Source organism: Nocardioides bruguierae (assembly GCF_023554635.1).
Classification (GTDB): domain Bacteria; phylum Actinomycetota; class Actinomycetes; order Propionibacteriales; family Nocardioidaceae; genus Nocardioides; species Nocardioides bruguierae.
Map to the genome: position 1 here is coordinate 1 of NZ_JAMJPH010000012.1, position 57671 is coordinate 57671.

At 73.7% G+C, this 57671-nt stretch carries 47 protein-coding genes and 3 tRNA genes (1 of these 50 running past the window's edge); 31 read left to right on the forward strand and 19 right to left on the reverse strand.

Annotated elements, in window-relative coordinates; translation table 11 throughout:
* Positions 1-188 precede the first annotated feature (188 nt).
* The 3 genes from M8316_RS07635 to larB all read right to left on the reverse strand — a co-directional run bounded on the left by M8316_RS07635 (position 189) and on the right by larB (position 3560).
* Positions 189-1403, reverse strand: coding sequence for an arginine deiminase (locus M8316_RS07635; RefSeq protein WP_250053439.1), 1215 nt, complete (start codon positions 1401-1403; stop codon positions 189-191).
* 148 nt (positions 1404-1551) lie between these two features.
* Positions 1552-2814 (reverse strand): nickel pincer cofactor biosynthesis protein LarC, encoded by a 1263-nt coding sequence (gene larC, locus M8316_RS07640; RefSeq protein ID WP_250053441.1) that lies wholly within the window; start codon positions 2812-2814, stop codon positions 1552-1554.
* Entirely contained in the window at positions 2811-3560 is a 750-nt protein-coding gene (gene larB / locus M8316_RS07645) for a nickel pincer cofactor biosynthesis protein LarB (RefSeq protein ID WP_250053443.1), read from the reverse strand. Before larB ends, larC begins: the two co-directional genes overlap by 4 nt.
* 224 nt (positions 3561-3784) lie before the next feature.
* Between larB and M8316_RS07650 the strand changes: the two genes are divergently transcribed.
* Complete coding sequence (locus M8316_RS07650; RefSeq protein ID WP_250053444.1) at positions 3785-4255, forward strand: hypothetical protein; 471 nt, start codon at positions 3785-3787, stop codon at positions 4253-4255.
* A gap of 37 nt (positions 4256-4292) precedes the next feature.
* Here the strand turns inward: M8316_RS07650 and M8316_RS07655 are convergent, their stop codons facing one another.
* Positions 4293-5144, reverse strand: a complete 852-nt coding sequence (locus M8316_RS07655) for a prephenate dehydratase (RefSeq protein WP_250053445.1) — start codon at positions 5142-5144, stop codon at positions 4293-4295.
* Between the two features lie 23 nt (positions 5145-5167).
* Between M8316_RS07655 and M8316_RS07660 the strand changes: the two genes are divergently transcribed.
* On the forward strand, positions 5168-5602 hold the full coding sequence (locus M8316_RS07660; RefSeq protein ID WP_250053446.1) for a DUF4446 family protein: 435 nt from the start codon (positions 5168-5170) through the stop codon (positions 5600-5602).
* Positions 5603-5620: 18 nt separating this feature from the next.
* On the opposite strand, the gene M8316_RS07665 is transcribed toward M8316_RS07660, so the two are convergent.
* The 3 genes from M8316_RS07665 to M8316_RS07675 all read right to left on the reverse strand — a co-directional run bounded on the left by M8316_RS07665 (position 5621) and on the right by M8316_RS07675 (position 8400).
* On the reverse strand, positions 5621-6019 hold the full coding sequence (locus tag M8316_RS07665) for a YkvA family protein (RefSeq protein ID WP_250053447.1): 399 nt from the start codon (positions 6017-6019) through the stop codon (positions 5621-5623).
* Positions 6020-6125: 106 nt separating this feature from the next.
* The gene (locus tag M8316_RS07670; protein ID WP_250053448.1) at positions 6126-7214 is read right to left on the reverse strand and encodes an NADH:flavin oxidoreductase/NADH oxidase; all 1089 of its coding nucleotides are present in this window, start codon (positions 7212-7214) and stop codon (positions 6126-6128) included.
* A gap of 298 nt (positions 7215-7512) precedes the next feature.
* A complete protein-coding gene (locus tag M8316_RS07675) occupies positions 7513-8400 on the reverse strand; it encodes a MarR family winged helix-turn-helix transcriptional regulator (protein ID WP_250053450.1) in 888 nt (295 codons plus the stop codon).
* 157 nt (positions 8401-8557) lie between these two features.
* Here M8316_RS07675 and M8316_RS07680 point away from each other — a divergent pair, with 157 nt between their 5' ends.
* A complete protein-coding gene (locus tag M8316_RS07680; protein WP_250053452.1) occupies positions 8558-10141 on the forward strand; it encodes an MFS transporter in 1584 nt (527 codons plus the stop codon).
* A 48-nt stretch (positions 10142-10189) separates the two neighbouring features.
* Here the strand turns inward: M8316_RS07680 and atzF are convergent, their stop codons facing one another.
* From atzF to M8316_RS07700, 4 genes are read right to left on the reverse strand one after another with little or no spacing between them, the layout of a single operon-like run.
* Positions 10190-11896, reverse strand: coding sequence for an allophanate hydrolase (atzF, locus tag M8316_RS07685; protein WP_250053454.1), 1707 nt, complete (start codon positions 11894-11896; stop codon positions 10190-10192).
* Positions 11893-15546, reverse strand: a complete 3654-nt coding sequence (gene uca / locus M8316_RS07690; RefSeq protein ID WP_250053456.1) for an urea carboxylase — start codon at positions 15544-15546, stop codon at positions 11893-11895. Before uca ends, atzF begins: the two co-directional genes overlap by 4 nt.
* The gene (locus M8316_RS07695) at positions 15543-16247 is read right to left on the reverse strand and encodes an urea amidolyase associated protein UAAP2 (RefSeq protein ID WP_250053458.1); all 705 of its coding nucleotides are present in this window, start codon (positions 16245-16247) and stop codon (positions 15543-15545) included. Before M8316_RS07695 ends, uca begins: the two co-directional genes overlap by 4 nt.
* Positions 16244-17080, reverse strand: a complete 837-nt coding sequence (locus M8316_RS07700; RefSeq protein ID WP_250053460.1) for an urea amidolyase associated protein UAAP1 — start codon at positions 17078-17080, stop codon at positions 16244-16246. Before M8316_RS07700 ends, M8316_RS07695 begins: the two co-directional genes overlap by 4 nt.
* Positions 17081-17279: 199 nt before the next feature.
* On the opposite strand from M8316_RS07700, the gene M8316_RS07705 reads away from it, so the two are divergent.
* Positions 17280-17960 carry a TetR/AcrR family transcriptional regulator gene (locus tag M8316_RS07705; RefSeq protein WP_250053462.1) on the forward strand — a complete coding sequence of 227 codons (681 nt, stop codon included), beginning with the start codon at positions 17280-17282 and terminating at the stop codon, positions 17958-17960.
* Between the two features lie 188 nt (positions 17961-18148).
* Positions 18149-19645 carry a sodium:solute symporter family transporter gene (locus tag M8316_RS07710; protein WP_250053464.1) on the forward strand — a complete coding sequence of 499 codons (1497 nt, stop codon included), beginning with the start codon at positions 18149-18151 and terminating at the stop codon, positions 19643-19645.
* Between the two features lie 18 nt (positions 19646-19663).
* On the opposite strand, the gene M8316_RS07715 is transcribed toward M8316_RS07710, so the two are convergent.
* A complete protein-coding gene (locus M8316_RS07715) occupies positions 19664-21373 on the reverse strand; it encodes a bifunctional phosphatase PAP2/diacylglycerol kinase family protein (protein ID WP_250053466.1) in 1710 nt (569 codons plus the stop codon).
* 150 nt (positions 21374-21523) lie between these two features.
* Between M8316_RS07715 and serS the strand changes: the two genes are divergently transcribed.
* The 5 genes from serS to M8316_RS07740 are packed head-to-tail and all read left to right on the forward strand — an operon-like array spanning position 21524 to position 25710.
* Entirely contained in the window at positions 21524-22840 is a 1317-nt protein-coding gene (gene serS / locus M8316_RS07720; protein WP_250053468.1) for a serine--tRNA ligase, read from the forward strand.
* Positions 22837-23709: an HAD family hydrolase gene (locus M8316_RS07725; protein WP_250053470.1), complete on the forward strand. Its 873-nt coding sequence runs from the start codon at positions 22837-22839 to the stop codon at positions 23707-23709. Before serS ends, M8316_RS07725 begins: the two co-directional genes overlap by 4 nt.
* Positions 23710-23729: 20 nt before the next feature.
* Positions 23730-24257: a GNAT family N-acetyltransferase gene (locus M8316_RS07730; RefSeq protein ID WP_250053472.1), complete on the forward strand. Its 528-nt coding sequence runs from the start codon at positions 23730-23732 to the stop codon at positions 24255-24257.
* Positions 24254-25060 carry an HAD family hydrolase gene (locus M8316_RS07735; RefSeq protein ID WP_250053474.1) on the forward strand — a complete coding sequence of 269 codons (807 nt, stop codon included), beginning with the start codon at positions 24254-24256 and terminating at the stop codon, positions 25058-25060. Before M8316_RS07730 ends, M8316_RS07735 begins: the two co-directional genes overlap by 4 nt.
* A gap of 17 nt (positions 25061-25077) precedes the next feature.
* Complete coding sequence (locus M8316_RS07740) at positions 25078-25710, forward strand: hypothetical protein (protein WP_250053476.1); 633 nt, start codon at positions 25078-25080, stop codon at positions 25708-25710.
* A 30-nt stretch (positions 25711-25740) separates the two neighbouring features.
* On the opposite strand, the gene M8316_RS07745 is transcribed toward M8316_RS07740, so the two are convergent.
* The 4 genes from M8316_RS07745 to mobA all read right to left on the reverse strand — a co-directional run bounded on the left by M8316_RS07745 (position 25741) and on the right by mobA (position 28503).
* Positions 25741-26385 (reverse strand): bacterial proteasome activator family protein, encoded by a 645-nt coding sequence (locus tag M8316_RS07745; protein WP_250053478.1) that lies wholly within the window; start codon positions 26383-26385, stop codon positions 25741-25743.
* Positions 26386-26471: 86 nt separating this feature from the next.
* On the reverse strand, positions 26472-27449 hold the full coding sequence (locus M8316_RS07750; RefSeq protein ID WP_250053479.1) for an NAD(P)H-quinone oxidoreductase: 978 nt from the start codon (positions 27447-27449) through the stop codon (positions 26472-26474).
* A 49-nt stretch (positions 27450-27498) separates the two neighbouring features.
* Complete coding sequence (locus tag M8316_RS07755) at positions 27499-27813, reverse strand: DUF6457 domain-containing protein (RefSeq protein ID WP_250053480.1); 315 nt, start codon at positions 27811-27813, stop codon at positions 27499-27501.
* A gap of 75 nt (positions 27814-27888) precedes the next feature.
* Positions 27889-28503, reverse strand: coding sequence for a molybdenum cofactor guanylyltransferase (gene mobA / locus M8316_RS07760; protein WP_250053481.1), 615 nt, complete (start codon positions 28501-28503; stop codon positions 27889-27891).
* A gap of 55 nt (positions 28504-28558) precedes the next feature.
* On the opposite strand from mobA, the gene M8316_RS07765 reads away from it, so the two are divergent.
* The 3 genes from M8316_RS07765 to M8316_RS07775 all read left to right on the forward strand — a co-directional run bounded on the left by M8316_RS07765 (position 28559) and on the right by M8316_RS07775 (position 31075).
* On the forward strand, positions 28559-29374 hold the full coding sequence (locus M8316_RS07765) for a carbon-nitrogen hydrolase family protein (protein WP_250053482.1): 816 nt from the start codon (positions 28559-28561) through the stop codon (positions 29372-29374).
* A 134-nt stretch (positions 29375-29508) separates the two neighbouring features.
* Positions 29509-30795: a hypothetical protein gene (locus tag M8316_RS07770; protein ID WP_250053483.1), complete on the forward strand. Its 1287-nt coding sequence runs from the start codon at positions 29509-29511 to the stop codon at positions 30793-30795.
* 52 nt (positions 30796-30847) lie between these two features.
* A complete protein-coding gene (locus M8316_RS07775) occupies positions 30848-31075 on the forward strand; it encodes a biotin/lipoyl-binding carrier protein (protein WP_250053484.1) in 228 nt (75 codons plus the stop codon).
* A gap of 36 nt (positions 31076-31111) precedes the next feature.
* Here M8316_RS07775 and M8316_RS07780 read toward each other — a convergent pair.
* Positions 31112-31199: transfer RNA gene (locus M8316_RS07780), tRNA-Ser, on the reverse strand.
* 99 nt (positions 31200-31298) lie between these two features.
* Between M8316_RS07780 and M8316_RS07785 the strand changes: the two genes are divergently transcribed.
* From M8316_RS07785 to M8316_RS07795, 3 genes are all read left to right on the forward strand, one after another.
* Positions 31299-31760, forward strand: coding sequence for a hypothetical protein (locus M8316_RS07785; protein ID WP_250053485.1), 462 nt, complete (start codon positions 31299-31301; stop codon positions 31758-31760).
* 108 nt (positions 31761-31868) lie between these two features.
* A tRNA-Ser gene (locus M8316_RS07790) sits at positions 31869-31959 on the forward strand.
* Positions 31960-32360: 401 nt separating this feature from the next.
* Positions 32361-32498: a hypothetical protein gene (locus tag M8316_RS07795; protein WP_250053487.1), complete on the forward strand. Its 138-nt coding sequence runs from the start codon at positions 32361-32363 to the stop codon at positions 32496-32498.
* A gap of 247 nt (positions 32499-32745) precedes the next feature.
* Here the strand turns inward: M8316_RS07795 and M8316_RS07800 are convergent, their stop codons facing one another.
* On the reverse strand, positions 32746-33768 hold the full coding sequence (locus tag M8316_RS07800; RefSeq protein ID WP_250053489.1) for a phospholipase D-like domain-containing protein: 1023 nt from the start codon (positions 33766-33768) through the stop codon (positions 32746-32748).
* 185 nt (positions 33769-33953) lie between these two features.
* Complete coding sequence (locus tag M8316_RS07805) at positions 33954-35816, reverse strand: phosphoenolpyruvate carboxykinase (GTP) (RefSeq protein ID WP_250053491.1); 1863 nt, start codon at positions 35814-35816, stop codon at positions 33954-33956.
* Between the two features lie 454 nt (positions 35817-36270).
* Between M8316_RS07805 and M8316_RS07810 the strand changes: the two genes are divergently transcribed.
* The 15 genes from M8316_RS07810 to xylA form a co-directional block, all read left to right on the forward strand.
* Positions 36271-36343: transfer RNA gene (locus M8316_RS07810), tRNA-Arg, on the forward strand.
* Positions 36344-36643: 300 nt separating this feature from the next.
* The gene (locus M8316_RS07815) at positions 36644-39892 is read left to right on the forward strand and encodes a hypothetical protein (RefSeq protein ID WP_250053493.1); all 3249 of its coding nucleotides are present in this window, start codon (positions 36644-36646) and stop codon (positions 39890-39892) included.
* 338 nt (positions 39893-40230) lie between these two features.
* Positions 40231-42252, forward strand: coding sequence for a glycoside hydrolase family 36 protein (locus M8316_RS07820; protein WP_250053494.1), 2022 nt, complete (start codon positions 40231-40233; stop codon positions 42250-42252).
* Entirely contained in the window at positions 42249-43568 is a 1320-nt protein-coding gene (locus M8316_RS07825) for an ABC transporter substrate-binding protein (protein WP_250053496.1), read from the forward strand. Before M8316_RS07820 ends, M8316_RS07825 begins: the two co-directional genes overlap by 4 nt.
* A gap of 67 nt (positions 43569-43635) precedes the next feature.
* On the forward strand, positions 43636-44571 hold the full coding sequence (locus M8316_RS07830) for a carbohydrate ABC transporter permease (protein ID WP_250053498.1): 936 nt from the start codon (positions 43636-43638) through the stop codon (positions 44569-44571).
* Positions 44568-45464 carry a carbohydrate ABC transporter permease gene (locus M8316_RS07835; protein ID WP_250053500.1) on the forward strand — a complete coding sequence of 299 codons (897 nt, stop codon included), beginning with the start codon at positions 44568-44570 and terminating at the stop codon, positions 45462-45464. Before M8316_RS07830 ends, M8316_RS07835 begins: the two co-directional genes overlap by 4 nt.
* Positions 45465-45480: 16 nt before the next feature.
* Positions 45481-46506 carry a LacI family DNA-binding transcriptional regulator gene (locus M8316_RS07840; RefSeq protein WP_250053502.1) on the forward strand — a complete coding sequence of 342 codons (1026 nt, stop codon included), beginning with the start codon at positions 45481-45483 and terminating at the stop codon, positions 46504-46506.
* A 278-nt stretch (positions 46507-46784) separates the two neighbouring features.
* A complete protein-coding gene (locus tag M8316_RS07845; protein WP_250053504.1) occupies positions 46785-48131 on the forward strand; it encodes an ABC transporter substrate-binding protein in 1347 nt (448 codons plus the stop codon).
* Between the two features lie 124 nt (positions 48132-48255).
* Positions 48256-49197 carry a carbohydrate ABC transporter permease gene (locus M8316_RS07850; RefSeq protein WP_250053506.1) on the forward strand — a complete coding sequence of 314 codons (942 nt, stop codon included), beginning with the start codon at positions 48256-48258 and terminating at the stop codon, positions 49195-49197.
* Complete coding sequence (locus tag M8316_RS07855) at positions 49197-50015, forward strand: carbohydrate ABC transporter permease (RefSeq protein ID WP_250053508.1); 819 nt, start codon at positions 49197-49199, stop codon at positions 50013-50015. Before M8316_RS07850 ends, M8316_RS07855 begins: the two co-directional genes overlap by 1 nt.
* A complete protein-coding gene (locus M8316_RS07860) occupies positions 50015-51016 on the forward strand; it encodes a LacI family DNA-binding transcriptional regulator (RefSeq protein ID WP_250053510.1) in 1002 nt (333 codons plus the stop codon). Before M8316_RS07855 ends, M8316_RS07860 begins: the two co-directional genes overlap by 1 nt.
* A gap of 49 nt (positions 51017-51065) precedes the next feature.
* Complete coding sequence (locus M8316_RS07865; RefSeq protein WP_250053513.1) at positions 51066-53207, forward strand: beta-galactosidase; 2142 nt, start codon at positions 51066-51068, stop codon at positions 53205-53207.
* 22 nt (positions 53208-53229) lie between these two features.
* Complete coding sequence (locus M8316_RS07870; RefSeq protein ID WP_250053514.1) at positions 53230-55569, forward strand: beta-glucosidase; 2340 nt, start codon at positions 53230-53232, stop codon at positions 55567-55569.
* A complete protein-coding gene (locus M8316_RS07875) occupies positions 55566-56807 on the forward strand; it encodes a D-arabinono-1,4-lactone oxidase (RefSeq protein ID WP_250053516.1) in 1242 nt (413 codons plus the stop codon). The genes M8316_RS07870 and M8316_RS07875 overlap by 4 nt, the downstream gene beginning before the upstream one ends.
* 57 nt (positions 56808-56864) lie before the next feature.
* Positions 56865-57671, forward strand: partial view of a xylose isomerase gene (gene xylA / locus M8316_RS07880; protein ID WP_250053518.1) — the 5' portion only. 372 nt of this gene lie beyond the right edge of the window; the window shows 807 of its 1179 coding nt (coding positions 1-807); the start codon lies at positions 56865-56867; its stop codon lies beyond the right edge, outside the window.

Consider the following 57671-nt stretch of genomic DNA (forward strand, 5'->3'; position numbering starts at 1 on the left):
GCCAGGACCGATGCTCAGGAACCAGCTCCCAGAAAGCTCTCTCGACGCTCCGCCGTACCCGCGGCCGGCCTCCGACACCCATACACCCCTCCAGGGCTAGGTGTTGCGACCACCGCATGAACCCAAGCCGGTCGGGACCTGCGCAACGTCAGGGACTATCCGGGTCAGGGACTATCCGCGGGAGCGGCTCAGGCGAGGGGCTCCCGGGAGATCGGGCAGCTCATGCAGCGGGGGCCGCCACGGCCCGAGCCCAGCTCGGAGCCGGCGATCCGGACGACCTCGATGCCGGCCTCCTCGAGGCGGGCGTTGGTCTGGTCGTTGCGCTCGTAGGCGACCGCGACCCGGGGCGCGAGGGCCAGGGTGTTGTTGCCGTCGTCCCACTGCTCGCGCTCGGCCTCGACCGGGTCGAGACCGGTGTCGATGCGGATGAGCCGCTCGATGCCCATCGCGTCGGCCGCGGCCTCGAGGAACGGGCGGGGGCCGGTCACGGAGAGGCTGAGCGAGGCCTCGTCGCCCGCCTCGTCCAGGGTGACCGTCCAGGCCTCGAGGGTGTCGGCGACGTTGGGGTACATGACGACCTTGTCGACGTCGACGAGGGTGCAGATGGTGTCCAGGTGCATGGTCGCCCGCTCCTGGGCGATCGGCACCGCGAGCACGGTGTGGGCCAGCTCGGCGTGGAAGACCTGGCGCGCGAACCGCTCGACGCCGGCAGGGGTGGACCGCTCGCCCACGCCGACCGCGATGACGCCCGGTGCCAGCAGCAGGACGTCGCCGCCCTCGACGTGCTCCTGGTGCCAGCCGTGGATCTTGCGAGTGCCCTTGAACCGCGGGTGCTCGGTGTAGATCAGCTCGGTCAGCTGCGTCTCGCGGGCCCGGGCCGGCATCGCCAGCGAGGTGACGGTGGCGCGGTCGCGCACCCACACGCTGGAGTCGCGGGTGAACAGCAGGTTCGGCAGCGGGTCGACGAGGAAGTCGTGGCGGTCCAGCAGGGAGGTGACCAGGCCGAACCCGCCGCGCACCTCGTCGTTGCGGATGCCGGCGGTGAGGTAGGCGGTGAGCTCCTCGGGCGAGGCGTCGTGCAGGAACCCGGCCAGGTAGGTGCGCAGGGTGTCGCCCAGGTGCAGGCCCGAGAGCGCCGAGGTGATCGCGTGGTTGCGGGCGATCTCGTCGTCGAGCGTCTCGGTGAGCAGCTGCGTCAGGTAGAGGACCTCCACGTCCTTGGCGCGCAGCGCCTCGGCGAACGCGTCGTGCTCCTCCTGCGCCCGGTCGACCCACGGCACGCCGTCGAAGAGCAGCCGGTCGTTGTTGCGCGGGGTCAGCCGGCGCAGCTCGTCGCCGGGGCGGTGCAGCATCACGGTGCGCAGGCGCCCGACCTCGGAGTCGGCGTAGTGAGGAGCGGTCATGGCGGCAGCCTAGGACCCGGCCCGACCGAACGGCGTCCACCCCGTCGGGGTCGCGGGGCTGCGGTCGCGTGCGGCGGTCGCGAGGCTTGCTGGAGGTCGAGGAAGGACGAAGTCCTGTCTCGAGACCACCTCGACCACCGAGGGGGGCTCAGCGGTAGGTGTGCACCGCGTCCGGGTCGGGGAGCAGGAGCCGCCGCGCGGCCGCGGTGGCGTCGGCGAGCACGTCGAGCACGGGGCGTCCGAGCGTCTCGGCGACGCCCGCGACGTCGTCGTGCTCCGGCTGCACGGTGACGACCCGGCCGTCCAGGCGGGCGGCCTTCACCCGGATCTCCTTGCCGCCCACGCTGACCGTGACGACCTCGCGGGGGAGCGCGTGCTTGAGCACGTCGTGCTGGCGCACGCCGATCGTGGAGGTCTGGACGAAGATCGTGCGCCGCAGCTCGGGCGCCAGCTCGGCCCGGCACAGCACGGACAGCGTGTGCGCGGGGCGGCCCTTCTTCATCAGGATCGGCGTGAGCCAGGCGTCCGAGGCGCCCTCCTCGAGCAGCGCGGCGAGCACGGAGGGCCACACGCGCGGGTCGAGGTCGTCGACGTTGGCCTCCAGGACGACGTCGGTCGAGCTGGACCCGTCGCCGACCTTCGGCTCGCCGGCCAGCACGCGCACCACGTTGGGGTGGGTCGAGGGGTCCCGGTCGCCCGCGCCCAGCCCGATCTCGGCGACGACCATCGCCGGCTGCGGCCCGTGCGCGTCGGCCAGGACCGTGAGCAGCGCGGCGCCGGTGGGCGTGCACAGCTCGCCCTCGCTGCCCTTGGGGCCGGCGGAGGAGGGGACGCCGCGCAGCAGCTCGGCCACCGCCGGCACCGGCACGGGCAGGGAGCCGTGCGCGGCCCGCACGCGGCCCGACCCGACGGAGATGGTGGAGACGGTCAGCCGGCCGTCGTCCCCGAGGAGGTGGGCCAGGCCCGCGCAGGCGCCGACGACGTCGGCGATGGAGTCCAGCGCGCCGACCTCGTGGAAGTGCACGTCGTCGGGCTCGGTGCCGTGCACGGACGCCTCGGCGACGGCGAGGCCGTGGAACACGGCGACCGCGCGGCGACGCACGGGCTCCTCGAGGTCCGCCTCGGTGAGCAGCGTGCGGATGTCGCGCCAGGTGCGGTGGTGGGTGGAGTCGGCGACGTCGACGTGCACCTTCGTGGCGGCCAGCCCGCAGCGCACCACGCGCTGCACCGAGAGGCCGACGGGCTCGGGCGTCACCGCGTCGACGGCCTCGGCGATCACCTCGAGCGGCACGCCGGCCCCGACCAGCGCGCCGAGCAGCATGTCGCCGCTGGCGCCGGCGGTGGCGTCGACCCAGACGTCGCGGCCGGGGGCGTCACGACCGGGGACGTCGCGGCCGGGCGCGGCGCTCACGCCTGCGCTCCCGCGGACTGCCGGGCCACGCGGGCCGCGTGCACGGCCGCGCCGTAGCCGTTGTCGATGTTGACCACGCTCACGCCCGGGGCGCACGAGTTGAGCATCGCGAGCAGGGCGGTGATGCCGCCGAGCGAGGCGCCGTAGCCCACGGACGTCGGCACGGCCACGAGCGGGACCCCGACCAGGCCGGCCACGACCGAGGGCAGCGCGCCCTCCATCCCGGCGACCACGACGAGGCAGTCCGCCTCCTCCAGCCGCTCGCGGACCGCCAGCAAGCGGTGCAGGCCGGCCACGCCGACGTCCGTGATGCGCTCGACGTGCGCCCCGTGGACGCGGGCCACCAGCGCGGCCTCGGCGGCCACCGGGCCGTCGGAGGTGCCGGCCGCGACGACGGTGACGGTGCCCCGGGCGGGCGGCAGCGGGCCGAGCGTGGCGCAGCGCGCCTCGTGGTGCAGCTCTGCCGCGGGCAGCGCCTGCGCCAGGTGGGCGCGGGCGGCGTCGTCGAGCCGGGTCGCGAGAACGGCCTGCTCCGGGTGCGCCTCGTGCAGCGCGGCCATGATGCTCGCGACCTGCTCCGGCGTCTTGCCCTGGCCGAGGACCACCTCGGGGTCACCGGTGCGGGCGGCCCGGTCGAGGTCGAGGCGGGCGAAGCCGACGTCGAGGGTGCGGGAGTCGGCGGCCTGGTCTGCGGCCTGGTCTGCGGCCTGGTCGGTGGCCTGGTCGGCGGGGAGCGGGTCGTGCACCTCGGAACGGTAACCGCCCCCGCCCCGGACCTCCGCCCCCGGACCTCCGCCCCGTGCCCGACCGACGCGGAAAACACGAGCGTGCTCCCGAGCACGTCCCCCTGGAGGGTCGGACTGTCGCGGGCGGGGTTCGTCCGGTACAACGGAGACAGGCACGCAGCAGTGCGGCCGGCAATTCAGGGGGGATTGCGGTGCAGGGGGATCTTGCTGTCGAGGTCGGTCGCGTGACCGGCGGACGACTCCGGTGGGAGCGGCGCACGGCGCGGCTCACCTTCGTCGCCGACGCCGAGTGCAGCTACACCGTCACGGTCGACGAGGTGGACCTGCGCAACTGGCTCCAGGTCGTGCTGCTGATGTCGTGGCGGCCCTCGACCGCGGGCACGCCGCACGAGCGTGCCCTGCTGGAGCTGCTGGCGCGCTTCCGCGGCTTCCACGCCCGCGGGGAGGACCCGTTCACGGGCCTGCGGTTCCGCTCCGACCGCGAGCCGCGCGCGACTCGTGCCACCGGAGCACGCGCCGACGCGGCACCGGACGCCCCCGGCACCGACTGGGCGGAGCAGCCCTACGACCCGTTCGAGCCGCGTCGACGGCCGGACCCGTTCGCGCCCACCGCTCCCGGCGGCCACGCCGACGCCGCCGACGCCACGGCCGCGGACGACGAGCTCGGCGCCCCGCAGGACGAGCGCCGACCCTGACGGGTCGGCACGGGCGCGCTCCTCAGGCCCGAGCCGCTCAGGCCCGGTTCTCGAGCCGGAACGGGCTCGCGGGGTAGACGCCCAGCAGCTTCACCTCGGTGGTGAAGAAGGTGAGCTCCTCCAGCGCGCGCGCCAGCCCCGCCTCGTCCGGGTGCCCGTCGACCTCGGCGAGGAACTGGGTGGCGGTGAACTCCCCGTCCACCATGTAGCTCTCCAGCTTGGTCATGTTCACGCCGTTGGTGGCGAAGCCGCCGAGCGCCTTGTAGAGCGCCGCGGGCAGGTTCTTGACGTTGAAGATGAAGCTCGTGACCACGGGGCCCGCGCCCACCGGCGGGCGCTGCGGGCGGGGCGCCAGCACCACGAAGCGGGTGGTGTTGTGGTCCTCGTCCTCGACGTCCTTGCGCAGCACCTGGAGGCCGTAGAGGTCCGCGGCCATGGGCGGGGAGATGGCGGCCATCGAGGGGTCGCGCTCGTCGGCGACCTCGCGCGCGGCGCCGGCGGTGTCGCCGGCGATCACCGGCTCCAGGCCCAGCTCGCGGATCACCCGGCGGCACTGGCCCAGGGCGTGGACGTGGCTGTGGACCGTCTTGATCGACTCCAGCGTCGCCCCCGGCACCGCCACCAGGTCGAACCTGATCCGCAGGAAGTGCTCGGCCACGATGTGCAGGCTCGAGCCCGGCAGGAAGTGGTGGATGTCGGCCACGCGGCCGGCCAGGGAGTTGTCGATCGGGATCATCGCCAGGTCGGCGTTGCCCGACTCCACGGTCGCGAACACGTCCTCGAACGAGGCGCAGGGCACCGCCTCGAAGTCGGGGTAGTGCTCCGCGCACACGATGTGGGAGTTCGCTCCCGGCTCTCCCTGGTAGGCGATGCGTCGCGATTCAGCCACCCGCCCAGTCTAGATTCGCGGCCATGTCGACGAGCGTGGTGTCCGCGGTGGTGGTCGTGCTGGCGGTCGCAGGCTTCCTGCTGGCCGTGGTGGCGCTGTCCCTGGCGGTGGTCGCGGCGCGGCGCTCGGCCCGCACGGCCGGGCTGCGCGCGCGGGACCCGCGGGTGGAGCTGCCGACCGACGTGGCCGGCCTGCGCGCCGAGGTCGCCGCGCTGCGGGCCGAGAACGCCGACGCGCTGCGGCACCTGGCCGTCGTCCGCTACGACGCCTTCGGCGACATGGGCGGGCACCTGTCGTGGTCCCTGGCGCTCGTGGACGACGGTGGCGACGGCGTCCTGCTCACCTCGATCCACGGGCGCTCGGACGCCCGCACCTACGCCAAGGCGGTCACCGGGTGGGCCTGCGAGCAGCAGCTCTCGCCCGAGGAGGCCGAGGCGCTGGCGGGCGCGCGGCCCTGAGCTGTTCCCTCCCGGCCGTCACCGGGCGGGGCCCAGCAGCCGCTCGAGCAGCGCCGGGTCGGTCGGCCACGCCTCCAGCAGGACGGGGCGGGGGATGCTGCGTGCCGCGTACCGCAGCAGCAGCACGACCGCCACGACGTCGTCGAGCGGACCGATCACCGGCAGGAACTCCGGCAGCAGGTCGATCGGGCTGAGCACCCACACCACGGCCACGCCCAGCGCGACCTTGGCCCGCCGCGGCACGTCGGGGTGTCGCCGCAGCCGCCGCGCCGTCGTCACGCACGCCGGGAGGAACTCGGCGACCTGCTTGAGCAGGCCGTCGGGCAGCCGGTCGGCCAGCAGCACCATCACCAGCACCGACACCGCCCACAGCCCCGCCAGCACGCCGGCGACCACCAGCCACGTCGTCCAGTCCACGCCGCCCATCATGCGCGCGGTGGACGGGGTACGACCCACCACATTCGTGGTTTCGGGCGCGCGGAACCACGAATGTGGTGGGTCGTATCCCCCCTCCGTCGGGCCGTCAGAGGAAGGAGGCGGCCCGGGCGTACTGGTCGGGGAGCGGGGAGTCGCTGCGCAGCACCGTCGCGGCGCGGCGCACCCACATCGGGTCGGCCAGCAGCGGGCGGGCCAGCGCCACGACGTCCGCGGCGCCGTCGGCCAGCAGCTGCTCGGCTTGGAGCGGCTCGGTGATCATCCCGACCGCGATGGTGGGGATGCCCGCCTCCTCGCGGACCTTCCGGGCGAACGGCACCTGGTAGCCCGGCCCGACGGGGATCTGCGCGGTCGGCAGGTTGCCACCGGTGGAGACGTGCAGCGCGTCGACGCCGACACCGGCGAGCTGCTTGGCGAGGTGCACGGTGTCCTCGGCCGTCCAGCCCTCGCCCTCGGCCCAGTCGGTCGCGGAGACACGGGTGACCAGGGGGACGTCGTCGGGCAGCACCGCGCGGACGGCCTCGGCCACCTCGACCGCGAGGCGGGTCCGGTTCTCCAGGGAGCCGCCGTAGCCGTCGGTGCGCTGGTTGGAGAGCGGGGAGAGGAACTGGTGCAGCAGGTAGCCGTGGGCGGCGTGCAGCTCGATCAGCCGGTAGCCGGCCTCGAGCGCGCGCCGCGCCGCGTCCGCGAAGCCCTCGACGACGCGGGCGATGCCGGCCTCGTCCAGGGCGGCCGGCTGGGGATAGCCCTCGGTGAAGGGCAGCGCCGAGGGCGCCACGACCTGCCAGGCGGCCGGGCCCTCGAAGACCCCGGAGCCGCCGTCCCACGGCTTGGCGGTGCTGGCCTTGCGGCCGGCGTGCGCGAGCTGGATGCCGGGCACGACGCCCTGCGCCTCCATCGCGGCCGTCAGCCGGCGGTGGGCGGGCACCTGCGCGTCGTCCCAGATGCCGAGGTCCCACCCCGTGATGCGGCCCTCGGGCAGCACGCCGGTGGCCTCGACGATGATCGCGCCCGGTCCACCTGCGGCCCGCGCGCCGTAGTGGGCGAGGTGCCAGTCGTTGGGGGCGCCCACGTCGGGGCCCTCGGCAGCGGCGGAGTACTGGCACATCGGCGCCATCCAGGCGCGGTTGCTGATCTCGGTGCCACGCAGGGTGAGGGGGGCGAAGAGCTGGCTCATCGGACGGAAGTCTCCTCCGGGTCGCAGGGGTGCGTCGTGCACGAGGTCCAACCGGGGAGGTCCGCCACCTCTTCCGACCAGGGGGGGTGGACGAGGTCACAACCCGGCCGGCACGAGGGGCCACCCGCTGGTGCCGTCCGTACGGGTGCTGCCACCACCACCGGGCCGATTCTGCTGCGGAGGCGTTGCGGACCGCTCTAGGTTCGCCTCAGCGCCCGCGCGGAGGACCGACCCGAGACGGTTCACCACGCGGGCGCTGCCTGTGCGCCTGCTCGTGCGCCCGCCTGAGCGGGGCGTCTCAGGCGTCGGTGACGACCCGGCGCAGGTAGCCCAGCAGGCGCTCGAGCTCGTCGGCGGCCAGGTCGGCGCAGACCACCTCGACCACCGCGTCGGCCAGGGTGCGAGCGCGGTCGATGACGGCGGGGGCCTCGCCGGTCAGGTGCAGCTCGTGCGCGCGCCGGTCGGTGGTGCTGCGTCGGCGCTCCACGAGGCCGCGCTGCTCCAGCTCGTCCACGATGCCCACGACGGACGCCGGGCTGAGGCCGAGGTAGCCGGCGAGCTCGGTCTGCGGCATCGGTCCGCGGGCGCGCACGGCCACGAGCGAGCCGATGTGCCGGGGCTCGATGCCCAGCGGCGCGAGGCCCGCGGAGAACCGGGGACCGACGGCCGTGTGGGCACGCACGATCAGGAACCCGGGGAAGGTCCGCAGCTCGGGGGCGGCGGCGGTGCCGTCGTCCGCCACCAGGAGTCGGGCGAGGAGGGCGGTGAGGTCGTCGGCCTCGGCCGCGCTGAAGGGGGCCCGGACGGCGGCGTCGGCCGCCTCGACGGAGGGGGCCCACTCCTCGGCCGCCTCGGCACCGGCGTCGGTGCGGGTGAGCAGGTAGGAGCGGCGGTCGTCGGGGTTGCGCACGCGCTCGACGAGACCGCGGGAGACCAGCCCGGCCGCGACCTTGCCGAGGGTGGTGCGGCTGGTGGAGACGGCCAGCGCCAGGGCCTGCTGGCTGCGGGGCACGCCGTCGCCGAGGACCCGGAGCACCGCGTAGGCCTGGATGCCGGCGTCGCTCGGCAGGGTGGCGTCGAGGATCAGCTGGGTGCGTCCGGCGGCGCGCCAGAGCAGGTGCCCCGGCAGCGCGGCCAGCTCGGGCAGCAGCTCGCGGCCCGCGGCCACGTGGCAGTCGAGCCCCACGCGTGATCCCCCTCTCGTTCGTCCCGCACCAGATCGTTCAGGTGTTGACGATCTGCTCTCCGAGCGTATCGTAGCGCAGCAGATAGTTCAGCCCGTGACGGTTTCGCCCGTCCCTCATCCTCAGCGACCACCCCCTCGCAACGACGCAGGAGCTCCCATGTCCTCGCCCGCCCCCGAGACCACCGCGGCCGGCGCGCCCGCCGGGTCCGACACCAAGTGGTGGACCCTCGCCGCCGTCTGTCTCGGCGTCTTCATGCTGCTGCTCGACATCACCATCGTGAACGTCGCGCTCCCCGACATCGCCACGGCGCTCGACGCCGGGCTCTCCGACCTCCAGTGGGTCATCGACGCCTACGCCCTCTCCCTGGCCGCGCTGCTGCTGACGGCCGGCTCCCTGGCCGACCTCTACGGCCGCCGTCGCGTCTTCGCGATCGGCCTGGTGCTGTTCACCGTCGGATCGCTGGCCTGCGGCTTCGCGACCGACGTCCTCTTCCTCTGCCTGGCCCGCGCCTTCCAGGGCATCGGCGGCGCCGCCATGTTCGCCACCGCCCTCGCGCTGCTGGCCAGCGCCTTCCGCGGCAAGGACCGGGGCGTGGCCTTCGGTGCCTTCGGCGCCACCACCGGCGTGGCCGTGGCCATCGGCCCGGTGCTCGGCGGCGTGCTCACCTCCGGGCTGTCCTGGCGGTGGATCTTCTTCGTCAACGTGCCGCTGTGCCTGGTCGCGCTCGTCGTCACCCTGGCCCGGGTCCAGGAGTCCAAGGACCCCCGCGCCGGCCGCCCCGACTGGTTCGGGTTCATCACGTTCTCCGTGGCGCTGGCCGCGCTGGTCTTCGGCCTCATCGAGGCCGGCGAGTCCGGCTGGGGCGAGACGCAGGTCGTCGTCTCGCTGGTGGTCGCCGCCGTCCTGCTGGTGGTCTTCCTGGTCAGCCAGGCGCGCCTCGGGCACCCGATGTTCGACCTCACGCTCCTGCGCAGGCCCACCTTCGTCGGCGGCCTCGTCGCCGCGTTCGCCATCTCCGCCACGGTCTTCTCGCTGCTGACCTACCTGGTCATCTACGTGCAGTCGGTGCTCGGCTACTCCGCCGTCGGCACGGGCGTGCGGTTCCTCTTCCTCTCCGGCGCCTCGTTCGTGTGCGCCGTGGTGGCCGGACGCCTCTCCAGCCACGTACCGGTGAAGTGGCTGATGTTCCCCGGCTTCGTGCTCGTCGCCGTCGGCCTGTTCCTCATGACCGGCCTCGACGCCGACTCCGCCTGGACCCACCTGATCGCCGGCATGGTCATCGCCGGCTTCGGCATCGGCATGGTCAACCCGCCGCTGGCCTCCACGGCCGTCGGCGTCGTCACCCCGGACCGCTCCGGCATGGCCTCCGGCGTGAACTCGACCTTCCGCCAGGTCGGCATCGCCACGGGCATCGCGGCGCTGGGCTCGATCTTCAGCCACCAGGTCTCGGACGCGGTCACCTCCGACCTGAGCGGCCAGGTGCCGGACGCGGCGGTGGACGGTCTCTCCGCCGCACTGTCCTCCGGCCAGGTGCAGGTCGCCGCGTCGGCCGCGCAGTCGGCCGCCGAGCAGAACGGCGGAGACGGCTCGGCCGCCTACGACCTGGTGCTGAACGTGGGCACCACCGCCGTCGTCGACGCGCTCAACCACATCCTGCTCATCGGTTCCGTCGGTGCGGCCGTCGCCGCCGTCGCCGTGCTGTTCCTCGTCCGGCAGAAGGACTTCGTCTCCTCGCACTGAGGCACCGCCGAGTCGGCAGCAAGCTGCTGCCGACTCGGCGGGACGGGGTCAGCGGGCGGCGAGGTAGGCCGGCCAGCCGCCGAAGGACGTGATGTCCTTGCCGGCGGCCGCGGCGTCGGCGGCGACGCCGAACCCGGTCACGCAGCTGCCGTCCGCGAGCTCCACCGAACCGAGGCTCATGGGGGCCGGGAGGGCCGCGAGGAAGCGACCGAGGGCGGCGGGGGAGAGCTCCCAGAGACCGCCCTCGATCGCCGCCCCGCCCTCGGCCTCCCGCACCAGCCCGGGCTTGGGCGGCGTCGTGTCGAGGGCGAGCAGGCGGTAGGACGCAGCGGTGGTGGCCGGACCCACCCAGCGGGCGCCGAGGGCCTCCAGCTCGTGGGCGAGCGGCTGGCCGGGCAGGTGGGCCCCGACGACCAGCAGGCGCGTGGCCTCCGCGCCGGCGAGCAGCGGCCACGGACCCGGGTCCGGCAGCGCCGGTGCCGCACCGGGCAGCGCCACGGACGGCGGTAGCACGGCCATGCGGCGTGCCACGTCGAGCGCGACGGCGTCCTCGAACGCCCGGCCGAGGACCGTCACTCCCGTCTGCGCGACCGAGCCGTCCTCCTCGACCACCGTGCCCGTCGGCACCGCGACGCCGCACAGGTCGAAGAGGTTGGCGAAGTTCGTGTAGGTGCCCACCCAGGAGTTCACCGCGACCGGCGCGGCGGCCAGCGCCGCCTGCGTGGGGTGGCCGGGGGCGGTGGGCACGACGAGGACGTCGCAGCCCTCGACGAGGCCCATCGCCCGGGCCCTGAGCTCCTCGAGGCGGGCGGTGTCGCGAACGTACGCCGAGCCGCTGACCTCCCCGGCCCGGGAGACGATGCCGCCGACGGTGGGGTCGCAGTCGTCGAGGTGGGCGTCCACGAAGTCGCCGACGGCCCCGTGCCGCTCGGCGACCAGCGCGCCGTCGTAGAGGAGGAGCGCGGCGTCCAGGAAGTCCTGGAAGGGGACCTTCACGACGTCGGCACCGCCGGCCTCGAGCCTGGCGATCGCGTCGTCGAACGCCGCGACCCAGGCCGGCTCCATCCGCACCAGTGTCTCGGGGACGGCGACCCGCGGCCGCGTCGGCGCGGCCAGCCGCACGTCGGACGGCCACGCCCGGGTGCCCGGTCCGCCCGCCATCGCCCCCATCGCCGTGGCAGCGGTGTCGAGGTCGCGAGCGAAGATCGTCACCGCGTCCCAGGACCGGCAGGCGGGCAGGACGCCCTCGACGGCGGCGACCCCGAGCGTGGGCTTGATGCCGACCAGGCCCTGGAACATCGCGGGCACGCGACCGGACCCGGCCGTGTCGGTGCCGATGGCGACGTCGGCCAGACCGAGCGCGACCGACACCGCCGACCCGGACGACGAACCACCCGAGACGTAGGACGGACGCCGGGCGTCGCGGACCCCGCCGTGCGGGCTGCGCTGGCCGACGAGGCCGGTGGCGAACTGGTCGAGGTTGGTCGAGCCGAGCACGGTGGCACCGGCCGCACGCAGCCGTGCGACGGCCTGGGCGTCGGCGTCGGCGGGCCCGTCCGCGAAGGTCGGGCAGGCGGCCGTGGTGGGCGTGCCCGCCACGTCCACGTTGTTCTTCACCGCGAGCAGGAGCCCGGCCAGGGGGCCCTGCGCGGAGGCGGCCTCGGCCTCCACGACCTCGCGGTCGCGGACGAACAGGAACACCTCCGGGCGCTGCGCCACCTCGAGGGCGGCGAACGCGTCGCCGACCCGGCTCATGCCGACACCTCCGCGCTGTCCAGGGCCGCCAGGACGACCAGCGCGTCGCCCGGTGCCACCTGGGTGCCCGGGGTGGCGGTCACGGCGACCACCCGTCCGGCCGCGGGTGCCGTCACGTGGCTCTCCATCTTCATCGCCTCCAGTCGCACGAGCACTGCTCCCTCCTCCACGACGTCGCCCTCGGCCACGTCGACCTTCCACACGTTGGCCACGAACGGCGCGTCCACCCGCGCGCCGCCCTCGGGCACCTCGACGTCGACGGGCTCCGGGACGGCGGCCTCCGCCGCGGCCTCGGCACGGTCGAACTCGCCGGCGGCCTCCCAGGCGCTGCGCTCGGCGCCGAACGCGGTCGCCTGACGTTCCCGGAACTCCTGTATCGAGGCAGCGTTGTCGGCCAGGAACCGCTCGTGCTCGGCGAGGGAGAACTCCCCGTCGGTGACGTCGAGCGAGCCCCGACCGGCGGCCATGTCCGCGCGCAGGTCCATCAGCTCCTCGGGCTCGACCGGGTACCAGGAGATCCGGTCGAAGAAGCGCAGCAGCCACGGGCTGCCGGGCTCGAACAGCGCGTTGGTGCGGTGGCTGCTCCACACCTGCGTAGTGCGGCCGACGAACTGGTACCCGCCCGGCCCCTCCATGCCGTAGATGCACAGGTAGGCGCCGCCGATGCCGACGGAGTTCTCCGCCGTCCAGGTGCGGGCCGGGTTGTACTTCGTGGTGACGAGCCGGTGCCGCGGGTCGAGCGGTGTGGCGACGGGGGCGCCGAGGTAGACGTCGCCCAGGCCGAGCACGAGGTAGTCGGCGGCGAAGACGGTGTCGTAGACGTCCGCGACGCTCTCCAGGCCGTTGACCCGGCGGATGAACTCGATGTTCCACGGGCACCAGGGCGCGTCGTCACGCACGCCGGCCATGTAGCGGGCGATCGCCTCGCGGGTCGCGGGGTCGTCCCAGGAGAGCGGCAGCCGCACCTGGCGGCTGGGCACGACGAGCTCGGAGACGGCGGGGAGCCCGTCCTCCAGCTCGGTGAGCAGGCCCAGCAGCCGGGGAACCGGCAGGACGTCGGGGTCCACGTGCACCTGGAGCGAGCGGATGCCTGGCGTCAGGTCGAGGACGCCCGCGACGCGCTGCTCGGCGAGAGCGGTGTGCAGCGCGTGCACCCGGGCCCGCAGGCCGAGGTCCAGCACGAGGTCGCCGTACTCGACCAGCACGTTGTCGTCCCCCGAGCGCCGGTACACGACGTCCGGGGCGCCCGGGCCTCGTGCGTGGCGACGCAGCAGCACGCCGTCGTCGCCGTCCCCGCCCGTCCGCGGCCGGGTCGGGGACGGCAGGACGAGCGAGCGGGGCGACGGGGCCGCCTCCAGGCGGACCGGCACGAACGAGACGGTGTCGCCCGGCCGCAGCTGGCCGAGCTTCCACCGGTCGGCGCTGACCACCGTCACGGGGCAGACGAAGCCACCCAGGCTCGGGCCGTCCGGGCCGAGCAGGATCGGGGTGTCCCCGGTGAAGTCCAGGGCACCCACCGAGTAGGCGTTGTCGTGAATGTTCGAGGGGTGCAGACCGGCCTCGCCGCCGTCCTGACGTGCCCACTGCGGCTTCGGCCCGACGAGCCGGACACCCGTGCGCGCGGAGTTGAAGTGCACGCCGTAGCGAGTGGCGAACAGGGTCTCCATGTCGGCGCGGGTGAAGAACTCCGGTGCGCCGTGGGGGCCCTCGGTGACGGTGAGGTCCCAGTGCGTCCCGAACGTCGGGCGCAGCGCGGGGTCCACCGGACCGGCGGGCTCCCGCTCGGTCGCGGCGGTGCGCAGGACGTCGCCCGGACGCAGCGCCCGGCCACCGTGGCCGCCGAACCCGCCCAGGGTGAAGGTGGCGCGCGAGCCCAGGTACTCCGGCACGTCGAGGCCACCGGCGAGCGCCACGTACGTGCGCAGTCCGGCGCCGGCGTCCCCGACGTCGAGGAGGCCACCGGCAGGCACGAGCACGGGCTCCCACATCGGCGCCTCGACGCCGTCGACGCGCACCGGCGCGGGTGCCCCGGTGACGCAGACGAGGGTGTCGTGGGTGAAGCGCAGCGCGGGACCGGTGGCGGTGCACTCCAGGCCGGCCGCGTCCTCGTCGTTGCCGAGGGCGAGGTTGCCCAGTCGCAGCGAGCGGGCGTCCATGGCCCCGGACGGCGGCACGCCGACCTGCCACAGGCCGCGCCGGCCCTCGGCGTCCTGGACGGTGGTCATCAGGCCCGGGCGTTCGACCGTGATCCGCGGCTCGGGGTCGCCGAAGCCGTCGAGGGTGTGGGTGGTGTGCCGGACGTCGGCGACGGCGTCGAGGTCGCAGACCGCGCGCAGGAGGCCGAGATTGACCTCGATGCCGTCGACCCGGGTCTCCTCCAGCGCGTCGCGCAGGCGGGCCCAGGCGGCGGGCCGGTCGCCGGCGGTGGCGATCACCTTCGCGAGCAGCGGGTCGTAGGCGGTGGAGACCTCGGTGCCGGTCTCGACCCACCCGTCGACGCGGACGTCCGCGGACGCGGCCGGGTGGGTGACACCGGTGAGGAGGCCGGCGGACGGGCGGAAGTCGGCGGCCGGGTCCTCTGCGTAGACGCGCGCCTCGACGGCGTGGCCGACCACCGGCACGGCGCCGTCGGGGTGCGCGGCGAGAGCCTCGTCCACGAAGGCCGTGTCACCGGCGGCCAGGCGCAGCATCCAGCCGACGAGGTCGACCCCGGTGACCTGCTCGGTGACCGGGTGCTCGACCTGGAGCCGGGCGTTGACCTCCAGGAAGGACGCCTCGCCGCGCTCGGCGTCGTAGACGAACTCCACCGTGCCGGCGGAGCGGTAGGCCACCGAGGCGGCGAGGTCGCGGGCGGCGGTGCGCAGGGTCTCGCGGACGTCGTCCGGGAGGTCCGGCGCGGGGGCCTCCTCGAGCACCTTCTGGTGCCGGCGCTGGAGCGAGCAGTCGCGGTCGCCGAGGGTGAGGACGCGGCCCGTGCCGTCACCGAAGACCTGGACCTCCACGTGCCGGGCCCGCTCGACGTAGCGCTCGGCGAAGACGCCGGCCGAGCCGAAGCTGGCTCGGGCCATCCGGGTGACGGACGCGAACCCCGCCCGCAGCTCCTCCGGGGTGCGGCAGACGGTCATCCCGATGCCACCGCCCCCGCCGGTCGCCTTGAGCATGACGGGGTAGCCGACCGCCTCGACCTCGGCGACGGCCTCGTCCGCGTCGGCGAGGATGCCGGTGCCCGCGAACACGGGGACGCCGGCGGCCGTCGCGGCCTCGCGGGCGGTGTGCTTGGCGCCGAAGGTGCGCAGGACGTCGGGGGTCGGCCCGACGAACGTGAGGCCCTCGGACTCCAGCCGCTCGGCGAAGCCGGCGTCCTCGGAGAGGAAGCCGTAGCCGGGGTGGACCGCGGTGGCACCGGTCGCCTTCGCCGCGGCGAGCACCGCGTCGACGTCCAGGTAGGACTGGCTCGGCGGGGTCGGGCCGAGCAGCACCGCCTCGTCCGCGAGGTGGACGTGGGCGGCGCCGCGGTCGGCCTCGGAGAAGACGGCCACGGTGCGCCAGCCGGCCGCCTTCGCGGCACGGATGACCCGGCAGGCGATCTCGCCGCGGTTGGCGACGAGCAGGGTGCCCGGTGTCGTGGCCGGTGTCGTGGTGGCGCTCATCGGGCACCCGCCTCGGGGGAGTGGACGACCATCTCGGCGCGGCTGGGGTCGAAGCCGTTGCACGGGTTGTTGACCTGCGGGCAGTTGGAGACCAGCACGAGGGTGTCGGTCTCGGCGCGCAGCGCGAGGCTCAGCCCGGGGGCGGAGATGCCGTCGACGATGCCGAGCGCGCCGTCGGGGTCGACCGGCACGTTCATGTACCAGTTGACGTTGGAGACGTGGTCGCGCTTGCCCAGGCCGTAGCGCGAGGCCTCGTTCATGAAGTTGTCGGCGCAGGCGTGCTGGGCGCGGGTGTGGTGGCCGTAGCGCAGGGTGTTGGACTCCTGACTGCAGGCGCCACCGAGGGTGTCGTGGCGGCCGACCTCGTCGGCGACCACGGTGAGCAGCGGGCCCCCCTCGTTGTCGAGGAGGACCGAGCCGGTGGTGAGGAAGACCCCGCCGGCCGCGGCCAGGGTGGCCTGCGCGGAGTAGGCGCGGGAGGTGTCCGGCCAGGCGAACGCGAGGAAGTCGACGGCCTGGTTGCCGTCGACGTCCACGATCGTGAGGACCTCACCCGCGCGCAGCACGCGGGACCACGGTGCCCGGGCGGCGACGAGCTCGCGGTGGGTCTCGGTCAGGCCGGCGAGGTGCCCGCCGGTCAGGGTCGCGGGGGTGTGGGCGTCGCGGGGGGTCAGCGTGCCCGGGTCGGTGGTCGTGCTCATGCGAGGCCACGTCCCTTCAGGTGGTCGAGGGTGTTCTCGAAGGCGCGGCGGCCTTCGGGGAAGGCGGACCAGAGGTCGTCGTCGGGCGCGGTGGGTGCTCCGCGCCACGCGAGGACGTCGAGCGGGCCGCTGGTGAACTCCTGGCGCGGGTCCAGCGGGTGGGCGGTGTTGGCGAGCAGCAGGATCGCGGGCATCTCCAGGCGGAGCGTGACGCTCGCCCCGGCGCCGGCCGACCCCTGCCAGACGCCGCGCCCCGCCTCGTCCACGCGCACGCCCTGGAAGAAGGAGACGCAGCCGGGCAGGTCGCGGCGGCCGAGGCCGTTCTTGGTGGCGCCGAGGACGAACAGCTCGCGGCCGGCCGGGGTGGGGCCCTGCGGAGAGCCGTCGCCGTAGCGCGCGGCGTTGGCGGCCTGGGTGGTCGTGCCGAAGACGGCGTCGTGGTGGCCGCTGGTGTCGTCCACCAGGCTGGCCAGGACGCGGGCCTGGTCGGAGAGGAGCAGCTGGCCCGTCCCGGAGTAGACCTGCCACTGCACCTTCACCGTGTCGGCGACGTTGAGCCGCTCCCACGGTGAGGTGGCCGAGTGGAGGAGCACCGAGGCGCACGCGTCGCCGGTGAGGTCGGTCAGCCGCAGGTGGGTGCCGCGCGCCAGGACGCGATGGCCGTAGCCGCCGCCGGCGATCCGCTCGGACCACACGACGTCGCTGCTCGCGACCTGGTCGGGCAGGGGGCTGCTCGTGCGCGCGGCGGGCACGGTGGGCATCGTCTCGACGACGGTCCCCTCCTGGGCCCGGGCGTGGGACCGGGCGCCGGCCGTGGTCGCGGTGCTGCTCATCGGGGCTCCTCCAGTGGCTTTTCGGTTGATCGACAGAAACTCTGCGCCGCGTGTGGTTCGACGGCGTCACCGACGTGTTAACTCCGCGTTGCGGTGCCCGGTCGGGCGGTGCTCGAGCGAGGCGCGGTGCGTGACCGGCCGAGGTGGCCGGGGCCGGTTGCTGACGCACCGCACGTGGGGTGCCGGATAGGTTGCGGGGGTGGGTGAGCAGCAGGCGGAGGAGAAGCCGCGACGGCGCGGACGGCCTCGCAAGGCCTCGTCGGTCAGCGGTCTGGGCACGGAGGAGGACATCCTCGTCTCGGCGGCGAAGCAGTTCAGCGAGGTCGGCTTCGGCTCGACGTCCACCTACGCGATCGCACAGGGTGCCGGCATCTCCCAGGCCACGATGTACCACCACTTCGGCGGCAAGCACGCGATCCTGCTGGCGCTCCTGCTGCGCACCGTCGAGCCGTCGGTGGCCTACGCGGACGGCCTCGCCGGCGCCGAGGGGACGGCGGCGGCCCGACTGTGGGCGCTGTGCGCCTACGACGCCCGGCTGCTGGCCTCCGGCGAGACCAACCTGGGCTCGCTCTACCTGCTGCCCGAGCTGGGCGACGAGCGGTTCGCGTCGTTCCACGCCCAACGCGACCGCCTCGCGGGCGTCTACGCCGGGCTGGTCGCCGCGCTGGTGGCGGAGCAGGGGGTGGCCGAGGGTGCCGGGGAGCTCGCCGACCTGGTCTTCGGCCTGGTCGAGTCGGTGATCCTGCGGCGCCGGGACGCCGGCGTGGCGCCGGGTCGCGAGGTCACCGACCGGATCGCCGACGCGGCGTTGCGAGTCGTGGGCCTGGACGCCGACGCCGTCGCCGCCGCGCGCGAGGCGGGTGCCGCCCTCGTCCCGTAGGCGTTATTTCGATCGAACGACCGAATTAACAGACCTGTTGCCTGCCGCGTACGCCCGACGAAACATCCGGGCGGCGCAATGGGACGCACCACGCCGGTCGCTCGATCGAAAAGGCGCCGGGCTCACCGTCGAGCCCCGGGCGCGTCGAGGCCGCTTCCGGCGACGTCCTCCAGCCAGGAGCCCAGCCCATGATCATCACCGGAGTAGCCCTCACGGTCCTGCTCGTGCTCGTCGTCGGCATCGCGGTCGCCCGCAAGGTCGACGGCGACTCGGCCAACTACCTCGTCGCCGGCAGGTCCCTCGGCGTGCCGCTCGTGGCGGTCGCGCTGACCACCGCCGCCGTCGACTCCAACGCCACGGTCGGCAACACCGACCTCACGGGCACGTTCGGCTTCTGGGCCGGTGCCTCGCTGGCGCTCGGTCTCGCCCTCTGCCTGCTGCTGGCGGGCCTGTTCCTGGCCAAGCCCATGAACCGCATGGGCCTGTTCACCCTCGGCGACTTCTTCGCCAAGCGCTACGGCCGCCGTGTCGAGGTGGTCGCCTCGGTGCTGATGATCTTCGCCTTCACGATCCTGCTCGCCGGCAACCTCGTGGCGATGGGCTTCCTCTTCGAGTACTTCACCCCGCTGGGCTACCAGGTGGGCGTGGTGCTCGCCGTGGTGCTCATCCTCGCCTACACGATCGGTGGGGGTCTCTACTCGGACGCGTACACCGCCGTCATCCAGGCCGTCATCACCGTGGTGGGCACCCTCGCCCTGTTCGGCTGGGTCGCCGTCTCCTACGGCATCGAGATCGCTCCGGGCATGGGCCCGTTCGACCTCGAGCAGCTGACCAGCAGCGAGCTCGGCGCGCCGATCAACTGGGCGACGCTGATCAGCCTCGGCATCGGCGACCTGGTGGCGATCGACTTCATGCAGCGCATCTTCGCCGCCAGGTCGCCCGAGGCCGCGCAGAAGGCCTGCTTCATCGGCGCCGGCGCCACCGCGGTGATCGGCACGCTCTGGGCGCTGATCGCGCTCACCGCGTCCTCGGTGCTGGGGCTGGACGCCGCGAACGGCCCGATCGTCTACCAGCTTCTCGACGGACCGGCCCCCGCGATCCTCGCCGTGCTGACCCTCTCCGGCATCGTCGCCGCCTCGTTCTCCACCGCCTCCGGCGCCATCCTGGCCACGTCCGCCGTGGCCGTGCGCAACATCGTCGGCATCCGCCGCGAGGTGGAGCCCGGCCACCACGACCCGCTGCTGCGCTGGACGCGCGTGGCCATGCTCCCGGTCGTCGCGATCGGCGTGCTGCTGGCCATCCGTGTCTCCCAGACCGGCATCCTGCTGACCCTCGCGTTCGACCTGATGCTCGCCTGCCTGGCCGTCCCGTTCATCGTGGGCGTCTTCTGGCGGCGGGGCACCACCGCCGGCACGCTCGCCGCGTGCGGGGTCGGCTTCGTGGTCCGCGCCGTCCTGCTGGTGCTCACCCCGACGCTCTACGGGGTGCCCAACGACCTGCTCTACGTGAGCAACGACGTCGTCGGGATCGGGATGGACGGGTGGGCCACGCTCCTGTCCTTCGCCGTCGGCGCCCTCACCTACGTCGGGGTCAGCCTGCTCACCTCCAACGCCGACCACGAGGAGGACGTCCTCGCGCTCGACCGCTTCGAGGTGGACCGGCGCGAGCCGGACCCGATCGGCTGAGCGCGGCGTCGGCGCTGGTCAGGAGGGGGTCGAGGCGCCGGCGGTCAGCCGGGCGTTCACCTTGGCCGCGACCGCCCAGGGGGTGACGCGCTCCCCGGGCACCCGCACGAGGAGCTCGCCCGGCAGGCAGGTCATCTCGAGCTCGCGACCCTCGCCGCACGGGTCGCCGTCGAGCTGGCGCGGCACCGCGCTGGCCGAGCGCAGGGTGATGGTGCGGCCGGTCATCCGGTTCACCAGGTCGTCGGTGTGCCGCTGGCGCAGCAGCACGCGCGCGGCCAGCGGCACCCACGACAGCAGGCCGCGCGGGTAGAGCAGCACGACGTCGAGCCGGCCGTCGTCGATGGTGGCGTCGGGCAGCAGCGGCATGCCGGCGGTGAGGTAGCCGACGTTGCCCACCACGGCCATCCGGGCGCGGTGGGTGGTGAACTCCCCGCCGTCCACGGAGATCTCCAGCTTGATGGTGGGGAACATCGAGGCCTTGATGCCGGAGAAGACGTAGGCCAGCCAGCCGACGCGGGCCTTGAACTCCTCGTTGACGCTCTCCATGATCGCCGCGTCCAGCCCCATGCCGGCCATGACGAGGAAGTGCGTCTCCTCCAGGCCGTCCCCGCGCACCGCGACCAGGTCGACCGCCTTGGTCTCCCCGCCCAGCGCGCACTCCAGCGCGGGGCGCCGGTACAGCGGGATGTCGAGGTTGCGGGCCAGCAGGTTGCCGGTGCCGGCGGGCACGATGCCCACGGGCACGCCGGTGCCCGCCATGGTCGCGCACACCTCGCGCACGGTGCCGTCGCCGCCGCAGACGAGCACCAGCTCGGCGCCGTCGCCCAAGGCGGCCCGGGTCATGCCGTGGCCGGGGTCCTCGACCGTGGTCAGGTAGACGCGGGGCGGGGCCCAGCCGCGGGTCGCGGCCATGCCAGCGACCATCTCCACGAAGGCGTCGGGGTCGGAGACCTTCACCGGGTTCAGGACGACGGCCAGCGGCCGCCCCTGCACGACCGGCTCGCCCGCCTCGTCCTGGGTGGCGGGGGCGGGGGCCTCGCCGCGGCGGGTGCCGCCCTGCGGCGGGTAGAGCGCGACCGCCACGAGCACGGCGCCGACGCCCAGCAGGGTGCCGGCCACGGTGTCGGAGGGGTAGTGCCGCCCGAGCAGCACCCGGTCGAGGCAGACCACGACCTGGATGACGGCCAGCACGCCCAGCAGCACCCGCCGGCCGAGGACCGACGGCACCGCGACCAGCACCACGAGGGCCAGCAGCGCCACGAGCGCCCCGGTGCCGGAGGCGTGGCCGGACGGGAAGGAGCCAGACTCCAGGAACCCGTCGGTGTTCTGCCACGCCGGCCGCTCGCGGCCGTAGGTCACCTTGAGCAGCGAGGTCAGCCGGCCCACCACGAGCGGGGTGATGACGGTGATGATCGCCAGCCGGCCGCGGCCCAGCGCCAGGAGGGCGATCGCGAGCAGCACGACCATCGTGGTGATGCCCGAGGGGGAGAAGACGTCCTCGATGGTGAGCAGGACCCGGAACATCGCCTCGTCGTCCGGGGAGACCCACACGGTGTCGCCGGCGCCGGCGGCGAGCGAGTCCAGCCAGGTCACCGGCGGCCAGCCCTGCCCCTGGAACAGGCCCACCAGGGCCAGGACGACCCAGCAGGCGAGGCCCCACGCACCGATCCGCAGACGCTGGCGGGGGGCCAGGGGAGCGGTCGGGGGAGCGGTCAGGGGAGCGGCCACGGGGACGAGTATGCCGAGGTCCGCGGCGGCGTGCCGACGTCCCCGGGCCCGTGCGCCGCGTGGTGTCGGGCGCACCGTTCTCCACAGGCGCGGCGCGGCCTGGGGAATCCGAGGTGAGCGGTGACGGCTCCGGCGGCTAGCCTCGGGGGCATGATCGACCCCAAGGTCCTGCGCGACGACCCCGACCGCGTCCGTGCCTCGCTCGCCAAGCGCGGCCTCTCCGACGAGGTCGTCGACCGCTCCCTGGCCGCGGACTCCGCCCGCCGGGCCGCCATCGCCGAGTTCGAGTCCAAGCGGGCCGAGCAGAAGTCGATGGGCAAGCAGGTCGCCCAGGCCCAGGGGGACGAGAAGGCCGCGCTGCTGGCCCGCACCAAGGCGCTCGCCGCCGAGGTGAAGGCTGCGGAGGCCGCCCAGAAGGAGGCCGAGGAGACCTGGAACGAGTGCCTCTCCTCGATGCCGAACCTCACCGCCGAGCCCACCCCGGCCGGTGGCGAGGAGGACTTCGCGCTGCTGGAGACCGTCGGCGAGATCCGTGACTTCGCCGCCGAGGGCTTCACCCCGCGCGACCACGTCGAGCTGGGCCGCATGCACGCCGCGATCGACCTCGAGCGCGGTGCCAAGGTCTCGGGCTCGCGCTTCTACTTCTTCACCGGCATCGGTGCCCGCCTGCACCGCGCGCTGATCGCGATGGCGCTCGACATGGCGCAGGCCAACGGCTTCATCGAGGTCGTCCCGCCGTCGCTGGTCAAGCCGAAGGCGATGGAGGGTACCGGCTTCCTCGGCCAGGCCGCCGACGACGTGTACCGGATCGAGGGGCAGGACATGTACCTCGTCGGCACCTCCGAGGTGCCGATGGCCGCGTACCACTCCGAGGAGATCCTGGACGCCGACGCACTGCCGTTCCGCTACGCCGCGGTCAGCCCCTGCTTCCGCAAGGAGGCCGGCAGCCACGGCAAGGACACCCGCGGCATCTTCCGCGTGCACTGGTTCGACAAGGTCGAGATGTTCGTCTACACCACGCTGGAGGAGGCGCCCGCCGAGCACGAGCGCCTGCTGGCGTGGGAGCGGGAGTTCCTCGACGCCCTCGAGCTGTCGTACCGGGTCATCGACGTCGCCGCCGGCGACCTCGGCCTCTCGGCCTTCCGCAAGTTCGACTGCGAGGCCTGGATCCCGAGCCAGGAGCGGTACCGCGAGGTCACCTCGACCTCGAACTGCACCGACTTCCAGACCCGGCGCCTCGACACCCGCGGCCGCTTCGCCAAGGAGGACGGCGGCACCGCCACCGGCCCGATCGCCACCCTCAACGGCACGCTGTGCTCGGTGAACCGGCCGATCATCGCCCTGCTCGAGCAGCACCAGCAGGCCGACGGCTCGGTGCGGGTGCCGCAGGCGCTCCAGCCCTACCTGGGTGGGCTCGAGGTGCTGACCCCCGTCCACCCGGCCACCGCCGACGCGGTGCAGGCGTGAGCGAGTCCCCCGTCGCGCAGCGTCCGCTCCCGGCCGTGGGCCCGGACCCGGCCCCCGGCTGGCGCCCGGGCCTGATCGCGCTCGACATCGACGGCACCCTGCTGTCGTGGATCGAGGGCTCCGGCCAGACCCACGCCGAGGTCACCGAGCCGGTGCGGGTCGCCGTCCGCCGCGCCATGGACGCCGGCTGCCACGTCGTCCTGGCCTCGGGCCGCTCCCCGCACGGCATGACGCCGGTCGCCGACATGCTCGGCCTGGGCGCCGACGAACCGGTCTGGATCGTGGCCTCCAACGGCGCGGTGGTCTTCCGCTACCCGCCGATGGAGGTGACCCACGAGCACACCTTCGACGCCGCGGACGCGGTGGCGGCGGTGCTGCGCGAGCACCCGAACGCGGTCGTCGCGGTCGAGGACCGCGGCGGCGAGGGCTACCGGGTCTCCGCGCCGTTCCCCGACGGCGAGCTCTCGGGCACGCAGACCATCACCCCGGTCGAGGAGATCGTGGCCGCCCCGGTCAGCCGCGTCATCGTGCGCGACCCCGAGGCGACCGCGCAGGACTTCGTGGACCTGGGCCGACGCCTGGGCCTGCACGGCACCGACTACGTCGTCGGCTGGACAGCCTGGCTCGACCTGGCGCCCACCGGCATCTCCAAGGCCTCCGGGCTCGACGAGGTGGCCCGCGACCTCGGGGTCGACCCGGCCGACACGCTGGCCATCGGCGACGGGCGCAACGACCTGGAGATGCTCGCGTGGGCCGGGCGCGGCGTGGCCATGGGCCAGGCGGTGCCCGAGGTGGTCGAGGCCGCCGACGCGGTGACCCACCCGGTCACCGAGGACGGCGCCGCGACCGAGATCGGGCGGTACTTCTGAGCACCCCCGCGCCCGCCCCCGTGCTGCGCACGGAGCGGCTGGCGCTGCCGCTGTGGTCGGCCCAGGACGTGGCGGCGCTGCGCGCGGGACGCCGCCACCCCGACTGGCACCCCGACTTCCCGCGGCGCGACGACGTGGACGCGGCGGTGCTCTGGGTCGACGGGGACGGCTGGGGCCCGCGCAGCATCGTGCGCGGCCGCACGGTGCTGGGCTCGATCGGCTGCTTCGGCCCGCCCGAGCCGCACGCCGGCGACGCGGTGCTCGAGACCGAGGTCGGCTACGGCCTCGTGGACGAGGCGCACGGCTACGGCTTCGCCTCCGAGGCGCTGGCCGGCCTGACGGCCGCCGTCGACGCGCTCGGTGCCTCCGGGACGCTGCCGGGCGGGGTGCGGCTGCGCGCCGCCGTCCGCCCCGAGAACGCCGCCTCGCTGAAGGTGCTGGCCCGGTGCGGCTTCACCGGCCTGCGCGGCTCCGACGAGGACGGCCACCTCGTGATGCTCCGGCCGGTTCCGCCCGCGGCCGCCGTGCGGGATGCTGGTGCCTCGTGAGCACCCCTCGCCTCGTGGCCACGGACCTGGACGGCACCCTGTGCGACGTCGAGGGGATGGTCTCGGTCTACACCCGGGACGTGCTGCTCGCCCTCGACGAGCGGGACGTGCCGGTGGTGTTCGTGACCGGCCGGCCGCTGCGCTGGGCCCGTGAGGTCTTCGGGCACGTGGGCAGCCACGGCCTGGCCGTGGTCTCCAACGGCGCGATGATCTGGGACGTCAGCCGCGACCGGCCGACCACCGTGCGCGGCATCCCGGCCCGCGCCGCGCTGGACTGGTGCGAGGCTCTGCGGGCCGCTGTGCCCGGCACCGTGTTCGGCGTGGAGAGCCAGCGCGGTCTGGACGTGGAGCCCGACTTCGTCGAGCGCTTCCCGCTGCCCGAGACCGCCCGCCGCGCCCCCATGGCCGACCTGCTCACCGACGAGCCCGGCTCGCAGGCCCTGAAGCTGCTGGCCCGGCACGAGGAGCTCGGCCCCCAGGAGTTCTGGGACCTCGCCGAGGAGGCGACCGGCGGCAGCCTCACCATCACCTGGTCGTCCTCGACCACCCTGCTCGAGGTGAGCGCCGCGGGCGTCACGAAGGCGACGACGCTGGCGCTGCTCTGCTCCGACCTGGGGGTGGAGCCGGACGAGGTGATCGCCTTCGGCGACATGCCCAACGACCTCCAGATGCTCCGCTGGGCCGGCACCTCCTACGCCATGGCGGACGCGCACCCGAGCGTCGTCGAGGCCGCCGACCACGTGGCTCCGGGGCACGACCACGACGGGGTCGCCCAGGTCCTGGCTGGAGTGTTCGACCTGTGACCTGCCACCCTGGAGGGGTGCTGAGCCACCTGCCTACCGTCCTCGCGCGCCCCCTCGGCGCGCTCGCGGTGCTGCTGGCGCTCGCCGCGAGCCTCGTGGTGCTGCCCGCCACCGCGGCCTCCGCCGCGCCGAAGGACACCTGCGCCGACCTGCCGCTCGGCACGCAGGTGCGCCAGGCGACCGCGGTCTTCTCCGGCACCGTCACCTCGCTGGAGGTGCAGCCGCTGCCCGTGCGCCGGGGCAACAAGATCACCCACGAGGTCGAGGTCGACCTGGTCTACAAGGGCGAGAGCCGCGTCGACAGCACGCAGGCCACCGTGGTCACCGAGGGCGGCACCCGCACCGGCTGCGACCTGGGGCGGCTCGCCGTGGGCGAGACGTTCCTGTTCGTCGTCACCACCGACGGCGGCACCTTTGTCGCCACCGGCGACGGCGGCACCACCCCGCTCACGGCGGCCGTGGACGAGAAGATCTCCGAGATCTACCCCAACCCGCGCCCGCCCGTGGCCGCCGAGCCCGAGGCCGCCACCTTCACCACGCTCGAGGTCACCCAGCCGCGCAGCCTCGCGCGGATCGCCGCGCCGGGCGCCGCGATGGCCCTGGTCGGCCTGCTCGGCCTCGGCCTCCTGCGCCGCTTCGTGCGGCACTGACCCACCCGGGCGCGACGCGCCCGGGGAGCCTCAGAGGTACATGCCGCCGCTGCGGTGGTGCTCGTCGCCCTGCTCCGGGCCGCCCCCGGTGGCGCCGGTCGGCCCGCCCGGCATCGGGCCCGGCGGCAGCCCGCGACGCATCTGGTCCATCTGGGCGCGGGCGGCCATCTGCTGGGCGTAGATGGCGGTCTGGATGCCGTGGAAGAGGCCCTCGAGCCAGCCCACGAGCTGGGCCTGGGCGATCCGCAGCTCACCCTCGGAGGGGATCGCGTCCTCGGTGAAGGGCAGCGAGAGGCGGCGCAGCTCCTCCACGAGCTCGGGGGCCAGGCCGGCCTCGAGCTCGGTGATGGAGGCCTGGTGGATCTCCTTGAGGCGCTGGCGGCTCGCCTCGTCCAGCGGGGCCGCCTTCACCTCCTCGAGGAGCTGGCGGATCATCGTGCCGATCCGCATCACCTTGGCGGGCTGCTCGACCAGGTCGGCGAGGTTGCGGCCCTCGTCCCCGTCCTCGTCGTCGCTCTCGCCGTCGGCCGGGGCCTGCCCGGCGGCGGTGACGCCGCGCAGCGCGGAGGCCGGGACGGTGGCCATGGGCTGGCCGTCGGGGCCCACGATGACCACGTGCTGCTCGCCGGGCTCCTGGGCCTGCTGGGGCTGCTGGTCGGCGTCGCTCTCGCTCATGGCTCCAGCCTAGGCAGCCCCGCCCTGGCAGCGCTCGCCCGTCCGGGCCGCTCGTGTGGACCCTGGGTGGGCGCTCGGTCGGCCGCTCAGGTGGTGAGCAGGATCTTGCCGGTGTGGCTGCCCTCGGTCATGAGGCGGTGCGCGTCGACGGCCTGCTCGAGGGGGAAGGTCCCCTCCACGATCGGACGCACGGTGCCGGCGGCGACCAGCGGCCACACGTCCTTGACCAGGCCGGCGCAGATCTCGGTCTTCTCGGCCACGGACCGGCCGCGCAGGTTGGTGGCGATCACGCCGGCACGCTTGCGCAGCAGGGCGTTGAGGTCCAGCTCGGCCTTGGTGCCGCCCTGCATGCCGATGACGACGAGCCGTCCGTCCAGCGCCAGGGCCTCGACGTTGCGCATCAGGTACTTCGCGCCCATGTTGTCGAGGACGACGTCCACCCCCGCGCCGTCGGTGCCCTCGCGGACGACCTCGACGAAGTCCTCCTCGTGGTAGTCGACGACCACGTCGGCGCCGAGGTCGCGGCAGAACGCCCGCTTCTCGGCGGTGCCGGCGGTGGTGATCACCCGGACTCCGGAGGCGACGGCCAGCTGGATCGCGAACGAGCCGATGCCGCCGGCCCCGCCGTGCACGAGCAGGGTGTCCCCGTTGCGCATCCCGGCGGTGAGCACGAGGTTGGAGTAGACGGTCGCGGCCACCTCGGGCAGCGCGGCGGCCGTCACCAGGTCCACGCCCGGGGGCACCGGCAGCAGCTGACCGGCCGGCACGGCGACCTTCGTGGCGTAGCCGCCTCCCGCGAGCAGCGCGCACGCCTCGTCCCCGACCTCGATGCCGGAGACCCCCTCGCCGACGGCCGAGACGCGGCCGGAGACCTCCATGCCGATCACCTCGGAGGCGCCCGGCGGCGGCGGGTAGAAGCCCTGCCGCTGGAGCAGGTCGGCGCGGTTCAACCCGGCAGCGACGACGTCGAGGACGACCTCGCCCTCGCCCGGCTCGGGGTCCGGCAGGTCGGTGACGGTGAGGACCTCGGGCCCTCCGGGCTCGGTGGCGACGACGGCACGCATGCCCCCACCGTAGGGGCGGGCCGGCCGCGCCGGTCACCCCTGCGGTGCGTCACTCCTCCTCGTCGACCTCGGACTCCTCGAGCTCCTCCGCCTCGTCCTCGGTGTCCTGCTCCGCGCCGCCGGGGCGGTCCCACCCCTCGGCGAGCGCGACGGTCTTCTCGACCAGCGCCTCGATCTCCTCCGGCTTGGCGAGCAGCCCCTTCGAGCCGGCGGCCAGGCCGAGCAGGTAGGCGCTGATCGGCGCGGCGGGGCGCTCGACGCCGTGCGCGACGACGCGGGTCATGTCCAGCACGAGGCCCTCGTCGATCTCGGCGTCGAGGTCGAGGGCGTCGCAGAGCTCGTCGATCCAGTCGTGGAGGTTCACAGGGACCAATCTGCGCAGGTCACCGCTTGCACCGCAAGCAGGTCGGGCGAACCCACAGCCGGTTCGTGGCCGCCTTTACCCGTCGGCACGCCAGGCGGCCAGGTCGTCGGGGGTGTCGACGTCGTGGTGCTCGGCGCCCGCGGTGGGCACCGCCGTGAGGTCGAGCGGCGCCAGCAGGCGGCGCAGGGGCAGCCCGTCGGACGCCCGCGGGTCGCCCGCGTCGGGTCGGACGGCGGCCAGCCGGCGTCCGTCCACGACCAGCGCGAGCGGGTGGCGGCCGTCGGGGTCGAGCAGGCGCGCGCCGTCGGTGCCGGAGGTCGCAGCGGCCTCGAGCAGCCGGGCCACCGTGCCGGCGCCCACGTGCGGCATGTCCACGGCCAGCACCAGGACCCAGCCGGCGGCGTCGGGCGCCTCGAGCCGGTCGAGCCCCGCCAGGGTGGCGGCCGCCGGGCCGCCCAGCGGCGGGTCCTCGCGGGCGACCAGCGTCCCCGGGGGCAGGGCGGCCGGGTCGGGCTCGCCGACCACCACCACGCTGTGCGCCCCGGCCACCGCGGCCAGGGCCCGCTGGAGCAGCGTGCGACCGTCCTCGCCGGCCAGCGCTCCCTTGTCCCGGCCGCCCAGCCGGCTGCCGCGGCCGCCTGCGAGCACGAGCGCGGAGAAGGGGGCGGAGACGGGCGGCGAGGAGTCCACGGGGTCAGCCTGGCACGACCGTGAACGCGACCCGCCCGCCTGGCACAGTGGGACCATGAGCGCAGCAGCGACCGCAGGCACCGTCGACGGCACCGGTGCGCCCGCCCCCGTGCTGCGGGTGGCGCTGGTGCAGGAGGCCGCCGGGCTGGAGCCCGCCGAGAACCGAGGACGGCTGGCGGGCCTCGTCCCCGACGACGCCGACCTGGTCGTGCTCCCCGAGGTCTTCGCCCGCGACTTCGGCGCGGCGGGCTCCGACGTCGCTCCCTTCGCCGAGGCCGTCGACGGGCCCTTCGGCACCGAGCTGGCGCGGGTGGCGGCGGCGCGCGGCACCACGGTGGTCGCGGGGATGATCGAGACCTCGCCCGACCCGGCGCGCCCGTACAACACGCTGCTGGTCCGCGGCGGCGCCACGGCCGAGTACCGCAAGATCCACCTCTACGACTCCTTCGGCTACCGCGAGTCCGACCGGCTCACCGCCGGGCCGCTCGACGAGCCCGCCGTCGTCGAGGTCGGCGGCGTCCGCGTGGGCCTCATGACCTGCTACGACCTCCGCTTCCCCGAGCTCGCGCGGAGACTGGTCGACGCCGGCGCCGAGGTGCTCGTCGTGCCCGCCGCCTGGGTGGCCGGTGACCGCAAGGTCGACCACTGGCGCACCCTCGTGCGGGCCCGGGCCATCGAGAACACGGTGCACGTGCTCGCCTGCGGCCAGCCCGGGCCCCGCTACAGCGGTCACTCCCTGGTTGTGGACCCGCTCGGCGACGTGCTCGCCGAGGCCGGGGAGGGGCCCACGGTGCTGCGGGCCGAGGTGGACGCCGTCAGGCTCGCCGAGGCACGTCGCACCAACCCGTCGTTGAGCAACCGTCGCCTGTAACCTGGCTGGTCGTGTCCCGTCGAGCCGCACCCCGTCGGCGCGCCGAGAAGCCACGTCGCTTCGGCCGCGCGCGAGTCGAGCGACCCCTCGGTGGCAGCCGTGCTGCCAGGCGGTCCCTGCCGGAGGTCTCCGGCGTGACCGGCGGCGCCCCGGCCGCCACGGGCACGGGCGTCGTGCCCGGCGCCGTCGGCCTCGGGCCCGGTGCCGCCGACACCGCCGCTGCCTCCGTCGGCGTGGCCGCCCAGCCGGAGCCGATCGCTCCCGCGCCGCTCCCGCCGCGCGTCGAGGAGCCGGGCCCCACGCGCTCCCTCCCGGACGCGGCGCCGCGCCCGGCCCCGGAAGACTCCGCGAGCAGCTCCGACCCCGCGTCCGACCCCGCGTCCGGTGCCGGCCCGGCGGCCGAGGAGGACGAGGACGCGCCCCGCCGTCCGTCGTGGTACCGCCGCCTGGCCGCCTCCCGCGTGCCGGTCACCGGCTGGTGGGTGCTCGTGCTGGGTGCGCTGGGCTGCCTCGTCGCCACGGTCGTGCCCGTGGGCCCGGCGTGGTTGGGGACCCTCGGCTCGCTCGTGATGACCTCCGCCTACTCGTGGGCGCTCGCGGCCCGCACCGGCGGTCGCCCCCTCGTCTTCGGCACGCTGGCCGCCCTGATCGGTGGCGCCACGTGGTGGCTGGACGAACCCGTCCTGCGCAACGGGGCCGCCGTGATGACGGCGGTCGTGGCCGCCCTGCTCGGCGTGCTCGTGACCGTGCCGGCCAAGAGCGTGCTGGACGCGGCCCGCGAGGCCGCGATCGCGCTGCTGGTCGCGACCGTCGGCTCGTTCGCCGTGGTCGGCTGGGGACCCGGTCTCTCGGTGCCGCGGTTCGACTACCTCGTGCTGGGCCTGTCGCTGGTCGGCGCCCTGGTGCTGGTGCGCGGCCTGGCCGCCGGCCTGCACGGCCTCGGCCGCCGCGGCCTCGTGGCCGTCGTCTCCGGCTCGGTGGTGCTGGTCGTGGGCGTGGCCTACGCCGAGGCGCTGCGCCGTTACGGGCCGGGTGCGATGGTCTCCGACCTGCTGGACGCGGTCCGCTGGACCCGGGTGCACCTCGGGGCCTTCCCGCGGCCCCTGGAGACGATCCTCGGGGTCCCGGCGCTCGCCTGGGGCTGCCACATGCGGGCCCGCCGCCGGCAGGGCTGGTGGATGTGCGCGTTCGGCGTGGCCGCCACCGCGCCCGTCGCCGGGGCGCTGGCGCACGCACGGGTCTCGCTCTCCGAGGCCGGGCTCTCCACCCTCTACGGGCTCGTCGTCGGGCTCGTCATCGGCTTCCTGGTGATCCGGCTCGACCTGGCCCTCACCGGCCCCAAGGGCGGCCGCGGCTCGCGCCGGGCCGAGGAGGCCGCCGCCGTCCGCCCCGAGCCGCCGCGCACCCGCCCGCTGCGCTGAGGGCCGCGCCCCGGGGCCGGGGTACGCGCCGGTAACGGCTACGGTGAGCGACGTGCCGCGTGAACACGTCAACGAGATCCTCGCCGAGATGGTGGCCAACGTGCTGTCCGTGCCCGTCGAGGTCGGTCAGAAGGTCGCCGCGGGCGACACCGTGGTGCTGCTGGAGTCGATGAAGATGGAGATCCCCGTCCTCACCGAGACCGCCGGCACGGTGACGGCCATCAAGGTCTCCCCGGGCGACGTCGTCCAGGAGGGCGACCCGCTGGTCACGCTCTCCTGAGCGCTGCCGGGTCCTCGTCCCGGTCCCGGGCCCGCGTGGCAGAGGGGGCGGGATTCGAACCCGCGGTGGGTCTCCCCACGACCGCTTTCAAGGCGGTTCCGATCGGCCACTCCGGCACCCCTCCGTGCCGCCGGCGTGCCAGGCGCGCCCGCGGACCCGCGCATCCTACGGGGCGGCTCGACCCGCGTCGCGGCCGCCCGCCGGCGTCCGGGAGGATGAGCGCGTGAGCGAGCAGCAGACGCCCCCGGCACCGACGCCCCACACGTACCGGCTGGCGCCGGCGATCGCGCTGCGGCTCACCGGTGTGGCGCTCGTGCTCACCGCGCTGCTGACGCTCGCCACGCTCCTGGTCGTCGCCCTCACCCCCGTGCCGGGGTGGGTCGTCGGCGTGGTGGCGGCCGTCGGCGTGGTCGCCTCGGCCGCGCTGGCGTGGTGGCTGTTCGCGCGCGCCTGGGTCGTGCGCGTGGACGAGGCGGGGTACCGCGTCGGCGTCGTCCGTGGCGTCGGGGAGCGGGCCGCCACCTGGCAGGAGGTCGAGCGGGTCTCCACGTCCACCCCGCAGGGCGTCGCGGTGCTCGGCCTGCACCTCCAGGACGGGCGGACCACCCGCATCCCGGTCGCTGCGCTGGCCTACGACCGCGAGCTGTTCGTGACCGAGATGATCACCCGCCTCGGGCGGCGCTGACCCGCCCGCTGACCCGCCCGCCGACCCGCCGGATGACGGCCGGCAGGCCGCCCGGGGGGACCTGATTCGGCACCTTCCGTGTCGGGACGGTAACCTCGTCGTGCGCGAGGAGGCGTCGCCTAGTCAGGTCTATGGCGCCCGCCTGCTAAGCGGGTTTGGGGCTACAACCCCATCGAGGGTTCAAATCCCTCCGCCTCCGCAGTGGGGCCCACCACGGGCCCGAGCGACGACGTCGCAGCAGGACCGGCCCGGGCCCCGAGAGATCGGGGGCCGGGCCGGTCTCGTTCCGGAGGCCCGCCGGCCTGTCGTAGCGTGCCGCGTCGGTCGGCCGGCGCCGGACGTGTGGAACGGACGTGCACCAACCCGTGCCCAGGAACAGGACGCGCCCGGGCAAGGACTGGAAGGGTGAGCGCGGTCTCGCTACGGTGCAGGGACGCCCTGCATCGATCCCCTCCCTGGGACGTTTCCGCAGGTCCCACCGCATGTTGCAAGTTTCTGCACTGCACAGACATGAGGCACCAGAAACATCGCCAAGCCGACACCTGCGGCCGCACTCTTGTCGTGATTCCCCCCATTGAGGACACGAGAGGACCACGCATCATGAAGATCGTTCGCAAGGCCGGCATCGTCGTTGCTACCGCCGCCCTCGGTCTCGGCCTGGCCGCCGTGACCGCTGCTCCCGCTCAGGCCGTCGACACCAGCTGGGGCTGCGGCGGGTACTGCAAGATCGTCAAGTGACTTCCGGGGTCGTCGGTCCGCCTCTCGGGCGTGGACCGAGACCCAGGATCTCGGAGCACCAGGCGTCGGGTTGATTCCGGCGCCTGTGCGCTTTCAGGTGAGTACGCCCCGGTCCCCCCGCTCTCCCTCGCAGAGCAGGTGTGCCGGGGTGTCCTCTTTCCGGAGGATGCCCACCCCTCGGCGGGGCCTCCTCCGGACGGGCTGAGCCGCACCCTCCCTCGGCGGGTGCGGCTCAGTCGCGTCCGGCTCAGTCGCGTACGGCGGTGCCCGGCTCGGGGTCGTCGTCCTCGCCGGTGAGGCCCAGCCGGCCCATCTTCCAGCCGAGCTGGAAGCGGGTCTCGGCGTCGAACTCGGTCTTGAGGTCGGCCACGTAGCCCGCGTACGTGCGCGGGGAGACACCCAGCCGCTTGGCGGCCGCCGGGTCGGCGTGGCCCTCGATCAGCATCCGGATCGTCATCGCGCGCTGCTCGCCCGCGATCGTCCGCATCGTGCCGGTCTCCTTGTTGGTGAAGGGCCGGCCGCGCTCCCAGGAGCGCTCGAAGACGTCGACGAGGTAGGCGACGACGGACGGCTCCCGCACCGCGACGGCGACGCGCAGGTCCTCCCCGTTCGGGATCACGGCGACGCGACGGTCGGCCACGATCATCCGGTTGAAGAACTCGTCCAACGTCCGCACCTCGGCGCCGCGCTCTGTCACCTCCTGCACGTACTGGGAGGTGACGGTCGAGCGGCGGGCGGAGTGCTGGTAGAGCGTGCGCAGCGAGACGCCGCGCTCGAGAGCCGCCGTGTCGCGCAGCACCGCGGCGGCCAGGGTCTGGGCGTCGCGTCCCGCCTGGGGCTGCGCGGTGAGGATCTCGCTCTCCGCGTCGGCCACCATGGCGGTGAGGAACCGCCCGATCGCGCCGTCGCGCAGGTAGGTGACCGGGCCCGGCCCGTCGGCGTGCGGGGTGCGGCGCCACGCCTGGCCGATGCCGGTGAAGGCGCGGGCCCACTCGGTCGACTCCGTCAGCAGGCGGGTCGACTCCACGTTCATGGGTGCCACGACGCGGGACTGCACCGTGGCGGGGTCGTCGGCGTGCCAGCGCTGGTTGTCGGCATCCAGGCGCAGCAGCCCGAGCTCGACGAGGAGCTCGAAGGCGCGCTGCTCGGAGGAACCCTCGCCGAGGCGGACGTCGTCCACGGCCATGCCGCCGGCGGCCAGCACGTCCTCGTAGAGCGGGACGCCGGCCGACTCGAACAGCGCGCGCTCCTCCGGGCCGAGGGTCGTCACTTCGCGCTCCTGGTGGGTCGGGGACGTGGGACGGCAGGCAGCGACGCCCCACGCGTCGCATGTTCCCACAGAGGACTCCTACCCACGGTGGAACGACTCGACGCATGGACGTGCCGCGACCCCGGACGGCGCCGTTGCCGTCCGGGGTCGAGGTGGGGATGGTGCGTGAAGGGCCGGGGGAAGCCTCACGCACCCAGGCGGGCCCGCAGGCCCTCCAGCTCGTCGCGCAGCACGCTGGGCAGGTCGTCGCCGAACCTCGCGAACCACTCCTCGATCTGCGGCAGCTCGGCACGCCACTCGTCGGCGTCCACGGCCAGGGCGGCCTCGAGCTCGGCGGCGGTCATCTCGAGACCGTCGGTGTCGAGGGACTCCGGCGTCGGCACGTGCCCGATGGGCGTCTCCACCGCAGCGGCCTGGCCCTCGATCCGCTCGACCACCCACTTGAGCACGCGGCTGTTCTCGCCGAACCCGGGCCACAGGAAGCCGCCGTCGCTGCCGTCCTCGAGGCGGGCACGGCGGAACCAGTTCACGTAGAAGATGCGCGGCATCTTGGCCGCGTCCGCGTGCTTGCCCATCGCGACCCAGTGGCCGAAGTAGTCGCCGGCGTTGTAGCCGATGAACGGCAGCATCGCCATGGGGTCGCGCCGCACGACGCCGACCGCGCCGGTGGCGGCGGCCGTGGTCTCGGAGGAGAGGGTGGCGCCGAGGAACGTGCCGTGGTTCCAGTCGCGCGACTCGAAGACCAGCGGGACGGTGGTGCGCCGGCGTCCGCCGAAGAGGATGGCGTCGATCGGCACCCCCCGCGGGTCGTCGAACTCGGGCGCGAGGATGTCGCACTGGCGGATCGGGGTGCAGTAGCGGCTGTTGGCGTGGGACGACAGCTCCTCGCTGTCGGGGGACCAGTCCTCGCCCTTCCACGACGTGGCGTGGGCCGGCGGGTTCTCCAGCCCCTCCCACCAGACGTCGCCGTCGTCGGTGAGCGCGACGTTGGTGAAGACCGAGGAGCCCTTGGCGATGGTGCGCATGGCGTTCGGGTTGGTGTGCCAGTTGGTGCCCGGTGCCACGCCGAAGAAGCCGTTCTCGGGGTTCACCGCCCACAGGCGTCCGTCCTCGCCGCGGCGCATCCACGCGATGTCGTCGCCGAGCGTCTCGACCTTCCACCCGGGGATGGTCGGCTCGAGCATGGCGAGGTTTGTCTTGCCGCACGCGCTGGGGAAGGCCGCGGCCACGTACTTGACCGAGCCGGCGGGGCTGGTGAGCTTGAGGATGAGCATGTGCTCGGCCAGCCAGCCCTCGTCGCGCGCCATGGCGGAGGCGATGCGCAGGGCGTAGCACTTCTTGCCCAGCAGGGCGTTGCCGCCGTAGCCCGAGCCGAAGGACCAGATCGCGCGCTCCTCGGGGAACTGCGAGATGTACTTGACCTCGTTGCACGGCCACGCCACGTCGGCCTCGCCGGGCTCGAGCGGGTGCCCCACGGAGTGGACCGCCTGGACGAAGTCGGCCTCGAGCTCCTCCATCCGGCGCAGCACGTCGGTGCCCATCCGGGACATGACCCGCATGGAGGCGGTGACGTAGGCCGAGTCGGTGACCTCGATGCCGAACATCGGGCGCTCGGCGTCGAGGTGGCCCATGACGAACGGGATGACGTACATGGTGCGCCCGCGCATGCAGCCGTCGTAGAGGCCGCGCATGCGCGCCTTCATCTCGGCGGGCGCCATCCAGTTGTTGGTGGGGCCGGCGTCGCGCTCGGCCACGGAGCAGATGTAGGTGCGGTCCTCGACGCGGGCGACGTCGATCGGGTCGGACGCGGCGTGGAAGCTGTTCGGCATCCGCTCCGGGTTCAGGCGGGTGAACGTGCCGACCGAGACGAGGAAGTCGGTGAGCTCGGTCCACTCCTGGTCCGAGCCGGTGCACCAGTGGATCTCGTCGGGCTGGGTCAGCGCGGCCACCTCGGCCACGAAGTCCAGGATGCCGCGGTGGCTGGTCGGCGCGGCCTGCTCCAGCGGCGTGGCGCCGGTGGTGTCTTCGGTCTCGAGGATCGCGGTCATCTGGTGCTCTCGCCTTCTCACGCCGGAGCGTGGGCCCTGCCCGGTCCGTGCCCGGGTCCGGACTCGTCGTGGTGCGAGCCCGGGGGCCCGCGGGACGTCTTCCGCGCGGCTTCGTCGACGCGGGGTCGGTGCGTTCCCCGCACGGATGTCTCACCGCCGTCCGGGGTGCCGGTGACCATACAGCGGACGTTAGCGTCCGACTATTAGAACGAGCCAAGACTGGAGACGTGGATCACAATGGCTCGTGCCACTGTTGCGGGACAGGTGTCATGCCCGTTTCCGGCCCGTTCTGGGTGGCATCCCGGGCGGCGCTGCCGGGTGCTGGAGGAGTGAGGGGCGGAAGGCTGCGCGAGCCGTGGCCGGCGGGCGGCGGGCGCCGTGGCCGGGCGCGATTGGGACCTGGATGGGACCTGCGCTAATCTCTTCTGGTCGCACCGCGCAAGCGATGAGACGGGCGCCTGTAGCTCAACGGATAGAGCATCTGACTACGGATCAGAAGGTTTGGGGTTCGAATCCCTACAGGCGCGCAGCACCTGAAGGCCCGCTGGACACCAGTCCAGCGGGCCTTCGGCATTTTCTCCTCCGGGGCCGCCCCTCCCGGTGTCGCGGCGACGCGCGCCCGCCCTCGGTGGTCGGCGCCACGAGCGAGCTCTGCAGCCGACGGCGGCGCTCCGGTCCCAGGTCTTGCTCCTTGCCATTTGATAGCGCTTTCTGATAGCGCTATCTTCATGTGACCGACGCCACAACGGCGGCGGCGCAGGAGCCGGGTCCGGCGCAGGTCGGCCATCGGGGGCGACCCGGGCGCGGCGGAGGATCAGGGAGCACGGATGAGACAGCAGCAACGCAGGGTCGGCAGCCGCCGGGCGCTGGTCGCGTCAGCAGTGGCCGGGTCGCTGGCCGCGAGCGCGCTCGGCGTCGTCGGCGTGGTCGGCACCGCCGGACCCGCCGCGGCCGCGGGGGGCGAGACCATCGAGGTCGACCTCGGGCAGGCGACGGGCGCGTTCCGCGGCGGGGCCAGCGGTGGCCTCTACGCCCTCAGCGACGAGGGGGTGCCCTCGCAATCCGTGGTCAACGGCGCGCGCATCACCAACGTCTCGCAGAAGTCCCCGGACGGGGAGCAGCACCCCAACGGCGACGCCCTCGAGGTCGAGCGGAGCTTCTTCGCCGGCGCGGGGGAGGACATGTACGTCTACCTCCAGGACGACTACCCGGACTGGCCGTACCACGGGGGCGTGCGCCCGGGTGACGAGGACGGCGACGGGCAGTGGGACTACCTCGACGTGGTCCGCACGGCCGTGGAGAAGGTCGCCACGACCTCGGCGCACCCGGAGGCGTACGTCTTCATCCCGTTCAACGAGCCGGACGGGCAGTGGTACCAGGACTGGGGCGCGATGCGCGACCAGTTCCTCGCCGACTGGACCGCCACCTACGACGTCATCCAGGACGTCTACGCCGCGCACGGCCTGGGTCACGCCCGGGTCGGCGGGCCCGGCGACGCCGTCTGGCACGAGGACCGCACACGCGACCTCCTCACCTACGCCTCCGCCCAGGACGAGATGCCCGACGTCTTCGTCTTCCACGTGCTCCAGGACTGGTCGCTGGACCAGTTCCGCTCGAACATGGCGACCTACCGGGGCATCCTCGACGGCCTCGGCGAGCCCGAGGTCCCCGTCAACGTCACCGAGTACGGCCTGAGCAACGACATGGGCACCCCGGCCTACCTGCTGCAGTGGATGTCGGTGCTCGAGGACGAGAAGGTCGACGCGCAGACCGCCTACTGGAACTACGCCGGCAACCTCGACGACAACTCCTCGCGCACCAACGGCGCGAACCCGGGCTGGTGGCTGCTGAAGTGGTACGGCGACCTGGCCGGCAGCGACACCGTCGAGGTGACTCCTCCGGTGCTGAACCGGCTGCGCAGCCTCCAGGCGATCGCCACCGTCGACCGTGACGACCGCGAGGCCACGGTGCTGGTCGGCGGCTCCACCCAGGACATCACCGTCGACGTGACCGGTGTCGACGCGGCGACGTTCGGCGGACGGGTGCACGTGCAGGTACGGGCCGCTCGTCTCAACGGCAAGGAGGGCGACACCCTGGAGCCGCCCGTGGTGCTGGCCCAGGACGTCGACGTGGTGGACGGGGCGGTCTCGGTGACCATCCCGAACTCGCTCGACACCACCGCCTACCAGGTGCGGGTCACGCCGGTGGCCGCCACGTCGCTGCCGGTCTCCACGTCGCTCGTCGACTCCACGGAGGCCGAGGACGCCACGGTGGCCGGCGCCTCGGTCTACTCCCACGACAACCACTTCGCCTGGGAGCTGCCCGCCTCGTCCGGTCGTGACGTGGGCGGGTTCAACAACGCCGCCTCGTCCGTGACCTGGGACGTCACTGCGCCGAGCACCGGCGACTACCGGCTGAGCGTGCTCAGCGGGGCCAACCAGGCGCCGGGCGTGCACGCCCTCTTCGTGGACGGCGAGCTCGCGACCCTCGTCCACTACGGCGCGAACCTCGGCTGGAGCTACCGCGGCACGGCCCTGGTGGACCTCCCGCTGACCGCCGGGCAGCACAGGCTCTCCCTGCGGGCCAGCCGCAACGGCACCGACGTCCTCCCCGGGGCCGACATCACGCTGGACCGGATGGACCTCTACGACGTGACCGCCGGCGAGCGGGCCACCTACCCCGCGACGGACGCACGGCTCTCGGGCGGCGCGAACCTCGACTGGGCCGACCCGGCCACCGCCGGCGCGGCCCGGCTGGCCGACGGCGGCACCGCCACCTTCTACACGGCCAACGCGGGCGCCGGGTACCAGGACCTGGCGCTGCGCTACGCCACGACGGGCGGCTCGGACGTGACGGTCACCCTCGACGGGCGGGTCGTCCACCGCGCGAGCCCCGGGCGGGCCGGCACGTGGACGACCACGGTGCGGGCGTGGCTCTCCGAGGGCGTCCACGAGGTGCAGGTCTCCTCCGACGCCGGCGTGCTGCTCGACGACCTGACCACCCTGCGCGGCCCCGACCAGGTGGCCGCGGACGCCGACACCGCCGACGTCCTGGCCCTCGAGGCCGAGGACCTGCAGGCCGCCGGCAACGCCCACGCGAGCACGATCCCCGCGAACGTCGGGTCCAACGGCTCCGCGGACGCCTCGGGCGCGGTGACCAAGGTCGTGGACGTCGGCAACGGGCCGGGCAACACGCTCACCCTGACCCGGCCGACGGCGCTGGGTGCCGACGACTACGTGCTGACGTTCGGCTACGCCAACGCCGAGCGGGTCAGCGGGATCAACTACAACCCCCAGGTCGTCTCGCGGTTCCTCGACGTCGACGAGGCCGGAGGCTCGAGCACGCGGGTGCCGTTCCGGCACAACTACTCGTGGTCGAGCTTCTGGGACACCTCCGTGCCCGTGACCCTCACGACCGTCGGCGGCGACCTCGTGCTGGGCAACGACGAGGCCTACGGCCCGGACCTCGACACCGTCACCCTCGCCCGGGCGGTGGTCGCCACCAGCACGGTGCGGGAGCCGACGCCGTTGGGCGTGCGGCTCGAGGCCGGCCGGGTCACCGGCGAGCGGGTCACCTACCGGGTCGCCCTGACCGGCGACGGGGCCGAGGACGCGACGGTGACGGTCGCCTCCGCCGGCGACCCGGTGCTCCAGCAGCAGCCGCTGCAGCCGCGAGGCGAGGGGCGCAGCCGGACCCTCGCCCTGGTGCCGCGCGGTGAGGACGCGGGCACGGCCGCCCTCAGGGTGACCGCCGTCCTCGATGACCAGACGGTGCGCGAGGTCGTGCAGGTGCACGTGGGCGGGTCTGGCGCGGACGTCCTGACCGGCACCGAGGGCCCCGACGTCCTGCTCGGACGTGCGGGTGCGGACGTGCTGCGCGGCGGGGGAGGCGACGACGTGCTCGTCGGCGGTGACGGCTCGGACGACCTGGCTGCCGGCCGCGGGGACGACCTCCTCGCCGGCGGTGGCGAGGTGGACGACCTCGCCGGTGGCCCCGGCGCCGACCGCTTCGTCGGCCCCCGCGCCCAGGACGTCTGGGCGGACCTGGAGACGGCTGAGGGCGACCGCGTCGTCTGAGCCTCTCCAGCCCCCCGCCCGACGGGCGGACCCACGGCCCCGGCCTGACATCTGTCGGGTCGGGGCCGTGCTGCGGAGGTCTCTGAAATTGATTTCTGATAGCGCTTGCAGATTCGCTTGAAAGCGCTATCTTGGTGTGACCGCCACCACAGAGTGGGCTGCACGAGCAGCCGGCCCGACCGAGGAGAACCGTCATCGACACCGTCCAGTGGGGCACCGACAGCCTCCGGCTCGAGATCGAGCTGGGGCAGGACGCCCCGGCCGCCGTCTCCGCCGTCGTCCTGCACGGACGCCGCGTCGCGGTGGCCCACCCCGTGCCCCTGGCGGAGGTGTTGACGGTGGCGCACGGCCACGTGCCCGCCTCGAGCCGCCTGGCGGGCACCGCCCTCGGCTCCCGGCTCCGCGCCGTGCGCTGCGAGCGTGGCGAGGCCGACCGTGCCGCCCGTGGCGAGACCTGCGCCGTCGTCCAGGCCTCCGCCGCCGACGGCCTCGAGGTCACCACCACCTTCCGCGTCGTCGGCGAGGCCGCGGCCCTGCGGGTCGAGACCACCGTGACGAACACCGGCACCGCCCCCCACGTGCTGCGCTCGGTCACCTCCCTGGCCCTCGGGCTGGGTGGCGACCCGGCTCCGGTCGTCGGCGACTGGCGGGTGCTGGTGGGCCGCAACGACTGGCTCGGCGAGGGCCGCTGGGCCACCACCGCGCTGGCCGACCTCCTGCCGGCCATCGAGGAGGGCCTCACCGGCCACGACCCCCGCGGCTCGTTCGTGCAGCGCTCGCACGGCACCTGGTCCACCGGGGCGGACCTGCCCTACGGCGCGCTGGTCTCCGCCGAGCTGGACCTGACCTGGGCCTGGCAGGTCGAGCACAACGGCGCGTGGCGCTGGGAGGTGGGCCAGGACACCGACGGCTGCTGGCTCGCGCTGGCCGGCCCCACCGACGTGGACAGCGGCTGGACCCGCGTCCTGGCGCCGGGCGAGTCCTTCACCACCGTCCCGGTCTCGGTCGCGCTGGGCGCCGACCTGGAGGCCGCGCTGGGGGAGATGACCGAGCACCGCCGCGCGTCCCGCCGGGCGCACCCCGACAACCAGGGCCTCGCGCTGGTCTTCAACGACTACATGAACACCATCGACGGCGACCCCACCACCGAGCGGCTGCTGCCGCTGGTCACGGCCGCGGCCGAGGCCGGCGCGGAGATCTTCTGCATCGACGCCGGCTGGTACGACGAGACCGGCGACTGGTGGGACAGCGTGGGCGAGTGGCTGCCGTCCACGACCCGGTTCCCCGGCGGGCTCGCGGAGGTCACCGACGCGATCCGCGCGCACGGCATGGTGCCCGGCCTGTGGCTCGAGCCCGAGGTGGTCGGCGTGCGCAGCCCGGTGGCCGACCGCCTGCCGGAGGAGGCCTTCTTCAGCCGACACGGGGTGCGCGTCGTGGAGCACGACCGCTACCACCTCGACCTGCGGCACCCCGCCGCGGTCGCGCACCTGGACGCGGTGGTCGACCGCCTGGTCGCCGACTTCGGCGTCGGCTACTTCAAGCTCGACTACAACATCGACCCGGCCACCGGCCCGGACCGCGACGCCGACTCCACCGGCGACGCGCTGCTCGCGCACAACCGCGCGCACCTGGCCTGGCTCGACGGCGTCCTCGACCGCCACCCCGACCTGGTGCTGGAGAACTGCGGGTCCGGCGCGATGCGGATGGACCCCGCGATGCTCTCCCGCCTGGCCCTCCAGTCGACCTCGGACCAGCAGGAGCCGTGGCGCTACCCGCCGATCGCGGCCGCCGCGCCCCTGGCGCTGCTCCCCGAGCAGGCCGCGAGCTGGGCCTACCCCCAGCCGGGCATGAGCCCCGAGGAGAGCGCCTTCTGCCTGGTCACGGGTCTCGCCGGCCGCTTCTACCTCTCCGGCTTCCTCAACCGCATGACCTCGGCCGAGCAGGCGCTCGTGGTCGAGGCGGTCGAGGCGGCCAAGCGGCTGCGCAAGGACCTGCCCAGCACGCGCCCCCGCTGGCCCGGCGGCCTGCCGGGCTGGGACGACCCCTGGGTCAGCCTCGCCCTCGAGGACGGGGCGGGCACCACCCTGCACGTGTGGCACCGCGCCGGCGAGCGCACCCACACCCTCTCTCTCCCGCACCTGCGAGGTCAGGACCTCGAGGTGCAGACGCTGTTCCCGACCGGGCTCCCGGCCTGGGGCAGCACCTGGGACGCGGAGACCGGCGAGCTCGCGCTCGTCGCCACCGACGTCCCGGTCTCGGCGCGGACCTTCCGCATCCAGCCCCGGGCCGAAGGCCGCGGGAACCCATCGCCATCAGGCCACGACGTCGTGTCTGATGAGAACCCTGGAGGAACAGAGTGAAGACGAACCTCAAGCGCCGGGTCGCCGGCGTCGCAGCCGTGGCGGTCGTGCTGCTCAGTGCCGCATGCTCCGACCCCGGCTCCGGCAGCGCGGCCTCGTCCTCAGGCGAGTGGCCCGCGCAGGACGCCGACCTGTCCGGCACCACGCTCACGATCTGGGCCGCCCAGAACTCCAACAAGCTGCCCGACTCCGTCATCAGCGGCTTCGAGGACCTCACCGGGGCCGACGTCGAGGTGGTCACCATCCCCGACCCCTACGAGCAGGGCGTCCAGACCAAGGTCGCCACCGGTGACATGCCCGACCTCGCCTTCTGGCAGCCCACCGCCTCGCAGCTGACCGCGCTGAACGCGCGGACCAACCTGCTGCCGCTGGACGACGCGCCGTTCCTCGACGACTACGACCCGGCGCTGCGCGACATCACCGGCATCCTCGACGACACCCGCTACGCCGCCCTCATCAGCACCCCGGCCGTCGAGGGCGTCTACTACAACAAGGAGGTCTTCGAGAAGGCCGGCATCACCGACCTGCCGACCGACTGGGACTCCTTCGTCGAGCTCGGCCGCGAGCTGAAGAAGCAGGGCGAAACCCCGTTCTTCGAGATGGGCGCGGACCGCTGGGCCACCCAGTGGTGGGTCCAGGTGCAGCTCGCCGAGGCCGCCAACGACGGCCTGTGGGACCGCGTGAACGCCGGTGAGGAGTCCTTCACCGACCCCACCATCCAGGGCGCCATCGACACCTACTCCGACCTCATCGACGAGGGCCTGTTCAACAGCGACATCAAGACCGCCACCTTCGAGGACCAGGGCAAGGCGCTGCTGGACGGCGACGCCGCGATGGTCGTCCAGGTGAACTCCTTCTTCAGCCAGCTCCAGCAGCTGGCCGACACCGACGAGCTGGACCAGAAGATCGGCTTCTTCCCCATCTCCGCGGAGGGCAACGTCGGCACCTTCATCCCCGACCAGACCAACGCGCTGGTGGCCTTCGCCACGGGGGACGAGGCGCAGGAGTCGGCCGCCAAGCAGCTGCTCTCCTACTGGCTGGGCGACGGCTACGGCGACTTCGTCGAGGCCAACTCCACCGTCTCGCTGGAGCCCGGCGTGCCCACGCCCGACGGCGTCCCGCAGGCCCTGCTCGACGTGAGCGCCTCCCTGGGTGACTCCGCCGGCTCGATGCAGGCACTGGCCATCGCGAACCCGGACCTGTACATCAACCTGGCGGACATGATCCAGGGCACCAAGACGCCCGTGCAGGTCGCCGAGGCGACCCAGGAGCAGTTCGCCCAGCTGGCCAAGGCGCAGGGCGCCGAGGGCTTCTGACCCACCGAGCACGACACCGGTGCCGCCCGCCCCCCACCGGGCGGGCGGCACCCCGGAGGAACCACCCATGACCACCATCCTGGAACGCCCCACGGCCACGGAGGCCGACCCGGGGCACACGCCCCGACGGCGCCCGGCGTCCCGGTCGGACCACCCGCTGTGGTTCCTCGTGCCCGCCCTCGCGCTGCTCGGTGTCTTCTTCATCGCGCCGACGGTCTTCAACTTCGTCTACGCGTTCACGGACTGGTCGAGCTTCAAGACCGAGATCAGCTTCGTCGGCCTCGAGAACTTCCGTGACCTGCTGGGCAACGGCTCGCTCATCTCCGACCTGCGGATCACCGTGATCTACGCGGCGCTGGTGGCGGTCTTCCAGAACCTCTTCGGTCTGCTGCTGGCCCTGCTCCTGGAGCGGGACACCCGGGTCAACCGCTTCGCGCGGGTCGCGTTCTTCGTGCCCGTGATCATGTCCGCCCTGGCGGTCGGCTACGTCTTCCAGGCGCTGCTGAAGCCGGACGGCGGCCTCAACGCGATGCTCTCCTTCGTCCTGCCGGGCGAGGTGAGCGTGGCCTGGCTCGGCAGCACCACCTGGACGGTCGTCGTCGTGGCCCTCGTCCACGCCTGGAAGTGGATGGGCCTGTCGATGCTGATCTACCTCGCCGGCCTCAAGACCATCAGCGAGGACGTCCTCGAGGCCGCACGGCTCGACGGCGCCTCCTCGTGGCAGGTCTTCCGCCAGATCAAGTTCCCGCTGCTCGCCCCGGCCGTCACGTTCAACGTGGCCACCGCGCTGCTGGGCTCCATGAACGGCTTCGACATCGTCCAGGCCACGACCGAGGGCGGGCCCGGCGGCAGCACCGAGCTGCTCAACATCTTCATCTTCCGCACCTTCGGGCAGGGCCTGTTCGCCCAGGCGACCACGATGAGCCTCACGCTCTTCCTCGTCGTCGCGGTCCTCGCCTTCCCGGTGATCTACCTCCTCCGTCGACGGGAGCGTGTCCTGTGAGCGCCGTGTCCCTGCCCCCGTCCCCGCGGCGTGCTCCCGCGGTCCCGGCCGGCCCCACCGGCCCGCGGCGTCCGGGTCCGCTGGCCCGCTTCGGCCAGCCCGTCGTGGCGCTCGGCGCCGTCGCGCTGCTGCTGGGCGTGCCCTTCTGGCTGATCCTGGCCACCGCGTCCAAGCCCCACGCCGAGGCGCTCGACCCGGACCTCTCCGCGCCCTCGCGCTGGCAGCTGGGGGAGAACGTCGCGACGGTGGTGCAGGACGGGCACATGGTCAGCGCGTTCCTCGGCAGCCTGCTGGTGATGGTGCCCTCGGTGCTGGTGGTGCTGGTCCTGGGGTCCATGGCGTCGTGGGTGCTGGCCCGGCGGGCGACGCGTCCCCTGGCCGTCGTCTACGCACTGTGCATCAGCGGGATCGTGCTGCCGCCGGCGGTCGTCACCATCGTGCTGCTCCTGCGCCAGCTCGGGCTCGCCGGCACCGCCGTGGGCATGATCGGCGTCTACTGCGGCATGTACCTCTCGACGGTGATCTTCTTCGTCACCGGCTTCGTGCGGACGATCCCCACCGAGCTCGAGGAGGCCGCCCGGGTCGACGGGGCAGGGCCGGTCCGGGTGTTCTTCCAGATCGTCTTCCCACTGCTGCGGCCGGTGCTGGCCACCGCCACGATCCTCATCTGCCTCTACATCTGGAACGACGTCTTCTACGCGCTGTTCGTGATCGGCGGCCGGATCGACACCCTGCCGCTGAACCTCTACCAGGTGGCCAGCTCGGGGCTGTACCTGCAGAACTGGGAGCTGATCTTCGCCTACATCGTCGTCATGAGCCTGCCGCTGCTCGTCGTCTTCGCCCTCGCGCAGCGGCGTATCATCTCCGGCGTCACGGGTGGAGCGGTCAAATGACGAGGCGGGGAACGCGATGAGCACGAGGCCCCTGCCCGCCACCAAGGCGCCGACGATGGCGGACGTCGCCCGTCTGGCGTCCGTCTCCGTGCCCACGGTCTCCCGGGTGCTGAACGGCAACGTGAACGTCAGCCAGAGCAAGCGCGAGCGCGTGCTCGACGCCGTCAAGGAGCTGAACTTCCGCCCCAGCTTCGCCGCGCGGGCACTGGCCTCGGCCCGCCCCGAGGCCGTCGCCGTCGTCTCGGGCAACACCTCCCAGTACGGCTACGCCGAGACGCTGCGGGGCATCGAGAACACCTGCCGGCGCGAGGGCCTGAGCACGATCATCTCGGTGATCGACTCCGACGAGCCGGCCGAGGTGGATCGCGTCGTCTCCCAGGTGCTCTCCCAGCCGATCGTGGGCGTCATCGTGCTCAAGTTCGACCCGCCGGGCGTCGCCGTGCTGGACCGCCTGGTCGACAAGCTGCCCGTCGTGGCCGTCAGCGGGCTGCGCGACACCCGCGTCTCCCAGGCGATGCTCGACGAGACCCGGGCCGCGGAGGAGCTGACCGGCTACCTCCTCGACCTGGGCCACGCCACCGTCCACCACGTGCGGGTGCCGCCGTCACGACGCGAGGACGGCCGCACCACTGGCTGGCGACGCGCCCTGCGGCGCGCCGGCAAGGAGGTGCCCGAGACGCTGGACGCGACGTGGGAGCCGGCCAGCGGCCGCGCCGTCGGGCGGCGGCTCGCCGGGGACGCCGGCGTCACCGCCGTCTTCTGCGGCAACGACGAGATCGCCATGGGCGTGGTGCGCGGCCTCAACGACGCCGGCCGCCGGGTGCCCGAGGACGTCAGCGTCGTCGGGTTCGACGACCACCCGCTCTCCGAGCTCTGGGCGCCGTCGCTGACCACCGTCCGGCAGGACTTCCACGGCCTGGGCTCGCGGGCCGTGCAGCTGCTCGGTGCCGAGATCGAGGACACCGACAACGTCGGGCGGCTCTCGAACGAGCGGCCCGCCGTCGTCGTGCGCGACAGCGCGGCACCACCGCAGCAGGGCTGACCGACCTCCAGGGGTGGGCGCGGAGAGTCTCCGTGCCCACCCCTGCGGCGTGCCCGTGCCGGACGACGACGACAAATCCTCTCCCGACCACTTGTGGCGTGAGTCACGGTGCCTTATGGTCAGTGTTATCGATCACATGTTATCGATCACATTCTTCGGTCAGACAGGCGCTCGGGAGCCTGACATGACCGTTGACCTGCACATTCACCCCTGGATCCGGTCAACGCGACCTGTGCTCCACCGCCCCGTGTCGGGGTAGCGAGAAAGGCACTGACTCCATGAAGACGACGCGCACCAAGGGCCTGCTGGCCGCGGTGGCTGCCCTGGCCCTCGCGGGCTCGCTGGCCGCCTGCGGTGGCAGCAGCAGCTCCGACACCGCCGAGGGCGGCCCCGAGGGCTGGCGCCCGAACGACGGCCGCCCCGAGGGCGAGATCCACGTGCTCGTGCTGGGCGACGCCGCCGCCAGCGCCGAGCAGGCCGCCGCCGACCGGTTCAACGAGACCTCCGACATCAAGGTCGTCGTCGACACCGGCCCCACCGCCGGCACGGAGTACAACACCACCGTCCGCACCCAGATGGGCACCGACAGCGCGCCGGACGTCTTCATGAGCTGGGGTGCCGCGGGCATCGAGCCGCTGATCAAGGCGCAGGCCCTGCTCCCGCTGGACGACTTCATCGCCGAGCAGCCGAAGCTGCAGGACATGTTCGTCCCCTCGGTCTTCGAGGAGGAGGTCGTCGACGACTCCGCCTACGGCATCCCGATGCGCGGCGTGGCCCCGGAGTTCCTCTACTACAACACCAAGGTCCTCGAGGACGCCGGTCTCGAGCCGGCCACGACCTGGGACGAGCTCATGGACCAGGTCCCGACCCTGCAGGACGCCGGCGTGATCCCGATCGGCCTGGCCGGTGCCGACAAGTGGCCCGAGCAGATCTGGCTCCAGTACGTCTACGCCCGGATGGTCGGCAACGACGCCGTGGCCCAGGGCCTCGCCGGGGACACCGACGTGTGGGCCTCGGACGAGTCCAAGGCGGCGCTCGCCGACCTGCAGGACCTCATCGACTCCGGCGCCTTCGGCAGCAACTTCGCCTCCGTCTCCTACGGCGGCGACGGCTCCGCCGCCCTGCTGCGCCAGGGCAAGTCCGCCTACGAGCTCATGGGCTCGTGGCACTACGCCACGGTCGGTGACTCCTCGAACCTGGGCTGGGTCGCCTTCCCGACCATGGACGGCGGCTCCGGCCAGCCCGGCGAGATCGTCGGCAACCTGTCGAACTTCTACAACGTCGCCGCCGACACCCGGTACCCCGACGCCGTCCGGGGCTTCCTCGAGGAGCTCTACAGCCCCGAGTTCCAGCAGGACGAGATCGGGCTGGGCAACCTGCCGCCGACCACGGACGCCGCCGACTACGTCGAGTCCGACGCCGACCTCGACGCCTCCGCGAAGGAGCACCTCACCTTCGTCAGCGGTCTGGTGAACGACGCCCCCACGTTCCAGCTCTCCTGGGACCAGACGGTGCCGGCCACCCAGCAGACCGCCTCGCAGGACGCCGCCGCCGACTTCTTCAACGGCACGATCGACGCCGACGGCTTCGTCTCCGCCATGCAGGACGTCGTCTCCGCCGACTGACCGCTGACCGACACCTCGGCAGCGCCTCACGACACCCGCCGACCCCGGCACCGGTCCCGACCGGGGTCGGCGGGCACCCAGGCGGCCCACCGGGCCGCACCCCCACGCACGAAGGACTCCACCCATGCCCGGTCCCCGCACCTCGGGGAAGGGCGGACGGAGCGGCCGTCTCCGCGACGGCCGCCCCACGTTCGTCTGGTCCCTGCCCGCCCTCCTCTTCTTCGCACTCTTCTCGGTCGTCCCGCTGGGCGTCGCGGTCTACCTCTCGTTCACCGAGTACGAGGGCATCCCGCTCCTCCCGCCCCGCTGGGTCGGGCTGGAGAACTGGTCGCGGATGCTCGAGGACGCCGCCCTGCACCGGGCCGTGGTCGTCACGATCGTGCTGATCGTCGCGGCGGTGCTGACCCAGGTGCCGATCTCCCTGCTCATCGGGGTGTGGGCGGCCGGACCCCAGCGCAACCGCGCGGTGATCAGTGCCCTCTACTTCATCCCGCTGCTGATGTCCTCGGCCGCGATCACGGTGCTCTTCGCCTCGATCCTCGACCCGAACTTCGGGGTGCCGGCCACCCTGCGTGACGTCTTCGGGCTCGGGGCCGACAACGTGTTCAGCAACCTGCTCGGCAACCAGTGGACCGCGCTGGGCGTCATCGCGTTCATCTACCTGTGGGGCTCCTCGCCGCTGCACACGCTCCTGTACCAGGGCGGCGCCAGGAACATCCCGCCCGTGCTCTACGAGGCTGCCGCGATGGACGGGGCGGGGCCGGTGCAGCAGTTCTTCCGCATCACCATCCCGATGCTGCGCAACACCATCGTGACCTCGACGATCATCATGGTCGTCGGCACGTTCACCTCGTTCGACATCATCCTGCTGCTGACGCGCGGCGGGCCCAGCGGCGGCACCTCGAACCTCCCGTACTTCATGTACGACCAGGGCATCGCCTCGCTGGACTTCGGCTACGGCAGCGCCGTGGCGACCCTGCTGATCGTCATCGCCACCCTCACCTCCGTCGCCATGGTCAAGGCCACCGGCTACGACAAGATGTCCGGCACCCAGGAGGGGATCTGATGCGCCGCGGACCCAACTGGCTCGCCTTCGTCCTCGCCCTGCTCTGGCTGGCGATCATCCTGGTGCCGGTCTACATCATGCTGCGCGCGGCCTTCATGAGCCGCGACGACTTCGCGGCCGACGGCCCGGTCGGGCTGCCGGCGTCCCCGACGCTGGAGAACTTCCGCTACGCCCTCGACAACGGCTTCGGCCTGTTCCTCGTGAACTCGCTGATCATGACCATCGGCTGCGTGCTCATCGTGGTGCTGCTGGTGCCGCCCCTGGCGTTCGCGATCGTCCGTGGTCGCAGCCGGTGGACCCGGCTCAGCTTCCAGACGATGCTGTTCGGCCTCGCGATCCCGGCCCAGGTGGTCGTGATCCCCCTGAACTACCTGATCTCCCAGCTCGGGCTCTACGACACCCGGATCGGCGTCATCCTGCCGACCGCGGCCTTCACCATCCCGCTGACCACGCTGATCATGACCGGCGTCATGCGCGAGATCGGCCAGGACATGTACGAGGCGATGTCCCTGGACGGGGCGGGCGCCGTCCGGGTCTTCCTCCAGCTGGCGCTGCCGCTCTCCAAGGGCGGCGTCGCGACCATCGCGATCTTCACCGCGCTCCAGGCCTGGAACAACTACCTCATCCCGCTGACACTGACGCGGAGCGCGGACCTGCGCGTGGCCACCCTCGGTCTCGGCATCTTCCGCAAGGAGTTCGCGCTCAACGTGCCGGGTCTGATGTCGGCGATCGTGCTGACCGTCATCCCGATCCTGCTCTTCTACATCTTCGCCAGGCGGGCACTCATCGCCGGGATCATGGGCACGGGAGGCAAGTGATGGGGCCGCTGACACGCACCAAGGCACCCACCGTCCACGACGTCGCGAAGGCGGCCGGGTTCTCCGCCCAGACCGTCTCCCGCGTCATCGCCGGGTACGAAGGCATCCGCCCCGCCACCCGCCTCAAGGTGGAGCAGGCCATCGCCGAGCTCGGCTACCGGCCCAACCACGCCGCCCGCCAGCTACGGACCAGCAAGTCCACCCGGATCGGCGCCGTGGTGCACGAGATGTTCGCCTACGGCCCCTCGCAGCTGCTGCGCGGCGCCGCCCAGCGCGCCCGCGAGGCCGGCTACTCCCTCAACATCGTCGGCGTCGACGGGGCCGACGCCGGCTCGGTCCAGGACGCCTTCGAGACCTTCGAGCTCGAGCGGGTGGCCGGCATCCTCGCGATCACCCTCACCGAGGAGGTGCGGACGGTCGTGGAGCGGCGTCCGGTCGACGTCCCGCTGCTCATGGACCCGGCCGAGGCCCACACGACCGGCCCCTCCGCCGGCGAGATCGGCTCGACCCTGGCCGCCGAGCACCTCGTCGGGCTCGGCCACCGGCGTCTCGCCATGGTGCTCGGGCCGTCCTCCTGGTTGCCCGCGCGCCAGCGGCAGGAGGGCTTCGAGCGGGCCGTCGCGTCCGCCGGGGCCTCGTGCGTCCGCGCCTGGCAGGGCGACTGGTCCGCCGCGTCCGGCTACGCCGCTGCGCAGCAGTGGGAGCCGGGTGACGCGGTCACCGGCGTGTTCGCCGCCAACGACGCGATGGCCATCGGCTTCGTCAACGGCCTGGCGCGTCGCGGCATCGCGGTGCCCGAGGACGTCAGCGTCATCGGCTTCGACGCCACGCCCGAGGCCGAGTACCTCTCCCCGGCGCTCACCTCGGTGTCCGTCGACTACGCCGGCCAGGGCCGCGCCGCCGTCGACGCCCTGCTGGCGCAGGTCGACGCCGACGTGGTGCCCGGCGCCCCGCCCAGCTCGCCGGCCGTCGTCCTCCGCGGCACGACCGCCACCCGCTGACCCCCTGCACAGCCCAGCCCAGCACCACCCTGCCCAGAGACGAGGGACCGTGACCACCTCCCGCCACCTGCCGGACCGCATCCTGTTCGGCGCCGCCTTCTACGACGAGTACCGCGAGATCGGCTCGCTCGACCACGACCTCGACCTCATGGTGGAGGCCGGGTTCACCGTCATCCGGGTCGGGGAGTCCGTGTGGTCGACGTGGGAGCCGCGCCCCGGCGAGTTCGACCTCGAGTGGCTCACCCCGGTGCTGGACGGGGCCCACCGCCGCGGTCTCGCCGTCGTGCTCGGCACCCCCACCTACGCCGTGCCGGCGTGGCTGTCGACCATGCACCCCGAGATCGCGGCCCAGGACGCGACGGGTCGCCGCGTCCCGTGGGGGCAGCGCCAGGAGGTCGACCTCACCGCCCCCGCCTTCCGCTTCCACGCCGAGCGGGTCATCCGCAAGCAGGTCGAGCGGCACGGCTCGCACCCCGCCGTCATCGGCTTCCAGGTCGACAACGAGCCCGGGCTCCACCTGCTGCACAACCCCGGCGTGCACGCCGGCTTCCTCCGGTGGCTGGAGGACCGCTACGGCAGCGTCGAGGAGCTGAACCGCCGGTGGGGCCTGACCTACTGGTCGCACCGGATCACCAGCTGGGAGCAGCTCTGGACGCCGGACGGCAACCACTCCCCGCAGTACCAGCTCGAGTGGCGGCGCTACCAGGCGCAGGTGGTCACCGACTTCATCGGCTGGCAGGCCGACATCGTCCGGGAGTACGCGCGCGAGGACCAGTTCGTCACCACCTGCATCTCCTACGAGCGGCCGGCGGTCGACGACGTCAGCCTCGGCGCCGAGCTCGACGTCACCGCCGGCAACCCCTACTACAAGATGCAGGACGGCCTGCGGATCGGCGTGGAGGTGCCGCGCGAGGAGATCTGGTGGTCCTCGGGCGTGTGGGGCCTGTTCCAGCAGGGCGACCGGATGTTCTCCACCCGGCAGGAGCCGTTCCTCGTCACCGAGACCAACGCCCAGTCCATCGGCCAGTCGCACTGGCAGGTGCACCCGCCCTACCCGGGGCAGATCGCGCTGGCCGCGCTGTCGCTGGTCTCCCGGGGCGCCCGCATGGTCGAGTACTGGCAGTGGCAGACGCTGCACCACGGCATCGAGACCTACTGGGGCGGCGTCCTGCCGCACAGCGGCCGGCCGGGGCGCATCTACCGCGAGATCGCGGAGCTCGGCCGCACCCTGGGTGCGTTGGGCGACGACCTCGCGGGCTACGTCCCCGACGCCGACGTCGCCTTCCTCTACTCCACCGACACCAAGCGCAGCTTCGAGTTCTACCCGCCGCTGGCGCGTGAGGACGGCAGTGCCGACCCGGCGTCCTACCTGCGGATCTTCGACGCCTTCTACCGGGCGGCCTTCGAGACCGGCCGCCAGGTGCGGATGCTGCACCCGACCCAGCTGCTCGAGCGCGACCCTGCGGCGCTCGCCGCCGAGCTGCCCGTCATGGTGGTGCCGACCCTCTACGTGGCCGACGACGCCACGCTGGACGCGCTGAGCGCCTACGCGCGCGCCGGCGGCCACGTGGTGGTCGGCATCCGCACCGGCTACGGCGACGGCATCGCACGGGCCCGTGCCGAGGTCGCCCCCGGCCGGCTGCGCGAGGGGCTGGGCGTCTCCTACGACGAGTACAGCTCGCTGGACGCGCCGGTGCCCGTCGCTCCCGTCGAGGGCGGGCTGCCCGGTCTCGACGCCGGTGCCACGGGCACCGGCTGGGCCGACGCGCTCGAGGTGGAGGGCGCCGACGTCCTCGTCCGCTACCGCGAGGGGATCTACGCCGGGCGTGCCGCCGTGACCACGCACGCGGTCGGCGCCGGCCGGATGACCTACGTCGGCACGGTGCCCGACCTGACGCTGGCCCGCGCCCTGACTGCGTGGGCCGCGCCCGACCGGCTCGCCGCCTCCTGGGACTGCTCGCCCACCGTCACCGTGGCCTCCGGCCTGGCACGGGGTCGACGGGTGTGGTTCCTGTCGAACTTCTCGCCCGAGCCGGCCACGGCGACGCCCACCCGTGCGGTGCCCGGCACCGACGGGTCGCTGGCCGCGGGCGTGCCCGTCGAGCTCGACCCGTGGGCGTTCCGCGTCGTGGTGGAGGCCCCCGACGCCGTCGTGCAGACGCCCGCCCCCGCCGCGCAGAGCGTCGGCTGAGCCGCGCCCCGAGAGGAGCCCCGTGACCGCCCCCTGGCACGACACCAGCCTCCCCGTCACGCAGCGGGCCGACGCCCTGCTGGCGGCCATGACGCTGGAGGAGAAGGTCCAGCAGCTCGGCAGCACCTGGCCCGGGGAGGAGGACGCCGGCGGCGACGTGGCCCCGATGCAGGAGACGTTCCGCGGGGCGCAGCCGTTCGACGAGGCCGTCGCCGGCGGGCTCGGGCAGCTGACCCGGCCGTTCGGCACGGCGCCCGTCGAGCCCGCGGACGGGATCGCCCGGCTCGCGGGGCTCCAGGAGGCCGTCCGGGCCGCCAACCGCTTCGGTCTGCCCGCCGTCGTCCACGAGGAGTGCCTCACCGGCTTCACGGCCTGGCGCGCGACCGTCTACCCCACGTCACTGGCCTGGGCCGCGGCCTGGGACCCGAGCCTGGTCGAGCGGATGGGGGCGGCCATCGGTCGTGACCTCGCCTCGGTCGGCGTGCACCAGGGCCTGGCCCCCGTGCTGGACGTGGTGCGCGACTACCGATGGGGTCGGGTCGAGGAGACGATGGGCGAGGACCCGTGCCTGGTCGGCGAGACCGGGGCGGCCTACGTCACCGGCCTCCAGTCGGCCGGCGTCGTGGCCACGCTCAAGCACTTCGCCGGGTACGCCGCCTCCCGCGGAGCCCGCAACCACGCCCCGGTCTCCATCGGCCCCCGGGAGCTCGCCGACGTCGTGCTGCCCCCGTTCGAGCGCGCGGTCGTCGGCGCCGGCGTGCGCTCGGTGATGAACAGCTACGCCGACCTCGACGGCGTCCCGCCCTCCGCCGACCCCGCGCTCCTCACGACCCTCCTGCGCGAGGAGTGGGGCTTTGCCGGCACGGTCGTCTCCGACTACTGGGCCGTGCCGTTCCTGGAGTCCACGCACCGCGTCGCCGCCGACCTCGACGAGGCCGGACGGCTCGCCCTGGCCGCCGGCCTGGACGTCGAGCTCCCGCACACCCTCGGGTTCGGGCCGCGACTCGTCGAGGCCGTCCGGGCCGGTCACCTGGACGAGGCCTTCGTGGACCGGGCCGCCCTGCGCGTCCTGGTGCAGAAGGCCGAGCTCGGGCTCCTGGACGCGGACTGGCGGCCGGTGCCCGCCAGCACCACGGTCGACCTCGACAGCCCCGGCAACCGCGCGCTGGCCGCGGAGCTCGCCGCCGAGTCCGTCGTCCTGCTCGCCAACGACGGCACCCTGCCGCTGTCCGCGCCGGCCGCCGGCGCCCCGCCGCGCCGGGTGGCCGTGCTCGGGCCCGTCGCCGACGACCCCGGGTGCCTCTTCGGCTGCTACTCCTTCCCCAACCACGTCGTGGCGAAGAACCCCGGCACCGCTCTCGGCGTCGACGCGCCCACCTTCCTCGACGCGCTGCGCGCGGAGCTGCCGGAGGACGAGGTCGTGCACGAGCCGGGCGCCGCGATCCTGGACGCTGCTCCCGATCCCGCCGCGCTCGACCGGGCGGCGGAGGCCGCCGCGAGGGCCGACCTGGTGGTCCTGATGGTCGGGGACCGGTCCGGCATGTTCGGCCACGGCACCTCCGGCGAGGGCTGCGACGCGGTCGACCTGCGTCTGCCGGGCAGCCAGGAGGCGCTGGTCGAGCGCGTCCTGGGGGTCGGCACCCCCGTCGTCCTGGTGGTGGTCTCCGGTCGGCCGTACGCGATCGGCGAGCACGCCGCGCGGGCGGCCGCGACGCTCCAGGTCTTCTTCCCGGGGGAGGAGGGTGCCGGCGCGGTGGCGGGGGTCCTCGCCGGTCGGCTCGAGCCGGGTGGCCGCCTGCCCGTCCAGGTGCCGGGCCCCGGCGTCACCACCACCTACCTCGGCCCGCCGCTCGCGCAGGCCAGCGACGGGGTGAGCAACCTCGACCCCACCCCTGCCTTCGCCTTCGGCCACGGCCTCTCCTACGGCGACGTGGTGCTGGATGGTGTCCGGCTGGTCGGCCCCGCCGAGGTGGCCACCGACGGTGCGGCCGAGGTGTCCGTGACCGTGACCAACCGCGGCGACCGCCCCGGCACCGTCGTGCCCCAGCTGTACCTGAGCGACCCGGTGGCCTCGGTGGTGCAACCGGTGCGCCGGCTCGTCGGCTTCGCCAAGGTGCGGCTGGCTCCCGGCGAGTCCGCACGGCTGCGGCTGGACGTGCCCGCCGACCTGGCCGCCTTCACCGACCGCACGCTGACCCGGGTCGTCGAGCCCGGCGCCCTGGTGCTCACGGTGGCCACCTCGGCCGCGGACCCCGGACACCCCCTGGCGCTGACGCTGGTCGGCGAGCGACGCCGGACCGGCCGGGGGCGCGCCTTCGCCGCCACGGCCGAGGTGCGCACCACCGCCGGGACGAGCGCGTGATCCCCGGCGACCCACGCACCCGGACCCGCGAGCGCAACTGGGCCGGCACGCACACGTACGCGTACCGACGCCTGGTCCACCCGCAGTCACAGAAGGACGTGACGACACTGGTGGCCGGGGCGTCGTCGGTGCGCGCGGTCGGCTCGCGGCACTCGTTCAACGACGTCTGCGACTCCGACGAGTGGCTGGTCGACGTCTCCGGCCTGGCCCGCGAGCCCGTGGTCGACGTGCCGGGTCGCACCGTCACCGTCACCGCCGGCACGCGCTTCGGCGCGGTGGTGCGGGCCGTCGCCGCGCACGACCTGGCCCTGCCCAACCTCGGCTCCCTGCCGCACATCAGCGTGGTGGGAGCGGTGAGCACCGGCACGCACGGCTCCGGCTCGGCCCAGCAGGTGCTGGCGGCCGGCGTCTCCCGCGTGCGGTACGTGGCGGCCAGTGGCCGGGTGCGGGAGACGCGGCGGGGCGACCCCGACTTCGCCGGGTGCGTCGTCGCGCTCGGTGCCCTCGGCATCGTGCTCGAGGTCGACCTCGACCTGGTGCCGAGCTTCATGCTGCGCCAGACCTGCCGCGCCGTGCGCTGGTCCGACGTCGCGGGCCGGCTGCCCGAGGTGCTCGACGACGGCTACAGCGTCAGCGTGTTCACGCGCTGGCAGGACGACGACCCGACCGAGGTCCTGCGCAAGGCGGTGCCCTCCCCGGGCGCACCGGCGGGGCCGGCGTCCGACCCGAGCCTGCTGCTCGGGGACGGGCCGAACCTCACCGAGCGTGACCGGGACCTGCCGTGGCACCGTGTGCTCCCGCACTTCCGGGTGGACCACCGGCCCAGCTTCGGCGCCGAGATCCAGTCCGAGTACCTCGTGCCGCGCGAGCGCGCCACGGAGGCCGCGGCCGCCGTCACGGCCCTCGCACCCCTGCTGGACCCCGTGCTGGTGCTCGGTGAGGTCCGCTCCGTCGCCGCCGACGACCTGTGGCTCTCGCCCGCCCACGGCCGCGACAGCCTCTGCCTCCACTTCACGTGGCTGCCCCGCGCGGACGAGGTGGCCGAGGCCCAGCGGCACCTCGGCGCCGCGCTGGCGCCGCTCGGCGCGCGGCCGCACTGGGGCAAGGTCTTCGCCCCGCACCTCTTCGACCTCGCCGCCCTCTACCCGCGCCTGGACGACGCGCGGGCCCTGCTGTCGCGGCAGGACCCCGACGGGGTCTTCCGCAACGACTTCGTCGCGCGCGTCCTCGCGCGCTGAGCCGCGCCCACGGACCTGTACCGACCCCCTGCACCCACCGACCTGCCGGAGACCCGCATGCCTCGCAGCCCCCGCCCCGACGACAAGTTCTCCTTCGGCCTCTGGACCGTCGGCTGGACGGGCGCCGACCCGTTCGGCTCGGCCACCAGGCCGGCGCTCGACCCCTGGGAGTACGCCGACCGGCTCGCCGAGCTCGGCGCGTGGGGCATCAGCTTCCACGACGACGACGTGCACGACTTCGCCGACGACGACGAGACCCGCGCCCTGCGGCTCGGCCGGCTCGCGGACGCCTGCCGGGCCTCCGGCCTGGTGATCGAGATGGTCACCACCAACACCTTCAGCCACCCCGTCTTCAAGGACGGCGGGCTGACCTCCAACGACCGCGGCGTGCGGCGCTTCGGCCTCCGCAAGATCCTGCGTGCGGTGGACGTCGCCGCCGAGCTCGGTGCGACGACCTTCGTCATGTGGGGCGGGCGTGAGGGCACCGAGTACGACGGCTCGAAGGACCTGCTGGCCGCCTTCGACCGGTACAAGGAGGGGCTGGACACCGTCGCCGGCTACATCAAGGAGCGCGGCTACGACCTGCGGATCGCGCTCGAGCCCAAGCCCAACGAGCCGCGCGGTGACATCCTGCTGCCCACGGTCGGCCACGCCCTGGCGCTCATCGCCGAGCTGGAGCACGGCGACGTCGTGGGGCTCAACCCCGAGACCGGGCACGAGCAGATGGCCAACCTCAACTTCACCCACCAGCTCGCCCAGGCGCTGTGGAGCGACAAGCTGTTCCACCTCGACCTCAACGGCCAGCGCGGCCTGAAGTACGACCAGGACCTCGTGTTCGGCCACGGCGACCTGCTCTCGGCGTTC

Bases quoted from the DNA above. Each gene is read 5' to 3' on its own strand.
- M8316_RS07635 (WP_250053439.1), bottom strand. From the start codon at position 1,403: ATGACCGCTCCTCACTACGCCGACTCCGAGGTCGGGCGCCTGCGCACC.
- M8316_RS07660 (WP_250053446.1), top strand. From the start codon at position 5,168: ATGTCGACGAGCGTGGTGTCCGCGGTGGTGGTCGTGCTGGCGGTCGCA.
- M8316_RS07670 (WP_250053448.1), bottom strand. From the start codon at position 7,214: ATGAGCCAGCTCTTCGCCCCCCTCACCCTGCGTGGCACCGAGATCAGC.
- M8316_RS07680 (WP_250053452.1), top strand. From the start codon at position 8,558: ATGTCCTCGCCCGCCCCCGAGACCACCGCGGCCGGCGCGCCCGCCGGG.
- atzF (WP_250053454.1), bottom strand. From the start codon at position 11,896: ATGAGCCGGGTCGGCGACGCGTTCGCCGCCCTCGAGGTGGCGCAGCGC.
- uca (WP_250053456.1), bottom strand. From the start codon at position 15,546: ATGAGCGCCACCACGACACCGGCCACGACACCGGGCACCCTGCTCGTC.
- M8316_RS07695 (WP_250053458.1), bottom strand. From the start codon at position 16,247: ATGAGCACGACCACCGACCCGGGCACGCTGACCCCCCGCGACGCCCAC.
- M8316_RS07700 (WP_250053460.1), bottom strand. From the start codon at position 17,080: ATGAGCAGCACCGCGACCACGGCCGGCGCCCGGTCCCACGCCCGGGCC.
- M8316_RS07710 (WP_250053464.1), top strand. From the start codon at position 18,149: ATGATCATCACCGGAGTAGCCCTCACGGTCCTGCTCGTGCTCGTCGTC.
- serS (WP_250053468.1), top strand. From the start codon at position 21,524: ATGATCGACCCCAAGGTCCTGCGCGACGACCCCGACCGCGTCCGTGCC.
- M8316_RS07745 (WP_250053478.1), bottom strand. From the start codon at position 26,385: ATGAGCGAGAGCGACGCCGACCAGCAGCCCCAGCAGGCCCAGGAGCCC.
- M8316_RS07750 (WP_250053479.1), bottom strand. From the start codon at position 27,449: ATGCGTGCCGTCGTCGCCACCGAGCCCGGAGGGCCCGAGGTCCTCACC.
- M8316_RS07765 (WP_250053482.1), top strand. From the start codon at position 28,559: ATGAGCGCAGCAGCGACCGCAGGCACCGTCGACGGCACCGGTGCGCCC.
- M8316_RS07795 (WP_250053487.1), top strand. From the start codon at position 32,361: ATGAAGATCGTTCGCAAGGCCGGCATCGTCGTTGCTACCGCCGCCCTC.
- M8316_RS07805 (WP_250053491.1), bottom strand. From the start codon at position 35,816: ATGACCGCGATCCTCGAGACCGAAGACACCACCGGCGCCACGCCGCTG.
- M8316_RS07815 (WP_250053493.1), top strand. From the start codon at position 36,644: ATGAGACAGCAGCAACGCAGGGTCGGCAGCCGCCGGGCGCTGGTCGCG.
- M8316_RS07830 (WP_250053498.1), top strand. From the start codon at position 43,636: ATGACCACCATCCTGGAACGCCCCACGGCCACGGAGGCCGACCCGGGG.
- M8316_RS07840 (WP_250053502.1), top strand. From the start codon at position 45,481: ATGAGCACGAGGCCCCTGCCCGCCACCAAGGCGCCGACGATGGCGGAC.
- M8316_RS07845 (WP_250053504.1), top strand. From the start codon at position 46,785: ATGAAGACGACGCGCACCAAGGGCCTGCTGGCCGCGGTGGCTGCCCTG.
- M8316_RS07850 (WP_250053506.1), top strand. From the start codon at position 48,256: ATGCCCGGTCCCCGCACCTCGGGGAAGGGCGGACGGAGCGGCCGTCTC.
- M8316_RS07855 (WP_250053508.1), top strand. From the start codon at position 49,197: ATGCGCCGCGGACCCAACTGGCTCGCCTTCGTCCTCGCCCTGCTCTGG.
- M8316_RS07860 (WP_250053510.1), top strand. From the start codon at position 50,015: ATGGGGCCGCTGACACGCACCAAGGCACCCACCGTCCACGACGTCGCG.